The following is a 57,671-nucleotide window of genomic DNA, read 5'->3' on the forward strand; positions in this document are numbered from 1 at the left end:
AACTTGAGTTCTCAAGGGTATAACTTGAGCTACTCGCAGCACTAATGGTGTAACGCAGCTGTTTACTGCCCTCGTGCAAGTTATTGTGTACTAGATTAAGTGGGAGTGAATACGTCGTGACGCCTGCTGGCACTCGAACTGTTTGAGCGGCGATCGGATCGTAGTTTTTAAATTGTCCTTCGCTGCGAGTTGTCACATCACTTGTCACCACAGAGAGAACTAGATCTTGGCTCAGTGCCGCTGATAAGGTAACTGTAATGGACTCGGTGTTCGAGCCAGAGCTAGGTTCGGTCAAGGTTACGGCTGCGGGAAGATTCACCGTGATGGCACTGCCGCTAGAGCCAGAACTGGTATCGGTTGTCGAGGTCGATTCGTCATCGCTGCTTTCATGTCCACTCTGACATCCAAATAACGCGACAGCCACTGCGAGCGCGAGCGCATTTTTGGCTCGACCATATTTGTTCGGATGATACATTCAACCCCTAACTTATTTAACGCTATGAATAAGTGAATGTTATCAAAAACTTGTTCACATAAATATGCTCAAAACCGCCTTTGGTGCATCGCATACAATAAGTTTCAGTTAAATAAATGTTTAAAATATAAATAACCCCTAGCTTCATCGCAAACTAGGGGTTAGATAAAAAGCGGCAATCTGAGGTTGCTATTTTTTGGGCATTTCCAGTTGCATCTCCGGCACGGCTTTCTTTTTGGCTCTAAGCTTGCCAATCACAAACCAAGCAACCAAGGCCAGAAGAATCACCACGATATTACCAATCGCAATCATAATCATGCCTTGTGTTTTCTTCTCTTCGCGAAGTTCAATCTGACGCATCTCTTCCATCAGTTTTTGCTGTTTCAGGCGCTCCTCTTCTTGCAAACGACGGGTTTCTGCAATGTCGAGCTCTTCGACCAAACTATAGGTGTATTCGCTCAGCGGGAAGACTAAAGGTCTGCCGGAGCCCATTTCCGTCGCATACGCCTGACCAGTCCAAGAGTAGTTGCCTAAAGTGTCACTGTAGGGAATGCTGAGTTCGAGTTTATTGCTCTCTTTCACAGCAGCGCCTTGCACATCAATTTGACGCTCTTCTGGGTCAATATGTTCAACAAAAGCGGCGAGAGAGCCTGGCTCGACCATACCTTGCTCACCTGACAAGACCACTTTGTGCATCTCTTGCTCACTGCGAGATTGAATGAAGGTCACTTGCACAGGAGAAGGGTAAACCAGCACTTCCTGCTCTTGCGCTCGAAGGAAGATCCCATTCCCCGACGTGATGCGTACTCGGTATTTACCCGGCGCGCTCGAAATGGGCAATGACACCGTAAACACACCATCCCCAGCGACTTCATCAAGCTCAGTACCGTCATCGGCAAACTCGCCAATCACTTCAGGGATAGGACGCGCTTCTTTGATCAAAGTATCTTCATTTTCAACAAACTTGGTGAAAGTAACCTTAAGCTTTACGCGATCCAGAAAGTCACGCAGAACCAAAGGCTGCTTATCCGACGTTAAACGCGCGGTGAACTTAATCGACTCGCCTTGGTACAGGCGGCTTGGAAGCCGATCCGTTGACAGTTCTAAGTGTGAAATCAGCGTGATCTTGTTCTTGGGAGTAACTTTACCAACCGCTTGCCAAGGACCTGGCATTGGGTTATCGATGGAAATAATGTCCATTGATGACTCTTGGTACCAACGGACGTTGTCAGGGCTGCGCCAAGCGTAATATTTTTTACCATCAGGACGAACCAACACCACAGGTTGTGAGTTTTCAGCTCGATAAATCACAAAGGTAATTTGCTGGATAGAAGGATCAACTCGAAAGCGGTTATCGAGCAAGGTCATTGATGACTCATTTGCCGCGACATTTGCAGCGCTCAGCAGTACGCTGAGTACAACCAACCAAATCCTTAACATCCTTTCTCCTACTGACGCCAGAGACAGCTTCCGCTTTTCTCGACGATATCTAATCTATTTTGATGCGCTTCTAATTCATCGGCACTTGCACGGATAACCTTTAGTGCTTTTCGACCACTTGCCACCCGTTTTATTGACTCACCTCCCACATCGCTGCCATCAGAGTTCCCTGCATTAAATTGCAGCGACGTCTGACCACCGGTCATCAACAGATATACATCTGCCAAAATCTCGGCATCGAGCAATGCCCCGTGGAGAGTACGATGGGAGTTATCAATGCCGTATCGGTCACAGAGAATATCGAGGTTGTTTCGCTTACCTGGGAAGATCTTCTTCGCCATAGCCAGCGTATCGGTCACCTTACAATAATCGTCGGTTTTACCAATGCTTGGGTCGAGCATCTCAAACTCGTAGTCCATAAAGCCGGTATCGAAGGGCGCGTTGTGCGCCACCAGCTCGGCACCTTTGATGAACTCTAAGAACTCAGCGTGGACGTCTTGATACTCTGGCTTGTCCACCAAAAATTCATCCGTGATACCGTGAACCTGAACCGCTTCAGCTTGAATGTCGCGATCGGGCTTAATGTAAACATGGAAGTGACGTCCCGTCAGTTTACGGTTGATGATTTCTACGGCACCAATCTCAATGATTCGATGACCTAGATAATGAGGACCGCCCTCTTGGTTCATACCCGTGGTTTCGGTATCGAGTACGACAATGCGGTGCTGATTAGAATTGTTGCTGGTATTCATAACAAAATGTGTGTCAGACTATGCCAATAATGAGCTTAACCCAATAGTATCAAATCATGACGAAACAGGTGGAAATTTTCACGGACGGTTCTTGTTTAGGCAATCCTGGTCCTGGCGGCTACGGTATCGTATTACGTTATAAACAAACCGAGAAAACGCTCGCCAAAGGCTACACGCTAACCACCAATAACCGAATGGAAATGTTAGCGACGATCGTTGCCCTACAAGCCCTCAAAGAACCGTGTGACGTCATTCTCACTACCGATAGCCAGTACGTGCGTCAAGGCATTACCCAGTGGATTCACAACTGGAAAAAACGTGGCTGGAAAACCGCAGATAAAAAACCGGTAAAGAATGCAGACCTATGGAAAGCCTTAGACGCCGAAAGTGAGCGCCACAACATCGATTGGCGCTGGGTTAAAGGCCATGCTGGGCATCGAGAAAACGAAATGTGTGATGAGTTGGCACGTACCGCAGCCGAAAACCCGACCGAAGAAGATACGGGCTATATCCCCAACTAGTGGGACTGCTTATTCGACACTTTGTAATTGACGCTCACCGGCGTCAATTTTCGTTTTAGCTTCCAGTGAGGCCTAATTGGCTTAAGCGGATAGGTTCGCTTGCGCGCGACGATGAAGTACAAACTGCCCATCGGCGCCGCCCAGTCCCCTAAGCTATTCTCTAACCAAGTCCACATTGTTCGGTACTTCTGCATCGGGAAGAGTGCATAGCTATCGCACTCGATCACTTGATAGTTCAAAACGCTCAGCCAATCTTTGATCCGGTTTGGGGTGAACATCCGTCCACTCCACGGCAGATTGTTTCTACGCCAAGGCATCAGACTCGCCAGCCCGGTAAAACTGATTGGGTTAAAACCTGTGATAATCAAATAGCCGTCATCGATCATTACACGGTCTACTTCACGCAGCATTCGATGGGGATCATTGCAGTAGTCGAGCTGGTGTGCCATCACAACAGCATCAAAGCTTTTTTCAAAAAAGGGTAAGTCGTAGCCGTCAGCGATGACGTTATGCAATGGATTTTTTATATCGAGGTTGACTTGATGTTGAATATTGCAGGCAAAACTGGTTAACTCGCAGCTGAGACCACCGAGCTTAAGCATATGGTAACCAAATAGTTTTGGGCACCACTCATCCATCCGAGTCTGAATCGACTCACTCACCCATTGGCCGTTTTTAAGTTGCGACCATGAATGAGGCTTTTCTAACTTCTTATTGCTACGTGCTGGTTTCATACCTAACCTGCTTCACTCGGGAGACACAACCATGTTAGAGATCAAAAGCATACCTGCATTTAATGATAATTACATCTGGCTAATTCAAAATAGCGATCAGCGTTGTGCCGTTGTCGACCCTGGTGATGCGACGCCTGTTCTGGCTTACCTCAAACAGCACCAGCTAAGCTTAGATGCAATCTTGATCACGCACCACCATAACGACCATATTGGTGGTGTGGCCGAATTAGTTCGACAATACCCTGGCATTGATGTCGTCGGCCCCGCCAATGAACCCGTGCCGACCTTAACTCATCCTGTCGAGGGCGGTGACCAAATAGAGCTGTTTGGTGAAGTCTTCTTTGTGCTAGATCTCGCTGGTCATACTCTTGGTCATATTGGCTATGTTGGAGATGGCAAGCTCTTCTGTGGTGATGTCCTGTTTTCAGCCGGCTGTGGCCGTGTCTTTGAGGGGACCATGGAACAAATGTACTCCTCACTCACCAAGATTGCGGCACTACCAGAAGAAACTGAGGTCTATTGCGCACACGAGTACACCGCGAGTAATCTTGCCTTTGCCTTGGCTGTAGAACCCGACAATGAGCAGCTCCAACAATATCGAGATGACGTCAATCGTCTGCGGGCTCAGAATCGCCCCACCTTGCCCACCACACTACGCCGTGAAAAATGGATCAATCCTTTCCTTCGCACCGACCAACAAACGGTTATTCGCTCAGTTGCAAACCGAACCGACCAAACCGACGCACTCGCCATTTTTAGTGCATTACGTGAGTGGAAGAACGAATTTTAACGATTTGCTGCTTGTCACTTTCTGTGCGTGGCAAGTATTATCAGCAGCCAAGTAACAAAAGGGCTGTGCAATGCGATTAACACATAGCTGGGTTTTGGCGCTCTTACTTACAGGATGTCAACTAACCCAGCCTACCGATTCTAGTGAGACCTCATCACCGGAAACCAATAACCCACCCGCGGTAAAAAAGGCTGAACCTACCGCTCAGCCAGCCAAACCAGTATCAAAGCCAAAACCTGTGGTCACGCCTCAGTCGCAAGAAGATGTCTGGCAACGAATCGCGATGCAGTTGGATATGCCAATTCCGGATCACAAGACGGTCGATTACTACCGAACTTGGTATTTGAAGCACCCAAGCCATCTTAGAACCGTTTCAAAACGCGCCGAGCCATTCCTCTACCTGATCACAGAAAAGATCGAAGAGCGAAACTTACCTCTTGAGCTTGCGCTGCTCCCCATTGTAGAAAGCTCATTTGATGCCTTTGCCTACTCTCACGGCAGTGCGGCAGGCTTATGGCAGTTTGTCCCTGCAACCGGCAAGATGTACGGTTTAGAACAGAACTTCTGGTACGATGGGCGTCGAGATGTGCCTGCGGCAACCGATGCAGCACTCGACTACCTTACTTACCTAAATAAACGTTTTGACGGTGAATGGACCCACGCTATCGCAGCATACAACAGTGGCGGCGGACGCGTTTCCAGTGCAATTCGTAAAAACACTAAACTAGGCAAACCCACCGACTTTTTCTCGCTCGATTTACCGAAAGAGACCAGTGGTTACGTTCCTAAACTCCTAGCACTCGCAGATATCATTGCCAACCAAGAAAAGTACGGGATCGATATTCCACCCATAGCGAACAAACCCGTCGTTACCCTCATCGATCCAAAAGAACAATTGGACTTGGCGATTGCAGCAAAATACGCGGGCATCTCGGTCAAAGAACTGCAAGGCTTAAACCCTGCTTATAATCAGTGGTCGACTGCACCCGATGGCCCTCATCAACTGCTTATTCCAGCCCAAGCAGAAGACAGTTTCCGCTACCAAGTTGAAAAAAATCGCGGTAAAGGAATGAAGTTGGTTCGCTACAAAGTGAAATCTGGTGACTCCATCAGCGTTCTTGCTAACCGATACAACACCACGACAAAAGTAATCCAGCGTGCAAATGGCATGACCAACAGCAATATTCGCGCTGGTCAGTACTTGATGATTCCAGCGTCGGCAAAAGATGAGAATGTCTACGCTTTAACCGCATCCAACCGCCTTGAAAAGACGCAAGCGAAAAACCGTGGTCAATACAAGCTCACCCACACAGTTCGCTCAGGCGACAGCTTATGGAGCATTGCCAAAGCCAACAAGGTCTCTCATAAATCGCTTGCCAAGTGGAATGGAATGGGACCAAAAGATACGTTACGTGTCGGACAAAAACTGGTGATTTGGAAGAACAGCTCAGATGGCGCCATCATCCGCACCGTTTTCTATAACGTTCGCTCAGGCGATACCATCAGTGGTATTGCCAGCAAATTTAAAGTGAAATCACGTGACATCGTGAAATGGAATGACCTAAGCAAACAAAAATATCTTAAGCCGGGTCAAAAACTGAAACTCTACGTCGATGTAACTAAGGTAAGTGTATGACGCCCTCCAGTAATCCTTTAATCATGCTAGTTGATATTTTTCGTTCACCTAGCGCTTGTTTCCTTGCCCTGTATCAACGTGGCGCATGGGGCTGGCAGCCATACATTTTTCTGATTTTATCGCCATTTTTGTTTTGGGGTGCATATTTTGATTTGGTCAATTTTGAGTGGCTAAAAGAAGTCCTAACCGCTCAACTGGCGCAAACGAACCCGCAACAACTTGAGTTACTTGATGCCAACACCTTAATGGCCAGTGAAATCATCAGCGATGTATTTGGTCGAACGCTGACCATACTCATGCTGGCGTTTTGGTTCAATCTGGCCACTAAGCCAAGTCAGCACCAACATGGTTTCTGGAAATGGTTTGCCGCGGCCGCGGTGATCACTTTCCCTGCAATCATCGGCGATCTTGCAAGCTACGTGAGTGTTCTACTGAAACATGGTCAAGTGCTTGTTTACGCCGCGGATCTCAATAGCCTTAACGGACTACTCAAACTTCCACTGACCAATGAGTGGTCTCAGTTTGCCAGCTCGTTCCCTCTGCTTCTGCCTTGGTATATCGCTTTGGGCTACGCGGCAGTCGGTACGTGGACGGAGTTCGAGCGCGGCCAAGCCTTGGTCATTTCAGCACTACCTTGGCTCGCTTACTACCTAATTTGGGCGCTCTACATCGTTATTTTTTAAACGGAAGCTCACCTCTATAGGGTTGTGATCAGAGGCGTCGGTTATCGGCGCCTCTGCTTTTTGAAGGACCAAATCTCGATAAAACACATGATCTAAAGGTAGCCCAGTCACAAACTGAGTCCGATTATCCACTTGGTAGATAACCTCTGTAACGCCTATTTTGTCGAGCGCTTGTTTCATCACACTCAATCGCGCGTCACTCCAGCTGTTAAAATCGCCAGCAACAATAATCGGCCCCTGATGATTCAAAAGCTCTGTCACTAACGTATCAAGCTGCCTTTGATACTCCACGGTGCCATAAGTGAAATTTACCGCATGGATATTAACCACCGCTAATGACTGGCCATTCGTCAGCGGGTAAGTCGCATATAAAGCAGATTTGGGTAACCCTAACCAAGGCTCAAGCTCGGTGTACGCACAGGCGAGATCAGGCGTATCATAGCTTAAGTTCAGAACGCCCGCGGTGGTATCAAAGGCTTTAAACGCATCGACTTGGCTACCAAACCACTGATTGTCCTCAATCCAATGGAGTAACTCAGGGGTCATACTGGCTTCTTGTAACAGAACCAATTGCTTTCCCTCCACCAAGGTTTGCAAACTAGCATGCCAGTTTGGTCGGTTCTGTTTGTAGATGTTCCACACCAGAACATTCAGCTCGCCATTGAGATCCACAGGCTTTGCTGAGTCACTGCGGTAACACTGCAACGAAGGCGCAATATTGCCTTGCGAAATCGAAGATATTTGGCCTTGTTCAGGCAAGGTGAACACCACTCGATAGCCAATCATTCCCGTGAGTACGAGCCCAATAGGCAATGCTAGTAACCATTTTTTGTTCATCATTGAGCCCTAAAATGTAAAAAAGAGCCTTACGGCTCTTCCTTGATTATTGAATTCAGTTCACGCACTCTGACAATAACACTAGATAGCGTCTTCGTCTTCTTCACCGGTACGAATACGCACGATGCGTTCAACGTCAGTAATGAAGATCTTACCATCACCAATTTTGCCTGTTTGTGCAGTCTCAACAATCGTATCAACACACTGGTCAGCAACGTCATCGGTAACAACAATTTCAAGCTTCACTTTAGGCAAGAAATCCACCATGTATTCTGCACCACGGTATAGCTCAGTATGACCCTTTTGACGTCCAAAGCCTTTTACTTCAGAAACCGTCATACCGGTAATGCCGACTTCTGCTAACGCTTCGCGAACATCATCTAACTTAAACGGCTTGATGATGGCTTCAATTTTTTTCATGTTCATCCCTTAAACTTCAGCAATTTGCCTTATTATCCCACGATCATCGGGCAATAAAAAGCCCGAGCGATAAGCGCTCAGGCTAATATACAACTTAACCGAAGGTTATTTCAAACTTGCGTAGTATGCCGCTAGGTTAGCGATGTCGGCATCACTGAGCATCGATGCTTGCGCTTGCATGACCGCCGCTAGACCACCATTACGCTCTTTGTTCTTGTACGCATTAATCGAGCTGACAAGGTATTGTTCGTTTTGACCTTTCAAGTTTGGATAACCTGGGATGACAGCGATACCATCCGCACCATGACAAGCCGCACATACCGCCGCTTTCGCTTGCCCAGCAGCTACATCACCTGCCGCCATAGCTTGACCAGCCATAAGGCCCATTCCGATGACCATTCCAATAGCGATTTTCTTCATTGCTCTTCCTTATAAGTCCACTTCTTATGTGTGTTTTATCTATACGATTCTGACACAAAGATAGTTTACTTGCTCCAGATAAGCTCACAGTCTTGACCGATAAAGTGATGATCAATAAACAAATCCGCTATGGCCGCTACTTTATCGCCACACATAAGTATCGGTCTTCTTCGCCTTTCCCAACTCGGCACTTGATACTCTTGAAACAGCTTTTTCAGTTTTCTGCTATGCCCTCGCTCTGCTGGATGAGCGCTGAGCCCTTCGGGATTAAAGATGATACGTAATGGCGCTTGCTGCAGTGCAGACAAGGACAATGACCCTGTCGATGTCGCTTGAAGCGTCAAATGACCAAGCCTATCAGGAAGCTCAAGCTCCTCACCTAGCCCCAAGCGTTGAGACCAATCGCTAATATCCTCATGAACGGAAACTAAGTAGAGACGTCGGTTAAAACGGCGTACTTGCGTAGAAGTTAGATTCAGAACAGGATTCGCGTCTGCCTTAGCAAGTGCTACCTGATGCCAAATTTTGTCCAGATGATCTCGACTTGGCATGCGCTGACCCGAATTTGCCAGCCACATACGAATCAAACGTGCCCGCATCAATGCACTCAAATCAGCCACCCCTTGAATGGCTAAGCTACCATCCGAGTTAACCAGGAGCCTGAGCTTATCTTGGAGTAGCTCGTCTAACAGTAACTCTTGCTCTGCACACAATTGAGCGCTTCGCTGGACTGATTGAGTAAAATGCGGCCAACGCGCATCAATAACCGGTGAAATATGGTGACGAATGTAATTGCGATCGAAGCGGGTATCCTGATTACTTTCATCTTCCACCCAGTTTAAGCCGTGGTGCCGCGCGTATTGTTCGATCTCTTCGCGTCTGACCTTAAGTAGCGGTCGAACCAATCGGCCATTAGAAAACGGCTTGCTCGCAGCCATCGCTGACAAACCTTTTGGCCCACTGCCTCGCTTTAAGGCAAGAAGAAACGTTTCTAGCTGATCATCTCCATGTTGACCCGTCAGTAAAATATCTTTTTCATTTACATGCCGAGCCAGCACCTTATAACGCTCATCTCGGGCACACTCCTCGATGCTCTTACCGCTGGCATCGAGTTGCACCTTTTCCAAAATAAAGGGGACATCACTCTGAGCAGCCCACTCTTGGCACTGGTTAGCCCACTCATCAGCATTAACACTCAAACCGTGATGAACATGGACCGCCAGCGTCGGACGATGGGTTTCCTGCTGATAGCGCGCAAGTAATGAAAGCAATACACGTGAGTCAATGCCGCCACTAAAGGCCAAAACAATACGACTGCGCGGTGCAAGATACTCTTCGATGACAGATGAAAATGATTGATACAGATCCATAACGGAATAACTCGATAATTGATAAGCGATAGTTTATCACCCACCAATAAAAAAGGCCGAACTAAGTTCGACCTTTAGGATTTAACAAGATGCTGATTAGCAGTAACCGTAGCTCATTAAGCGTTGGTAACGGCGCTCAAGAAGTGTATCGTTGTCAAATTGAGCCAGCTCGTCTAACTGCTTAAGTAGGTTCGCTTTCATGTTTGCTGCCATTTGAACATGGTCGCGGTGCGCACCACCTAATGGCTCTTCAATAATTTCATCGATCAACTCAAGCTCTTTAAGACGAGGCGCCGTTAGGCCCATCGCGTCTGCCGCTTGAGGCGCTTTATCTGAATCACGCCATAGAATCGATGCACAGCCCTCTGGTGAGATGACTGAGTACGTCGAGTATTGAAGCATGTTCACGTAATCGCCAACACCGATGGCCAATGCACCGCCTGAACCACCTTCACCAACAACGTTACAAATCACTGGCACTTTTAAACCCGCCATCACTTTTAGGTTTTTCGCAATTGCTTCTGATTGGCCGCGCTCTTCTGCACCAACACCTGGGTAAGCACCAGCTGTATCAATGAAGGTGATGATTGGCATGTTAAAACGCTCCGCCATTTCCATAAGGCGTAGGGCTTTACGGTAACCTTCAGGCTTAGGCATACCGAAGTTACGTTTTACTTTTTCTTTGGTCTCACGACCTTTTTGGTGACCGATGATCATAACCGGACGACCATCAAGGCGAGCCATACCACCAACGATCGCTTTATCATCAGCAAACGCTCGGTCACCCGCTAGCTCTTCAAATTCTGTAAATACATGTTGGATGTAGTCCAGCGTGTAAGGACGTTGTGGATGACGCGCCAATTGAGCAGTTTCCCACGCCCCTAGATCGCTAAAGGTCTTTTTCTTAAGCTCTAAGCTTTTCTTTTCTAGCTGTTCGATCTCTTTTTCTAGATCCACACCAGACTCACCGCCGTGGCGAGATACATCACGTAGTGCTTCAATCTTTGCTTCAAGTTCTGCGATCGGCTTTTCAAATTCTAAAAAGTTTAGGCTCATCTATCGATCCTTTCTGATTCGGCTTTGTGCCGAATTTAGTTAAATTCGAGTTCTACTTGGCCATTACCAAGCAGTTGTTTTAAATCATCTAATAATGCATCGCTTGGCGTAACTCGCCATTCGGTACCTAACGTTAGACGCGCGCGCGCATCGCTCCGTTGGTAATATACATGAACAGGAACCGTTCCTGCCCGATGAGGCTCTAGTATTTTACTAAAGCGCTCAAAAAACTGGCCATCGATTTGAGATTCTTCAATCGATACAGATAATCCGCGCGCGTACTTTTCGCGAGCAGTGCCGAGATCCATGACCTCGCGCGCGGACATTTTAAGACCACCATTGAAATCATCAAAGCTGACCTGTCCAGAAACCACCAAAATTTTATCTTGTTCTAACAATTCAGCGTATTTATCCAACGCATCTGAGAACAACATCACTTCCATACGTCCACTGCGATCGTCGAGTGTCATCAAGCCGATGCGTGTACCGCGTTTTGTGGTCATGACGCGAGCTGCAATCACTAGCCCTGAGACAGTCACACTTTGGTCACGACGAGTTGGGGTCGCGTCTTTTAGTCGACAACTGGTGTACTTACCAAGTTCCTTCAAATAGGCATTTATTGGGTGCCCGGTCAAATAAAGGCCGAGTGTTGTCCGCTCTCCCTCTAACCATACCTTCTCAGGCCACGGCGCAACTTTGGTGTATTTGTTTTCTACCTCTTCTGGCGCTTCCGTCAATACGCCAAACAAATCGCTCTGACCAAATGCTTCCGCTTGGTGGTGTTGGCTTGCCGCTTTGACCGCGTCATCAAGTGAAGCCATCATGGCTGCGCGATGAGGGCCCAGTCGATCTAAAGCTCCGGCATAGATAAGCTTCTCTATGACGCGTTTATTGACCTTTTTCAAATCGATGCGAGCACAGAAGTCAAACAAGTCTTTGAAGTGACCATCTCGGTTGCGCGATTCTAAAATCGCCTCGATAGGACCTTCACCGACACCTTTAATCGCACCGATGCCATAAACAATCGCGCCATCTTCATCTACGTTGAAGCGATACAAGCCAGAGTTTATATCCGGCGGCAACACTTTCAGCTTCATGCGTAGACATTCGTCTACAAGACCAACCACTTTTTCGGTGTTATCCATATCCGCGGTCATTACCGCAGCCATAAACTCCGCAGGATAGTGTGTTTTGAGCCACAAGGTTTGATATGAAACCAGGGCGTATGCCGCTGAGTGAGATTTGTTAAAGCCGTAGCCCGCAAATTTCTCTACCAAGTCGAAGATCTTCATCGCGAGTTCGCCATCGACACCATTGGCAATCGCGCCCTCTTCGAACGTGGCACGCTGTTTAGCCATCTCTTCCGGCTTTTTCTTACCCATAGCACGACGAAGCATATCCGCGCCACCAAGGGTATAACCAGAAAGCACCTGCGCTATCTGCATGACCTGTTCTTGATACAAGATAATGCCGTAAGTCGGATCGAGGATCTCTTTGAGCGACTCGTGCTGCCACTTTTCATCAGGATAGGAAATTGCTTCTCGGCCATGTTTACGGTCGATAAAGTTGTCTACCATGCCTGATTGCAGCGGCCCCGGACGGAACAAAGCTACCAGTGCGATGATATCTTCGAAACAGTCTGGTTGAAGGCGTTTGATTAGCTCTTTCATACCACGGGATTCAAGCTGGAACACCGCGGTAGTTTCAGAGTTTTGCAATAAGTTAAACGACGCTGGGTCATCAAGCGGTATCGACTCAATCGCGACGGGGGCTTTACCCTCTTTGGCTAAGCGAGGGTTAATCAACCCTAGTGCCCAGTCAATGATGGTTAGGGTACGCAGCCCCAAGAAGTCAAACTTAACCAGACCCGCGGTTTCCACGTCATTTTTATCGAACTGAGTGACGGGGAAATGGCCTTCTGCATCCGCGTAAATCGGCGCAAAGTCGGTGATCGTGGTTGGTGAAATTACAACACCACCCGCGTGTTTACCCGCGTTACGTGTACAGCCTTCTAGGATGCGACACATATCGATGAGCTCTTTGACCTCTTCATCCGCATCATAAAGCTCTGGCAGTGCAGGCTCAGCTTTAAAGGCTTTCTCTAGCGTCATGCCAGGATCTGGCGGGACGAGTTTCGATATGCGATCAACGAAACCAAACGGATGGCCAAGCACACGACCCACATCGCGTATTACCGCTTTCGCCGCCATGGTACCAAAGGTGATGATCTGCGATACTGCATCGCGACCATACATTTCTGCTACGTGGTCAATCACTTGGTCACGCTTGTCCATACAGAAGTCGACGTCAAAATCGGGCATCGAAACACGTTCTGGGTTCAAGAAACGTTCGAAGAGTAAGTCGTACTCGAGCGGGTCCAAGTCTGTGATTTTCAGTGCATACGCCACCAATGAACCGGCACCCGAACCACGCCCCGGACCAACTGGAATGTCATTGTCTTTCGACCACTGGATGAACTCCATTACGATCAAGAAGTAACCGGGGAAACCCATGTTGTTGATAACTTCGAGCTCGATCTTCAATCGCTCATCATATTCAGGGCGACGCTCAGCACGCACTTTCGGATCGGGGAATAAGAACTCAAGACGTTCTTCGAGCCCCTCTTCCGATTTCATGACCAAAAATTCCGTTTCTTCCATGCCTTCTGTTGGGAACGCGGGTAGGAAGTATTCTCCAAGACGCACGGTGACGTTACAGCGCTTAGCAATTTCGACGCTGTTTTCTAGCGCTTCGGGAATGTCAGCAAACAACTCACACATTTCTTCTTCAGTGCGTAAATATTGCTGAGGGCTGTAGTTCTTCGGTCGACGTGGATCTTCTAAGGTATAGCCGTCATGAATCGCCACTCGAATCTCGTGGGCATCAAACAGGGTTTCGTCAAGAAAGACGACATCGTTTGTCGCAACCACTGGCAATTCAAACTGCTCAGCGAATTCGAGTGCAAAATGGAGGTAGCTCTCTTCGTCGGCGCGTCCGGTTCTAGTCAGCTCAAGATAAAAACGGTCGGCAAAGTGAGTCTGGTAAAACTCTGCGCACTCTTGAGCCGTTTTTTGGTTGCCCTTGAGAAGCGCTTTACCAATTTCACCACTTTTACCACCAGAGAGCAAAATCAAGCCCTCGGACAGCTCCACCAGCCACTCTTTGTCAATGACTGGCTGATGCTGAACATGACCACGAAGGTACGCTTTTGAGATCAGTAACGTTAGGTTTTTATAGCCAGTATTGTCTGCGGCCAACACCGTTAATTTGGTGAGTTCATCACCAAACGCCGCCGATTGCATAGCAAAATCGGCACCAATGATCGGCTTGATACCACAACCATGAGCGGTCCCATAAAACTTCACCAAACCACATAAGTTAGTGAAATCGGTAAGTGCCATTGCAGGCATTCCCAACTCTGCCACTTTCTTAACCAGAGGTGGCACTTTGGAAAGGCCATCGACCATGGAGAAGTCACTGTGAACTCGAAGGTGGACAAACTTAGGATCTGACATGAATAGTTCCGCAAATAGTACTTAATCGGAAAGGAATGGGGGTATTTTACGTGATAGTAATACGTGAATACACCCCATAATAGGTGGGTTTCTACTCTAACCCGAGCGCTTTCTTCACAGGTTTGAAGCTTTTACGATGTTGGTCAATCACACCATGCGCTTCAATCGCTTCAAAATGCGCCTTAGTTGGATAGCCTTTGTGCTTAGCAAAGCCAAACTCTGGGTGTAGCTTATCGAGCTCTTCCATCTCTTGGTCTCGGACAACTTTCGCAATGATGGATGCGGCGCTGATCTCAGCAACGCGCAAGTCACCCTTAACCACCGCTTGAGCATCCATTGGCAACGCGGGACAGCGGTTACCATCGATCAGTGCTAAATCTGGTTGTACTTTTAACCCCGCGATCGCTCGCTGCATCGCTACCATCGTCGCTTGCAAGATATTCAGTTCGTCAACCTCCACAGGACTACAACGTCCAACGGACCAAGCGAGCGCTTTCTCTTGGATTTCAGGCAGCAGCGCTAAACGCTTTTTCTCTGAGAGCTTTTTGGAGTCGTTTAAACCTTCAATCGGATTGTTGGGGTCTAAGATCACAGCGGCCGTAACAACATCGCCCACCAACGGCCCTCGACCGACTTCATCCACCCCAGCCACATATTGATAACCTTGCGGGTACTCAAACGGCGGAAGTTCTTGTTTTTCTTTTGCCATAATGTCTATTTCTTACCAATTAATGCCAGAACTGCATTCGCAGCTTGGGTATCAGCGTCTTTGCGAATCCAATGATGCATCTCTGTAAACTTGTCGATCATCTGCGGACCATCACTGCCTAGCAAACGCTCCACTTCGGGTGCCAAATTGTCAGGAGTACACTCTTCCAATAAATACTCTTTAACGATCTCTTGCTCAGCCAGAATGTTTGGCAGTGATACATAATCGGTTTTCACAAGGCGACGAGCGATAAACGCAGTGATGGCATTAACCTTGTATCCAACCACCATAGGGCGCTTAATCAGCATGCATTCTAGAGCAACAGTCCCCGAAGCAAGCAATACCGCATCAGCCGCTGTAATAACATTGCGCGCAGTATCATCGACCAAGGTAAAATCAAGCTCAGGAGCAAACTCTTGCCAAGCTTGTTCAAATTGCTCTCGACGCTTCTGGTTTACCAGCGCCACCACAAATCCTAAGTCAGGATGCGTTTTATGTAGCCTTTTACAGGTTTCAATAAATGGCTGGGAGAGCATTTTTAGCTCACTGCCGCGGCTTCCGGGTAGAACCGCAAGCCACTTCTTATCTTGCTCAAGACCCAATAGTTCTCGAGCAGGTGCTTTCTCTGAAACCAACGGAATGGCGTCAGCCAGTGTATGGCCAATAAACTCGCAAGGCACATTGAACTTGTCGTAAAACGCTTTCTCAAAGGGCAAGAATGCTAACACTAAGTTAGTTGCGGCTTCGATTTTGAAGATGCGCTTTTGACGCCAAGCCCATACGGATGGACTAACATAATGGACTGTCTTGATGCCGGCTTGTTTCAGGTCTAACTCTAGACGTAAGTTGAAATCAGGCGCATCGATACCAACAAAAACATCAGGTGGATTGTCTGTAAAATACTTCACCAGTTGCGCCTTTACTTTGAGTAAACGCGGTAATCGGCCAAGTACCTCAACTAATCCCATGACAGCGAGTTCTTCCATGTCAAACAGAGATTCACAGCCTAGTGCTTTCATCTTGGGTCCGCCAATACCGACAAACTCGGCGTCAGGGTATTGCGCTTTGACCGCTTTGATAAAACCTTCCCCGAGCGTGTCACCTGACAACTCCCCCACAACAATGCCAATTCTGAGTGTTTTTTCCATTTTACTCACTTTATAAACGCAAAAAGACCGCAACCGATGGCTGCGATCTTTTTAATTAATCATGGGATGGCTTAGCGAATAACGCCACGCTCAGAGGTTTCCACAAACTCAATAAAATGCTTAATTGATGGCCAATCTTTCGCCATTTCTTCGAGCACTTCTTTCGCTTCTGCTTGGGTTTTACCGGAGCGATAGAACTCTTTGTACGCATTACGCAGCGCTCTTAGCTCTGCTTTTTCAAAGCCATTACGCTGCAAGCCAACAAGGTTTAAGCCAAACGGTGTCGCGTGGTTGCCTTGAGCAAGAACGTACGGTGGAACATCTTTAACCACAGCAGAACAACCACCAATGTAGCTGTACGCACCGACTTTACAGAACGGGTGAATCGCAGACAAAGCCATGACCCCTGCGTAATCTTCCACTGTAACGTGTCCACCAAGAATAGCGTTATTACCCACGTGCGTATGGTTTCCTACGATCACATCATGCGCGATGTGTGCGTTGACGCAAAGAAGGTTGTCATCACCGATAACGGTTGTTGCCTTGTCTTGCGCTGTGCCTCGGTGGATTTGTACCGCTTCACGTATGACGTTGCGGTCACCAATTACAACTGTCGTGGCTTCACCACCGTATTTCTTGTCTTGATTCTCTTCGCCAATGACCGCATGCGGGAAAATACGGTTATCTTTGCCAATGGTTGTATGGCCTTTGATCACAACGTGAGACATCACTTCAGTTCCTTCACCAATCTCAATATTGCCTGAGATATAAGTAAACGGACCGACGGTCACGTTGGCTGCAATTTTTACCTCACCCTCAATAACAACCGAAGGGTGGATTTGAGCAGTTTCGTGAATCATATTAAAACTCTCGACGGGCGCACTTCAGCTCTGCTGAACATACGACTTCGCCGTCGACTTTTGCAACACCGTTAAACGCTGCAATACCGCGACGCTCTTTAACAAACTCAACTTCTATAACCAATTGGTCACCTGGTACAACTGGTTTGCGGAACTTTGCTTTGTCGACGCTAGCAAAGTAGTACAGTTCATTTTCAGATGGCGCGCCAAATGATTTAAATGCCAACAGGCCCGTCGCCTGAGCCATTGCTTCAAGGATCAACACACCAGGGAATACAGGTAGTTGTGGGAAATGACCTGTAAACTGAGGTTCATTCACTGAAACGTTTTTAATCGCCGTTAAGTACTTCTCTTCTTGATAGTCAGTCACGCGATCAATCAGCAAGAATGGGTAGCGATGAGGGAGTAATTCCTGAATTTCAGTGATGTTCATCGTTTTCTTTTCAGTAGTCAAAGTCATATTCCTATATCGAATGCTAAATATGTTTTCGGCTGGCATTATAGACGAAAAAGACTCGCAATTCGCGAGCCTTTTTGATCAAGACTGGAATCAAGATTCCGAGTCTTGCTCTAACTGCTTTTCAACCGCTTTAAGACGCTTGTTCATTTCATCAATACGATGAACGCGAGTCGCAGTTTTGCGCCACTCTTTATTTGGCTGTAATGGGATCCCAGATGAGTACATACCTTTTTCTGAGATGCCACGCATGACCATGCCCATACCAGTAATAGTCACGCCATCAACGATCTCAATGTGACCGTTGATAACCGTACCACCGCCAATGATACAGTATTTGCCGATCTTAGTACTGCCAGCAACAATCGTACCACCAGCCATAGCTGTACCATATCCGATCTGTACGTTGTGAGCGATTTGCATCTGATTATCTAAGATAACGTTATCTTCAATAATGGTATCTTCGAGCGCGCCACGGTCAATCGTCGTGCAAGAGCCAATTTCTACACGATTGCCAATAATGACCGAGCCAAGTTGTGGAATTTTAATCCATTCACCTTTCTCGTTGGCATAACCAAAGCCATCAGAGCCAATCACTGTATTCGCTTGAACTAAACAATCATCCCCTAATACCACGTCATGATAAATGCTGACATTCGACCATAACTTGGTATTAGCACCAATTTTCGCATTTTTGCCAATAAAGCAGCCCGCACCGATCACCGCGTTGTCTCCGAGCTCTACCCCAGATTCAATCACGGCATTTGCGCCAACGGAAACATTATCACCCAACTTAACATCATCAGCGATCACCGCTGAAGGCGCAATTGAGGTTGCCGGTGAAGGTGTAGTGTCGAGAGCTTGTGCCACTTTAGCAAAAGCGACGTAAGGGTCATCGACCACAAGTACATTACCACTACACGCTTCGCGTTGAGCTTCTTTTACCATCACTACCGTCGCTTGACAGTCAGCAAGGTGCTTAGCGTATTTAGGATTAGACAGGAAAGTAACGTCACCTTCCTGTGCTTTGTCCATTGGTGCAACCATGGTGACCATTGCACTTGCATCACCATGGAGCTCTCCCCCAGTAATAGTTGCCAAATCGGCTAAAGAGATTGCTGTCATAAACGATTATTTTAGTTGTTTGATTACTTTTTCTGAAATGTTGTACTCAGGCTTGCCATACTGCATGGTCTGGATATCAACAATAATGTCATAACCTTCTTTCTCAGCGACTTTCTTCACTGCATCCTGAATAACTTTAAATAGCTTTTGCTTCTCTTGCGCTTCACGACGCGCTGACGCTTGCTCTAGAGCCTGAGCTTTGATTTTGTATTTGCTGTCTAGCTGACCGATTTCAATACGTAGTTTCTCAACTTCATCTTGACCTAATAACTCGCCATCACGCTTTAGCTTTTCGATCTTCGTTTTTGCTTCTGCTTGAATAGACTTTAGCTCATCAGCCTTGTCTTTAAACTCTTCCTGCATTTTTTGCAGGACAACTTCACGTTGTGGTAGTGCTTGGAACACTTGAGCGGTATTTACATAGCCTACTTTTTGCGCAGCTTCTGCCGCGTGAGCAAATAGAGAAGACGTCATTACTAATAGGCCAATACCAGCCGCTTTAATTGTTTTGTTCACTTTATAATTTCCTTTCAAATTAGAAGGTTCTGCCGATGGTGAAAGTGAAGAATTCTTCATCATCACCTTCGTAAATTGTAATCGGTTTCGCCACTGAGAAGACCAGAGGTCCCATTGGTGACATCCATTGCAACGCCACACCGTATGATGCGCGGTAGTTGGTTGGATCCGAGTAGTCCATGTAGTAACGATCTGTGATCGTCTCATCATAGACGAATTCTGTGTCCCAAACGCTTGCCGCATCAAGGAACATGCTGGTGCGGATTTGGTTACGCACTTCATCAGATGCAAAAGGCGTCGGCACAATCAGCTCAAGACTCGCCAGAGCAACCGCATTGCCACCTACTGAGTCATCGGTCGAGTTGACACACGATGAGCTACTACAGAACGATGGATTGCTGTTTATTGTGTACACCGCTTTTGGTCCCGCGGTATTCGATCTAAAGCCACGAAGAGAGGTGAAACCACCCGCGTAGTAGTTTTCGTAGAATGGGAACAAGTTGTCGTTACCATCCGTTTGGCCGTAACCATTACCGTAACCTAAACGACCACGCATAAGTAACGTGAATTCGTGTTTTTTGGTCAACGGAATGTACTGTCTAACGTCATACTGTAGCTTGAAGTACTGAGCGTCTGAGCTTGGTACTGTTGCCTTAGCAAATGCACGTTGGTAGTTACCCGCCGTTGGGAAATAGCCTCGGTTAAGGTTGTTTCGTGTCCAAGACGCATTCAAGTCAAAGTCATTGGTGATGATGTCGCCATCTGGCTGATTAATACTTTGAGCAAACAGCTGCGCTTGGTCATAAGTCGGCACGTTACCAATCTTGTTATGGGTATAACCCACACCAAACTCAAAGCGATTCAATTCATCGAATGGGAAGCCCCATGTTAAACTCGCACCGTAACTTTCGTTGGTGTAGTCAACGATACCCGCTTCTTTCGCTTCAAACTGGTTGTAGAAGATCTTACCGCCAAGACTGACACCATCAAGGTTCCAGTAAGGGTCACGATAGTCCAAACTCACGTTCTTTTGGTAGTCGTTCATCATCGCGTTAATACCAACACGATTACCAGTACCAATAAAGTTGTCCTGCTGTAATCCAACCTGGAAACTCACGCCAGATTCTGTACCGTAGCCGATACCGAAGTTAACGCTGCCTGAGTTCGCCTCTTTTACGCTATATACCAAATCCACTTGGTCTTCGCTGCCCGGAACACGCACAGTTTGTACATCGACCGTTTCAAAGAAACCGAGACGATTTAGTCGACTCTTACCAGTATCAATCGCCTTAGAGTTCAGCCAGCTGCCTTCCATCTGACGCATTTCTCGGCGCAGTACTTCATCTTTGGTCGAGTTGTTACCCACAAAACGGATATCTCGCACGTAAATACGTTTACCCGCTTCAATATTGACCACCAAAGAAACTTCTTGAGTCTCATCATCAAACTCAGAAATGGTGCGCACTTGAGGGTAAGCATAACCAGCTTCACCCAATAAACGTTTGACGTTCTCTTCTAAGCTCGTCACCGCTGAGCCGTTGTAGAGTTCACCCATCTCAAATGAAATGAGATCGTTAAGCTCGTCTTCACCAACAACACGATCACCACGGAACTTCACGTCTTTGACCGAGTATGGCTGGCCTTCGTCCAAGCCTAAGGTAATGTAGACCCCTTTTTTGTCAGGGGAAATTGAGACTTGTGTAGAATCAACTTTAAATTTCAGGTAGCCACGGTCTAAGTAGTACGACTTAAGTGCTTCAATATCGCCAGCTAAAACTTGCTTTTGGTATTTGTCATCGGATAGGAAGTTCCACCAGGCGACATCCACATTGAGCTCAAATCGGCCAAGTAGCTCATCGTCAGAAAAGACGTCATTACCAATGAAGTTAATTTGCTTAATTTTGGCTGAAACACCCTCAGAGAAAACAAACTTTAAATCTGCACGATTACGTGGGAGTGGTGTGACCACCGCTTTTACGTTCGCGTTGTACTTACCAACACTGTAATAGAAATCTTCTAGCCCCTTCTCGATATTGGCCAAAGTCGTGCGGTCAAGCGCTTCACCGACTCGGACACCAGAAGCATCTAGATTCTGTTGCAGCTGCTCTTCTTTGATCGCCTTGTTACCAGAGAAAGAGATACTGGATACGGTAGGACGCTCTTTTACTTGAACAACGAGCACGTTGTCTTGGCGTAAAACCTTAATGTCTTCGAAGTTGCCAGATGCGTAGAGAGCTCGAATGATTTGCGAGATATCTTCATTGTCGACGGCATCGCCAATACGGACTGGCATTTTCAACAACGCAGCACCAAGTGTCACACGTTGCAAGCCTTCAACTTGAATATCTTGGACAACAAAGCTTTCGGCACCATTTGCACTCATACTTGTTGCGAGTGCTGTGGCAAGTAGAATCTTTTTCATCGCCATATTTGTTTTAGTTATTCCTTACTACAACCTTTGCCCAGTTAGAGACGAGCAAAATCATTGAAAATTGCCACTGCCATAAGAGAGAAGATAATTGCTCCGCCTACACGGTACCCCATTTCCTGAATTTTCTCAGGGACTGGGCGTCTTATTACAGCCTCAATAGCAAAAAACAATAGATGTCCGCCATCTAACATAGGTAACGGCACAAGGTTAATTATCCCTAAGTTGACACTAATAAGAGCAAGGAAACCAAGGAAGTAAACCAAGCCATAATCGGCGGTCGTCCCTGCCCCTTTCGCTATTGAAATGGGTCCACTTAAGTTGTTAAGTCCTACATCGCCAACAATCAGCTTTTTCAACATGCTGATGGTCAGATCAATCACTTGTCCGGTTTTTTCAACCGCTTTCCCGACTGATTCAATTACACCAAATTGTAAGTCGAAGCGATAACTTTCCGGCCATTCTGCGACCTCTGGGGCGATTCCAGCAAAACCGACTTCGCCTTTACCTTTCATCTCACGACTGTCTGGAATGATAGTCAGGGAGACACGCTCACCATCGCGTTCAACTTGAAGCGGCAGTGAGGCATTCGGATGCTGCTGAATCGCATCAACGACTTGCTGCCAATCTGTGATGGCGACACCGTCAATCGCGAGCAGAGTATCTCCGACTTTTAATCCAGCACGCTCACCAGCGCTGCCTTGCGTCACATTGATAAGCTTGGTTGAAATTTCTGGCGTAAAAGGAACAAAGCCAAGCGCTGACATAGCAGACTGTTTTTCAGGGTCAAAGTTCCACTCGGTAAGGTCAAAAGAGAGGGTTTGCTCAACGCCGACGCCATCGGAAGGAGCAACCGTCATCGTCAGACGTTCATCACCAATATGAGCAATCAACCCCATGTTGACCGATTCCCAATCTGCGGTTTTGACGCCAGAAACGGATTTAAGTTCCATTCCCTGTTCCAACCCTGCTTGAGCAGCAATAGAATAAGGGGTAACCTGGCCGACAACGGGCTTGACCGCCGGAACGCCGATCATAAACACAAGCCAGTAGGCGATAATGGCAAATAAGAAGTTGAACACTGGGCCTGCAGCGACAATCGCACTGCGCTTCCAAAGTGGCTTTTTATCAAAAGCAAAGCGTTGGTCGGCGTCAGAGACTTCATCGACACGCCCGTCGAGCATCTTGACGTAGCCACCCAGTGGAATCATCGACACGCTGTATTCTGTGCCATCTTTTCCTACTTTGCTCCAAATGGCCTTACCAAAGCCAATGGAGAATTTTTCGACCCTTACACCACAGCGGCGAGCAACCCAGAAATGGCCGAACTCATGGACAGCGACTAATATTCCCAGCGCAACGATAAAGGATAAGAAGTTCCACAAAATACCTGTCATAGCTTACGCTCACTAACCCAGTTGGTTGCTAAATCTCTCGCCATTCTATCGACCTCAAGTATGCTTTCCAAGTCACTACAGTGCGACTGATGGGTATCAGCACAGACTTTTGACAAAACCTTCTGGTTAATGACCGATATGTCTGTAAATGACAACTGTCTATCGAGGAACGCAGCCACCGCGATTTCATTTGCCGCATTCAGTGCTGTTGTTGCGTGCTGACCTTCGTAGCAGGCGTCGATAGCGAGTTTTAAACATGGGTAGCGGTTGTAATCAGGTTCTAAGAAAGTGAGCTCGCCAACTTTAGTAAAGTCTAGCGGAGCCACACCCGCCGCAACACGTTCAGGGTAAGACAGGGTCAGCGCAATCGGCGTCGCCATATCTGGTTCTCCCATCTGCGCCAATACTGAGCCATCTTTGTACTGCACCATCGAGTGGATAACAGATTGAGGATGAATCAATACCTTTAATTGTTCTCGAGAGGTGTTAAACAGCCACTTCGCTTCAATGTACTCAAGACCTTTGTTCATCATGGTCGCCGAGTCGACTGAAATTTTTGGCCCCATCGACCAGTTAGGGTGAGCTATGGCTTGTTCAGGAGTGACTGAGTTCAGTGATTCGATATCACTGTAACGGAAAGGTCCACCAGAACCGGTTAACAGAATGTTTGAGATGCCATGCTGTGCTAAATCGCAGCGACCAAGATTGGTTTGGATATCACTTGGTAAGCATTGGAAGATTGCGTTGTGCTCGCTATCAACAGGCATAAGCTCAGCGCCAGACTGCTTAACCGCATCGATAAACAACTGTCCAGACATCACCAAGGCTTCTTTGTTTGCAAGCAGCACACGCTTACCTGCTTTGACTGCCGCCATCGTCGGTAACAGACCCGCAGCACCAACAATTGCAGCCATTACAGTATCAACGTCATCCATCGAGGATACGTCGCACATGGCCTCAATACCCGACAACACTTCAGTACCAAGTTTAAGTGCCGCTAACTGCTGTTTGAGCTGCAAAGCCGCCGAGTCCGATGCCATCACCGCATACTTAGGTTGCCATTTCAGGCACAACTCACGCATTTTCTCAACATTTCCTCCTGCCGCAAGAGCGACAATAGAAAACTGTTCGGGGTTTTGTTCGATGACTTTAAACGTGCTCGCGCCGATCGAACCAGTTGCACCTAATATTGTTAGCTTACGCATAGCAAGAAACCGATTTGTGACTTAGGCAAGCCGAAGCTTGCCTAAAAAATGAAGTAAAGAAATGCAAAAACAGGAAATGCCGCTGTGAGGCTGTCAATGCGATCGAGCACACCACCGTGGCCGGGAATAATATTGCTGCTGTCTTTTATCCCTGAGACGCGCTTGAACATACTTTCAACCAGATCACCCAGAACGGAAATCACCACGGTAATCAGCGTAATCACGATCATGATAAACGGGCTAGTAAATTCAATATCAAACCAGCTTGCCGCTCCCCATCCAACGATAATTGCGGTAACAATCCCGCCAATCAAGCCCTCAATGGTTTTGTTGGGACTGACATTTGGCGCCATTTTGCGCTTACCCATGCTCTTACCAGCAAAGTAAGCACCGCTGTCAGCAGCCCAGACAATCAAACAAACGTAAAGCACTAACTTAGCACCGTGATAAGCGTCGGTTTCAATCCCTTCAGCACGAAGGAGCAGTACACTCCAAAAGAAAGGTAAAAGCGTTAATATACCGAAGAGATGACGCAGCACAGGAGAGTGTTGCCATAATGAAGCCGATTTCGGGTATGTGATCGCGAGAGTACTAGACACTAGCCACCACACGCACCCAACAGCAAGGATGGCATAGTGTGGCTCTACGATTTGGTTCAGACTAAAAGCATCGAAAGGGACAAGCGCTAGGCTCAGCCCGCTGACCAATACTGCTGGGATCAGCGCCAAAGCTCGAGATTTTGCTTCAACAAATTGTGTCCACTCCCAGTAACCGATCATCATTACCGCAGCAATCGCAATTGTAAACAAGGGAAGCGACAACTCAAAAATTCCTAGAATCACCAATGGAGCAAGGATGAGCGCTGTTATTATTCTTTGTTTCAAACTTGGATCCTTTATTCGCTTTCCATCAATGCCTTGATTTGTTCACCGGTACAACCGAATCTTCTTTCTCGATTAACAAACCAAGTCACTGCTTCAACTAAGCTATTTTCATCGAATTCTGGCCAATAGATAGGCGTAAAATACATTTCTGCGTAGGCCATCTGCCAGAGCATGAAGTTACTGATTCGGCACTCACCACTGGTACGAATCATGAGATCAACTTCAGGCAAATCGGACATGGTTAAATGCTGAGTCATCATTTCCTCAGTAATCTCGTCCGCTTGTAATTCACCGTTTGCGACTTTATTAGCCAGAGCCTTCGTCGCTTGCATGATGTCCCACTTACCACCGTAGTTCGCGGCGATGTTCACCACCATGCCAGTATTATTCGCTGTCAACTCTTCTGCCTGAGCAATCTTTTTCCGTAACCTATCATTGAAACGCGCCGTATCGCCGATAACTCGGAGCCGAAGGTTATTTTTGTGCAACTTCTTAATCTCGGTTGAAAGAACCGTGATAAACAGCTCCATCAATACTCCCACTTCTTCTTCAGGGCGACGCCAGTTTTCACTGCTGAAAGCAAATAAAGTGATCGCTTTAATGCCGAGTTTGGCGGAAGTAGAAATCGCTTTTCTAACAGCAGCAACACCATTTTTATGACCAAACACGCGGGGTTTACCTTGCGCTTTAGCCCAACGGCCATTGCCGTCCATGATAATTGCAATATGTTGAGGAAGAACGTCTGGAGAGAGATGTGAGTTTTGCATATAAGAAATTGATAGGTAATCAGCAAAGGACAGAGAGTAGCATAAAAAAACGCTATGCTGCGAGCACAGCGCTCTTTAGAAGGAGAGTTTGTAGAGGAATTAGACTTCCATCAACTCTTTTTCTTTTGCTGCTAGCACTTCGTCGACTTGCTTAACAGCAGCATCCGTTAGCTTTTGGATCTCTTCTTGACCTTTACGATCTTCATCTTCAGAGATTTCTTTGTCTTTTAGCAGTGCTTTTAGCTCGCCATTTGCGTCACGACGGATGTTACGAATAGCAACACGACCACCTTCTGCTTCACCACGAACAATCTTAACAAGGTCTTTACGACGCTCTTCTGTTAGCGGTGGAAGTGGAACGCGAATAATAGTACCCGCAGACATAGGGTTTAGACCTAGGTCAGACATCATGATCGCTTTCTCAACTTTCTGAGTCAGCTCTTTATCGAATACTGTGATTGCTAGTGTACGTGCGTCTTCTGCTACTACGTTAGCAACTTGATTTAGAGGAGTTGGTGCACCGTAGTACTCAACTGAAATACCAGCTAATAGACTTGGGTGTGCACGACCTGTACGAACTTTAGACAGGTTGTTCTTTAGCGCTTCTACGCTTTTTTCCATGCGCTCTTGAGCGTCTTGTTTGATTTCGTTAATCACAATATCACCTTAATGTGTAAATCTTTCTCGAAGAAAGCCTAAGCGGGAGTCTTCAAAAGGCAATACCGTAGCACAAATCGTGCTACGGTGATTGGAATTACTCTGCGTCGCTGATTAGCGTGCCTTCTGCTTCACCCATAACCACGCGACGTAGTGCGCCTGGTTTATTCATATTGAATACGCGAATTGGCATTTTGTGGTCACGAGCCAATGTGAATGCTGCCAAATCCATTACTTTCAATTCTTTTTCAAGAACTGCGTTAAATGAAAGCTTATCATACAGCTCTGCGTCTGGGTTTGCTACTGGGTCAGCAGTAAATACACCATCTACTTTTGTTGCTTTTAGAACTACGTCAGCTTCGATTTCGATACCGCGTAAACATGCCGCAGAATCGGTTGTAAAGAATGGGTTACCTGTACCAGCAGAGAAGATAACAACACGGCCTTGGCGCAGTTCGCGAATCGCATCTGCCCAGTTGTAATCGTCACATACACCTTTTAGAGGAATAGCAGACATCACACGAGCATTCACGTAAGCACGGTGCAGAGCATCACGCATCGCTAGGCCGTTCATTACTGTTGCTAGCATACCCATATGGTCGCCGACTACGCGGTTCATGCCCGCTTCCGCAAGACCTGCACCACGGAAAAGGTTACCACCACCGATAACCACACCAACTTGAACACCAAGCTCAACCAGCTCTTTTACTTCTTGTGCCATACGGTCAAGTACCGCTGGATCGATGCCAAAGCCGTCTTCACCTTGAAGAGCTTCACCACTCAGTTTTAACAGAATACGTTGATACGCTGGTTTAGGGTTAGTTGTCATGGAGTTTACCTTCCAAAAAGAGAGTTATTGATTAACAGTCATGAATACAGACTGAGCAGTCTGTATTCATCACGGCTAATCGTTTACATCCCTAGTCATAAAAAGACCGCAGCCTTGGCTACGGTCTAAATTTTGTGCGCTTCTCTAAGGATTAACCTTTTTGAGCTGCAGCTACTTCTTCAGCAAAGCTCATTTCTTCAGCTTTCTCGATACCTTCACCAACTTCTAGGCGAACGAATGTAGAAACTGAAGCGCCTTTTTCTTTCAGCATTTCGCCAACAGATTTCTTAGGCTCCATGATGAACGCTTGACCAGTTAGAGAGATTTCGCCTGTGAATTTCTTCATGCGGCCAACAACCATCTTCTCTGCGATCTCAGCAGGCTTGCCTTCGTTCATAGCGATTTCAACTTGAACTTCTTTCTCTTTAGCAACTACGTCAGCTGGTACGTCTTCTGGGTTAACGTACTCTGGCTTAGAAGCAGCAACGTGCATTGCAACGTGCTTAAGAGTTTCTGCATCGCCTTCACCAGCAACAACTACACCGATTTTCTCGCCGTGACGGTAAGAAGAGATTGCAGTACCTTCAACGTAAGCAACGCGACGGATGTTGATGTTTTCGCCGATTTTCGCAACAAGAGCAACACGCTCTTCTTCGAACTGAGCAACTAGCTCTTCAACAGTAGCTTTAGAAGCTAGAGCAGCTTCTGCAACTTTCTCTGCGAATGCAGTGAAGTTACCATCTTTAGCAACGAAGTCAGTTTGGCAGTTAACTTCAAGAAGAACAGCAACACCGTTGTCTTCTTTGATGATGATTGCACCTTCAGCCGCTACGTTACCTGCTTTCTTAGCAGCTTTAGCAGCACCTGATTTACGCATGTTTTCGATTGCTAGTTCGATGTCAGCGTTTGCTTCAACAAGCGCTTTCTTACATTCCATCATACCTGCGCCAGTACGTTCGCGCAGTTCTTTAACTAGAGCAGCAGTAACAGCCATTCTCTATTCCTCAGTTGATTCTGGATTTGGTAAAAAACAGGGGCCTACATTTTCGGCCCCTGTTGATAACTATAACTCAGTATATGCTACAACAAGGTTGCACATAGTCTAAGTGTGACTAGGAGCCGCTATTATTCAGCTTCTACGAAACCGTCTTTTTCAGCAACAACAGCTACGTCTTTGTTACGGCCTTCAGTTACTGAAGCTGCCGCAGCGTTTAGGTATAGTTGTACTGCGCGGATTGCGTCGTCGTTACCTGGGATGATGTAGTCAACGCCGTCTGGGTTAGAGTTAGTATCTACTACAGCGTAAACTGGAATACCTAGGTTGTTTGCTTCTTTAATCGCAATGTGCTCGTGGTCAGCGTCGATTACGAATAGAGCGTCTGGTAGGCCGCCCATGTCTTTGATACCACCAAGAGATTTCTCTAGCTTCTCCATTTCACGAGTACGCATTAGAGCTTCTTTCTTAGTTAGTTTGTCAAAAGTACCGTCTTGAGACTGAGCTTCAAGATCTTTTAGACGCTTGATTGACTGACGAACAGTTTTGTAGTTTGTAAGCATACCGCCTAACCAGCGGTTGTTTACGTAGTACTGGTTGCTTGCGATAGCAGCTTCTTTAACAGCTTCAGATGCAGCGCGCTTAGTACCTACGAATAGAACTTTACCTTTCTTCTCGCCAACTTTAGCTAGTTCAGCTAGAGCTTCGTTGAACATTGGTACAGTTTTTTCTAGGTTGATGATGTGAACGCGGTTACGAGCACCAAAGATGAATGGCTTCATTTTTGGGTTCCAGTAACGAGTTTGGTGACCGAAGTGAACACCAGCTTTCAGCATATCGCGCATTGATACAGTTGCCATTTTAAAATCCTCTATGGGGTTAGGCCTCCACATCCCCCATAACTCCGACTAGGCTTCTGCCCAGCACCCCGGAATATGTGTCGGAATGTGTGTGATTTAAAGATAAAAGTATATATGGAACTGACCAGCATCGCCGCTTCATCGATGAGAAGTGAAGAGAACTGACCACATTTCCGGCGCGCTTTATACCATATTTTTGCTCTATCTGGCTAGTAAAAAAACCAACACCTAGTGTGCAAAAGTCATCCAATCTTTGAGAAACAGCGTACAACCACTCGAATAGTAAGGAATTGCCAGTAATACACATTCTCAACTGTTCCTGATAGAATGCGCCCATTCGCACCATCTGGTGCTAGCGAAGTAAATAGAGAAAGCCGATGTCAATCAAGATTAAAACAGCTGAAGAAATCGAACGTATGCGACTAGCGGGCGCGTTGGCCGCTGAGATCCTAGAGATGATTGAACCTCATATTAAAGAAGGGGTTACGACAGACGAGTTAAACCAAATCTGTCACGATTATGGGATTGAAAAAGGCGCGTACTCTGCACCTCTTGATTACCACGGGTTTCCTAAGTCTATTTGTACATCCATCAACCACATTGTGTGTCATGGTATTCCGGCATCTCAAGATGAAGTGGGCAGTAACGGTCAATTGAAGCCAGCGGTACTTAAAAACGGTGACATTATCAACGTCGATATCACAGTGATTATCCCAAATGAAGAAGGCGCAGATCTTAGCGTTCGTCCAGATGGTTATCACGGCGACACATCTAAAATGTTCTTCGTTGGTGAGGTATCTCCTGCTGACAAACGTCTTTGCATGGTGACTCAAGAAGCACTCTACGTCGGTATGCGTAAAGTGAAGCCGGGCGCAACAGTGGGCGATATTGGTACCGCTATCGAGAAATACATCAAAGAGAACAACAAGAAGAACCCACGTAATAAGTTCTCTATCGTGAAAGATTTCTGTGGCCACGGTATTGGTAACGAGTTCCACGAGGAACCGCAAATTGTCCACTACAAAAACAATGATCGTCGCGTGCTGAAAGAAGGCATGTGCTTCACGATCGAGCCAATGATTAACGCTGGCAAATTTGGTGTGACGGTTGATGCGGAAGATGACTGGACGGTGTACACCGGTGACGGTAAGAAGTCTGCTCAGTACGAACACACCATTTTGGTGACCAGTACTGGCTGCGAGGTGCTTACACTGCGTAGCGACGACACCATCCCGCGTATGATGAACAACGCTTAATTGTAACCAATACACTTAATATCCCCGCTTAGTCGGGGATATTTTTTTATCTACCCTTCTGTTAAATTGGTCGATAGGACTATTTTGCACGGACTTGCTGTATGCCTTTTCAATCCCCGCTGACGTTCGATGATCAGCAAATCACCATCAGTGAACTCAAAGCCCAATTAGAAGAATTTGCCAACTACCAAAAAGTGGAGTTTTTAACTCATCATCCGGTCACCGATCTAGTGCTAGGGCGAGCTGAGTACATTGATCTGCTACTCAACCGCTTATGGCAACATTTTGGTTTTTCCGAGCTGCCTAACATCAGCTTGGTCGCTGTCGGGGGGTATGGCCGAGGAGAGCTTCATCCTCTTTCCGATATTGATATTTTGGTTGTGTCACGCAAAACATTGCCAGAATCTCTTGCGGCCAAAGTCAGTGAGTTTATTACGTTACTTTGGGATCTTAGATTGGAAGTGGGTCATGCAGTTCGCAGTGTAGAAGAGTGTGCGACTATCGGCCGGGAAGATTTAACCGTTGCCACGAACTTACAAGAGTCTCGTTTACTTTGTGGCTGCGAAGATACCTTTCACCAGCTAAAAATGGTGATTCACTCAGAATCGTTTTGGCCAAGTGAAGTCTTCTACAAAGCGAAGATTAAAGAGCAGAAAGATCGTCATGCTCGCTATCACGACACCACCTACAACCTAGAGCCGGATATCAAATCCACACCAGGAGGACTTCGCGATATCCACACCCTAAGTTGGATTGCCCGTCGACATTTCGGCGCAACCTCACTGCTTGAGATGAGTCGTTACGGCTTTTTAACCGATGCTGAATACCGAGAGTTGGTTGAATGCCAAGATTTCTTGTGGCGCGTGCGTTTTGCTCTGCATATCGAACTCAAACGTTACGACAACCGCCTAACCTTCGCTCATCAGGCGCAGGTGGCTGAAAGCTTAGGCTTTAGCGGCGAAGGCAATCGTGGCGTCGAGATGATGATGAAAGAGTTCTACCGAACGCTACGCCGTGTCGCAGAGTTAAACAAAATGCTTCTCAAGCTGTTCGATCAAGCCATCTTGGAGAATGGCGTCGAAGCCGAGCCAGAAGTGCTAAGTGACGATTTTCAACGCCGAGGTCACTTGATTGAAGCGCGTAAGCCTGCCCTATTCCAAGCTCGCCCTGAAACGATTCTCGACATGTTCTTACATATCGCCAACGATTCAACCATTGAAGGGGTTGCGCCTCCAACCATGCGCCAACTTCGAACCGCAAGGCGTCGTTTGAACAAGTTCCTACATACGATTCCCGAAGCTCGCGAAAAGTTTTTAGAGCTGTGCCGCCACCCAAATGCTTTGCACAAAGCTTTCAGTTTGATGCATAAGTTGGGGGTTCTTGCCGCTTACTTGCCACAGTGGAGCCAAATTGTCGGCCAGATGCAGTTTGACCTCTTTCATGTGTACACGGTTGATGAACACAGTATTCGCCTACTAAAACATATAAACACCTTTAGCTACGCGAAAAATCACGATAAGCATCCGATCTGCTGTGAAGTCTACCCGAGAATTCAAAAGAAAGAATTGCTGATCATTGCCGCTATTTTCCATGATATCGGTAAAGGGCGTGGGGGTGATCACTCAGTGATTGGTGAAGGAGAAGCTTATGACTTCTGCATTGAGCACGGGCTTTCTAAACCTGAAGCTAAGCTTGTGGCTTGGCTAGTACGTCATCACTTATTAATGTCCGTCACAGCGCAAAGACGCGACATCTACGACCCAGAGGTGATCACAGAGTTTGCCAAACAGGTTCGCGATGAAGAGTATCTAGAGTACCTCGTCTGCCTTACTGTCGCCGATATATGTGCCACCAACCCAGAGTTATGGAACAGTTGGAAACGCACCTTATTGGCAGAACTTTTCTACTCAACCCAACGAGCGCTGCGCCGCGGACTAGAGAACCCAGTGGATGTGCGCGAGCGTATTCGTCACAACCAACAATTGGCTTCCGCTCTACTGCGCAAAGAGGGGTTCAACGCGCGTGAAATCGAAGTGCTATGGCAACGTTTCAAAGCGGACTACTTCCTACGACACACACACAAACAGATCGCATGGCACTGTATGCATCTTCTTCGCCACGAAGATCACTCTCAGCCTCTCATCCTGATTTCTAAGAAAGCGACCCGTGGGGGCACCGAAGTGTTCGTCTACAGTAAAGACCAACATGCGCTGTTTGCTACTGTGGTCGCTGAGTTGGATAGACGTAACTTTAACGTTCACGACGCGCAAGTTATGACCAGCAAAGACGGTTATGTTCTCGATACTTTCATGGTGTTGGATCAACATGGTGAAGTCGTCGACGAGAGTCGCCATAAAGCGGTCATTAAACACCTCACTCACGTTTTGCAAGATGGACGCCCGACCAAAATCAAAACTCGCCGCGTCCCTCGTAATTTGCAGCACTTTACCGTCAAAACTCAGGTCGATTTTCTGCCAACGAAAAGTAAAAAGCGTACCTTAATGGAGTTTGTTGCACTGGATACTCCAGGCTTATTAGCGACTGTCGGTGCAACCTTCGCGGACCTTCATGTTCACTTACACGCTGCCAAGATCACGACCATAGGTGAACGCGCAGAAGATTTATTCATCATAACGAGTGAAAATGGTGGAAAATTAACCGAGCAAGAAGAAAACCAATTAAGGGAGCTATTAGTGAGCAATGTGGCAGAATTAGCACCTTAAGCGATCTTGACCACAAGTTGTTACACTGTTCGAAAAATCAACTATCTACAACGTGAATAGGCTGCTACATTATTTAGTGTTCAGTAAGTAATCCAAGCCCGACCAAACGCTTTATTGCGTATTGTCTTGATTGGTATAACACACAAATAAAGAGGTAGCCTATGTTTCCACACCTCACTGGTTTAGGTATTCACGAACCTAAACAGATTGAGCGCTATTCACTCCGTCAAGAAGCGCATAAGGATGTGTTGAAAATCTATTTTCGTAAGCAAAAAGGAGAACTGTTTGCGAAAAGCGTTAAGTTTAAATACCCGAGACAGGTAAAAAATGTCTTGGTTGACAGCGGCAGTCACAAATACAAAGAAGTGACAGAAATCAACCGCAACTTAACCTTGGTTATTGATGAACTGAATAAAATCACTAAACCAGAAACGTCTGCAGAGTTGGATGTAAAAGAGAAAATCTTGTCTGACCTGCGTCATCTAGAGAAGGTGGTTTCAAGTAAGATCGCTGAGATCGAGGCGGATCTGGATAAACTGAAGTAGATAGTTGATTGAAAGGGTTGGTTATGATGCCAACCCTTTTTCGTTAGAGTAGATAATCTCTTGCTTACCCTAACCAACCTGCGTACTTGCCTACAGCGTAAAGGGCAAAGCCTGCCATCACCCCAGCAACGATATCATCGAGCATAATCCCTAGCCCGCCGTGGACTCGTTTATCGAGCCAACCAATTGGCCAAGGCTTCACCATATCGAAGAAACGGAACAACACAAATCCGGTTAATAACCATTTCCAGTCTGTCGCCGAGAGGTTAAACAGTGGCACAACCAGCATCGTAATCCAAAAGCCAGCAAACTCATCCCAAACAATCGAGCCATGATCATGAACCCCCATATCATCGGAGGTGACCTGACAAATTTTAACGCCAACCACACAAGCGGCCGCAACAACGACAAGGTAAAGGGGTAAAGGCAGTTGCACTAACAGTAAATAAAAGGGGATCGCAGCTAACGTTCCCATAGTGCCAGGTATAATTGGGGATAAGCCACTGCCAAACCCTGTCGCCAATAAATGCCATGGATTTTTCAGAGAAATAAGAGATAAAGGGTTTGCCATAATACTGCTTAACTAGTTGAAATGATCGTAACCTGAAAGCGTCCAATCGAGCGCTTTACCTTGAGAGTGAATCTCAAACATACCTTCTGGGCGAATTTGGCCAATACAGGTAATCTGAGTACCGCAATGCGCGAGTGCACTCTCAATAGCACCTAGGTTTTGCTCAGGGACGGTAAAACACAGTTCGTATTCTTCGCCACTCGACAACGCATACTGCTGCGCCTGTTCAGCACTTCCCAAAAACTGAACCAGCTCATTAGAAACAGGAAGCGTTGATACGTCAATACTCGCGCCGACATTAGAACGTTTTAAAATGTGTTTTAAATCGGATATTAAGCCATCCGAAATATCGATGGCTGAGCTTGCTAGCCCTAATAGAGATTGACCAACTAGCACCCTTGGAGACGATAGGTAATGTCGCTGCTCTAACTCAGATTCATAAGGTTTATCTTCCTGCTGAGCAGACAAGATCACATCCAGTCCGGCTTTGCTGTCGCCAAGATTCCCCGTGACATAGATACGGTCGCCAACCCTAGCACCGTTGCGACGCAGCGCTTTTTCAGGATTCACTAGCCCTTGAACAGTTAAGGTCAAGCTAAGTGGGCCTTTCGTTGTGTCGCCGCCAATCAACTGGATACCAAAGTAGTCAGCGAGTGAAAAAAACGACTCACAAAATGGGGCAAGCCATACCTCATCGGGCTCAGGCATGGTTAGTGCGAACGAAACCCAGGCAGGGGTCGCCCCCATCGCAGCCAAATCGCTAATATTAGAAGCCAACGCTTTGTGCGCTACCAAAGCGGGATCGGCGTCAGCCAAGAAATGCGTTCCCGCGACTAAGGTATCTGTGCTGATGGCCACTGACAAACCTTGAGGCACTTGAACTAAGGCGCAATCATCACCAGCGGCGAGCAAAACATCGTTACGCTGCTTTTGACGGCCGACGAAGTATTTTTCAATGAGATTAAATTCACCTGACATAGCGTTCTTGTTTTCGTTTTGGGTGTCTTTATACCTATAAAAAAGGTCAGCATCTGCTGACCTTTTTATATTCTGTATTCGATTACTTCTTACGGACGTGTGGTGCCGCTTTATCAAGTACACCATTCACGAACTTGTGGCTCTCTTCTGCAGCGAACACTTTTGCAAGTTCAATCGCTTCGTTGATCACCACTTTGTAAGGCACATCTTCACGACGTGTCATTTCGTACATCGCTAGACGAAGCAATGCTAACTCCATCATGTCCAAATCTTGCATTGGACGCGCTGTATACGGACGAATCTTGCTATCAAGCTCTGTGTGACTTAGCACAACACCTGTTAGTAGGTCACGGAAGTATGCAACGTCTGTGTCTGGAGTAGAAAGTGCAGGTTCTGAGGCATGATGTTCTTCTTCATCATACTTGCCACCTGACAAAAACTGCTCCTCAATCGTAGCAACATTTTCTTTAGTAATTTGCCAAGAGTAGATTGCTTGTAGAGCAAATCGACGTGCATTACGACGTGCGGCTGGTTTCACACTGGCCCCCATTAGGAATCAATTTCAGAAAGAACGTTAATCATCTCAAGTGCGCTTAGTGCAGCCTCTGCACCTTTATTACCAGCCTTGGTTCCTGCGCGCTCGATTGCTTGGTCAATTGTATCAACCGTCAGTACGCCGAATGCAACTGGAAGGCTGTATTCCAGAGAAACTTGCGCAAGACCTTTGTTACATTCACTACAAACATAGTCGAAATGTGGAGTGCCGCCACGAATAACAGTACCTAAAGATACGATCGCATCGTACTTGCCTGTTTTTGCTACGCGTTGAGCAACAAGAGGAAGCTCTACAGCGCCAGGACAACGAACAACAGTAATGTTGTCTTCGCTAACTTGGCCATGACGTTTTAAAGTATCGATTGCACCAGACAATAGACTTTCGTTAATAAAACTGTTGAAACGAGAAATAACGATAGCAATTTTTGCGTTTGGCGCTGGGAAGCCACCCTCGATCACTTTCATAAGCCTTCCTTTAACTATGTTCATCAAGTGAGAATCGCCGGATTCTAGCACAAATCTGTGAGCAATATCTAATGGAAATTTAGCATTACCCGCCTTGTTCACAACAGATTGAAAACAAAGAGGGCAAATGCTGAAACATTTGCCCTCTTCATCAAAGTGCGTGTTAGCGATTACTCACAAACGTACTCAACCACATTGAGACCGAAGCCGCCTAGGGCGTGATACTTCTTGCTTGCCGACGACAACAAGCGCATATCATGGACGCCAAGGTCTGCAAGGATCTGAGAGCCCACCCCAACACGGCGTGATGTACCTTGCTTCTTAGCCAACGTTGGAGCTTCGCCCTTGTCTTGCGCTTCGAACATTTTCACACGGTGGATCAGCAAGTCCGTCGATTCTTCGTTGCCTAAGATGACCAATACCCCGCCATCTTTCCCAATACGCTTCATTGCAGCATCGAGAGTCCAACTACGCTCAGCATTGCGATCACTATGAAGTAAGTCTGTGAAGGTATCTTGTAAGTGAACACGTACTAACGGAGCTACATCGGTCAAGTCACCTTTGCACAGTGCGTAGTGAATTTGGTTGTCAATCGTGTCACGGAATGTCACTAAATTAAAATCGCCAAATTCGGTTGGAAGCTTGCACTCCGCGACGCGTTCAATGGTCGTTTCGGTGTTATTGCGATACTCGATAAGGTCTGCGATGGTGCCTAACTTGATGCCGTGCTTCTCGGCGAAGATTTCCAAATCTGGGCGGCGCGCCATGGTGCCATCGTCATTAAGGATTTCGACGATCACACCAGCAGGCTCTAGACCGGCAAGACGAGCGAGATCACAGCCAGCTTCAGTATGCCCTGCTCGGGTCAGCACGCCTCCTTCTTGAGCCGCTAGTGGGAAAATATGACCAGGTTGAACCAAGTCGGCAGCTTTGGCGTCTTTCGCAACCGCCGCTTGTACCGTGCGCGCACGGTCTGCCGCAGAAATACCAGTTGTTACTCCCTCTGCGGCTTCAATAGACACGGTAAAGTTGGTTGTATATTGGGCGTTATTGTCTTGCACCATCGGAGGTAAGCCAAGACGCTCACAACGCTCTTTCGTCATCGTCAAACAAATCAAACCGCGGCCGTGAGTTGCCATAAAGTTGATCGCTTCTGGCGTCACGTGCTCTGCCGCCATGATCAAATCACCTTCGTTTTCGCGATCTTCGTCATCCATTAGGATAACCATTTTACCTAGGCGAATATCTTCAATAATCTCTTGCGGGGTACTAATTGGCATTTTGCATTCCTATCTTGGCTTCTAGCGGCTAATTGAGTGAGTTAACAACGCAAGGTTAACTTAAGCAAATCCGTTCTGTTGTAAAAATTCCATGGTGATTTTTGATTCTGGTTGTTGCTCTTGCTGGCTGGTTAGAAGGCGCTCCATGTAGCGTGCTAATACATCCACTTCTAGGTTCACTTTGCGGCCCACATTGAAATCAGCAATGGTTGTTTCTTCACCTGTGTGCGGCACTATCGTGAGCTTAAAGGCATTCTTACGTAATGCATTCACCGTCAGACTGATGCCATCGACCGTAATTGAGCCTTTTTCTGCGACGTATTTGGCGATTTCTTGCGGCATCGCCACCCAAAACTCAATCGCGCGACCAACCATGTTACGTTCAACGATTTCTCCTACGCCATCCACGTGCCCAGATACAATGTGGCCGCCAAAGCGCGTTGTGGGCAACATGGCTTTTTCTAAGTTGACCTTGTCACCCGCTTGGTAATCTGCAAAACCAGTTTTCTGCAGCGTTTCAAGGGATAAGTCAGCGGTATAGCTATTTTCGCCAAATGCCACAACCGTTAGGCAAACACCATTGGTCGCAATGCTATCGCCTAATTTGACATCCGCCATGTCTAGCTTACCGGCATTGACCGTAACGCTAATATCTTCGCCTTTAGGCGTAATTGCAGTGAGAGTGCCGACTGCTTCAACAATACCTGTAAACATGCTTAATTATCTTTCATTAATATGGTGGCAACAATGCGGATATCTTTACCCACCTGTCTTATATCTTTTATATCAAGATCAATGACGTCGCTCATTGACTCTAATCCTAGCGCCCCTAACAAACCACGACCATCGCTACCCATGATTTTAGGCGCTAAGTAAATGACGAGTTCATCGACTAAATTTTGCTGGATCAAACTGCTTGCTAAGGTTGCACCAGCCTCGACCCAAACATGATTAATATTGTGCGTGCTTGCTAATGTAGCAAACGTATCTTGAAGTGAGATTTGCTGATCCGCATTGAGGGTCATTTCAACGTCGCCTTCAGGCCCAACAATTAACGTCTCTCCCCCAGCTTGAAACAACTTAAGTTCGGAGGTGAGTTGGTTCTGGCGATCAAGAATGACACGGACTGGCTGACGCAGTTGAGATTCAGAGTATTGAGCTTTTACTGACTCGGGTAAGTCGCTCCAGCGGACATTAAGAGAAGCATTGTCCTCAATGACGGTTTTGCTGGTTGAGAGGATCGCACCACTTTGAGCTCGATATCTTTGTACATCTCGACGCGCGGCTTCTGACGTAATCCACTGACTCTTACCGTTGGCTAATGCCGTTTGTCCATCCAAACTCGCCGCCATTTTTAGCTGTACAAAAGGTAAGCCCGTTTGCATTCGTTTGATGAAGGACGGATTGAGAGCGATAGCGTCTTGCTCTAACAAGCCCACTTCCACCTCTATCCCAGCGTCACGTAGCATTTGAATACCGCGACCAGCGACTTGAGGGTTCGGGTCTTGCATTGCGCATATCACCTTGGCAACTTTCGCTTTGATCAGCCCTTCAGCACATGGCGGCGTTCGCCCGTAATGAGAACAAGGTTCTAGAGTCACGTACGCAGTGGCTCCTACCGACTTGTCCCCTGCCATTCGCAAGGCATGAACTTCGGCATGAGGCTCACCCGCTCGGTAGTGAAAGCCCTCTCCGACAATGTCACCATTTTGCGTGATCACGCAGCCAACGTTTGGATTGGGCGCAGTGGTATAGATGCCGCCTTTTGCTAACCCTATAGCCCGCGACATCATGTTGAAATCGGTTTCAGTGAATTGAGGCATTCCTTTACACCTGCAGTTAGTCTTCCAGTCTGGCAATTTCTTCGCCAAATTCACGAATATCTTCAAAACTACGGTAAACCGAAGCAAAACGGATGTATGCGACTTTGTCCAACTCTTTAAGCTGGTCCATCACTAAGTTACCAATCATTTCGCTCGGCACTTCTCGTTCACCCGTCGCTCGAAGCTGTGACTTAATCAAACTGATTGATACATCGACCGCATCCGCACTGACTGGCCTTTTCTCTAGCGCTCGTTGAAGTCCGCCCACCATTTTGTCTTCGTTGAATGGTTCACGGTTGCCATTCGACTTAATAACTCGGGGCATGACCAACTCTGCGGTTTCAAATGTCGTAAATCGCTCACTACACGCGAGGCACTGCCTGCGACGACGAACTTGATGACCGTCAGCCACCAATCGGGAATCGATTACCTTAGTATCGTTTTCAGAACAAAAAGGACAATGCATATCACCTCCATATAAGTGTTCGACAGTGTAGCGGATTTGCGGATCACAAGAAAAGCAAAAGGGGCTAGATAGCCCCTTTTTCAATCAATCTTTAGGTTGTTTTGTTAACTACGCGGCAAGTAGTTCGCTTTACCGACCCACTTGTAGCTTGTCAGCTCTTCCAAGCCCATAGGACCGCGAGCGTGCAATTTCTGCGTAGAGACCGCCACTTCTGCACCTAAACCAAACTGTGCACCGTCCGTAAAGCGTGTTGATGCGTTAACATAAACCGCCGCAGACCCCACTGAATTGATGAACAATTCCGAGTTCTCTAGACTATTTGTCATGATCGCATCCGAGTGGCTCGCGTTGTGAACACGCATGTGATCGATGGCTTCTTTGACATCGGCAACCACTTTAACGCCTAACGTGTAGCTCAACCATTCGGTGTCAAAATCACCCTCACCCGCGTCACGCAAGTCTCGCGCACTTGATAGCAAGGCTTTCGCTTTTGGCTCGGCAACTAGAGCAACTTTGTCCGCCAAACGCTCTGCAAGCATTGGTAAGAATTCCGCCGCAACCTTTTCATGCACAAGTAGCGTATCTAGTGAGTTACAAGCCGATGGGCGTTGCACTTTCGAGTTTTCAACCACATTCAGCGATTTTTCAAGATCGGCACTTTCGTCAACAAAAATGTGGCTGATACCAAAACCGCCAATGATGACTGGAATCGTGCTGTTCTCTTTACACATTTTGTGCAAGCCAGCTCCGCCGCGTGGAATAATCATATCCACGTATTCATCGAGCTTTAGAAGCTGCGAAACCAGTTCACGATCAGGCTTTTCAATGTACTGAACCGACGCAGCAGGTAGACCCGCTTTTGCCAACGCAGATTGAATGACTTTAACTAACTCCATGTTAGAAAAGAATGTCTCTTTACCACCGCGTAGAATACTCGCGTTACCCGTTTTTAAGCACAAGGCTGCAATATCGATGGTGACATTTGGACGCGCTTCGTAAATAACCCCGACGACGCCAAGTGGTACACGGCGACGAGAAAGGGACATACCGTTTTCGAGTACTTTGCTGTCTAACTCGCTACCAACCGGATCATTAAGACTGATGACATTGCGCACATCATTCGCAATGCCAGATAAGCGCTCTTCGTTAAGCAGAAGGCGATCCAATAGTGCCTCTGTCAGCCCTGCTTCACGCCCTTTTTCAATGTCTTTCGCATTCGCGGCAAGAATAACCTTTGCATTGGCTTCTAGCTCATCGGCGATAATAGCGAGTGCTTTGTTTTTTTGTGCCGTTGATGCTGTCGCCAGTTGAAACGCTGCTTCTTTTGCAGCTTGGCCCATAGAAATCAGTTCCACAATTCTTTCCTTATTCTTGGATTACGACCATGTCGTCACGATGAAGCACTTCACTGCCATAGTCGTAACCTAAAATACCGATAATATCTTTGCTGTGTTTGCCGACGATTTTAGCCATATCTTGGCTTGAGTAGCTGGCAATACCACGTGCAACCAGCTTACCTTGAGCGTCAGTGACACGGACAACATCACCTCGCGCGAACTCACCGCTCACGCCCGTCAAGCCTTTGGCAAGCAAGCTGCTTCCTTTCTCTACCACCGCATTAACCGCGCCATCATCAATAACGATGTCGCCTGATGCTGCAGGACCTGCCAAGATCCAACGCTTGCGGTTTTCGAGCGCTTCTTCACACGGCAGGAAACGGGTACCTTGTGGCTCATCACTCAATGAGTCAAAAACAACATTCGGAGCGCTACCTGCGGCGATAATAACTTCAATACCTGCTCGTCGTGCGATATCAGCGGCTTGTAACTTAGTCGCCATACCGCCAGTGCCTAGCGTTGTGCCACTACCACCAGCAATTTTACGCAGTGTATCATCAATGGTTTTCACTTCTTTGATTAACTCAGCGTTAGGATCTTTACGAGGGTCTGCTGTAAATAATCCTTTTTGATCGGTCAGCAGCAATAGCTTGTCGGCACCACACAAAATACCAACCAATGCCGATAAGTTATCATTGTCACCAACTTTGATTTCGCTGGTCGCAACGGCATCGTTTTCGTTAACAACGGGAATAATATCGTTTTCAACCAGTGCGTTGATGGTGTCACGAGCATTTAAGAAGCGCTCGCGATCTTCTAAATCTGCCCGCGTCAGCAACATCTGACCAATTTTCAAACCGTAGATAGCAAACAATGATTCCCACGTTTGAATCAACTGACTTTGACCAACGGCCGCTAACAGTTGCTTGCTGGCCATAGAGTTGGGCAATGCGGGGTAACCTAGGTGCTCTCGACCAGCCGCGATGGCGCCAGACGAAACCATCACCACTGAGTGGCCTTGTTTTTTTAGCTCAGCGCATTGACGAACCAACTCAACCATATGAGCTCGGTCTAACGCCAGCGTTCCACCAGTTAATACACTAGTACCTAGTTTCACTACCACAGTCTGTGGCTGTAGTACTTTTCCGCTTTCTTGATTCATTGCCTTTCTACTATGAAATAAATACAAACCGTCACAATCGACGCAGTCACAACAAGACGCTGAAGATTGATTAGACCTGATGTTTTAGCAATCAAATGGTAAATTCACAAGTAGAAAAGGCGCGAAAACGCGCCTTTTTGTTGTTGGTAGAGGGTAAACGATGAAAATCAGACGAATTCGACAGATTCTTCGTGCATTTGAACCTCTAGTGCAAATTGACTTTTCAAGGTTTCGACGAGCTTGTCATGAAACGCCACTTGAGTACGGTTGACGTCCTCGACCACTTTTTTCGGTATGCTCTTTTCTTGCCAATCTCCAGTCACATCGTAAAGCCCAGTGCGATAGCGTGCTTGGAATACACCATCTTGTAGATTGAGCTCTAACCACCACCCCCAAAACTCTCTTTTTTCTGGTGACTTTTTATCGTCTACACAAACAGACAAGCAATCAAACAAATAAGCCCCTTCTTCACACTGTGATTCGCGTAAATAAGGTCCAATCGCCCTCATAACGGAAACCAAACGATAGTGAGTCGGCTTTTTTGTAGTATCAGACATTATGAATCTCCATATTCATCACTGAAATTATTATAAAAGGCTGATTCCAGGACTTGTTAGTCTAGGTACAGCCTAATATCAGTGTCGTCTAAAATACTTGAGATGTCATCTCATTAGCTCATCTTCTAGCCACTTAATCGCTAAATCGAGGGATTGCTCATATCCTTGTGTAATTGTTTTTGCACTGATTTTCTTCGCTTTACCGTAGTCGCTATACAGAGCAACCATCTGATTATCGCTATAAGGGGAAACAGGATCTCCTTCTAAGCTCATCGCCAAAATAGGGACACGAGTTTTACGGCTAGACAATATCCCCTGCACTTTCAACGACCAAGCCATCAGTTGACTCGACAGGCTATGAATATCCACTGCATTTTTGCCTAAACGCGACGCCAGCACATCAAGGTACATCTTCGGCATACTCTTGAGCTTATCGGGTGATGACAAGACATCATGGATCGGTGCTCCCATCGAAACACACGCCTTGATTTTATCTTGCTCCAAAAATGAAAGGCGGACCATCGCATTACCACCAAAGCGAAAACCAATCAGCCCTACTCTGTGATGATCGACCCAAGGAATGGAGTACAGCTCATTGAGCACAGCTTGGTGCAATACTGACGTGTCTTCGGTTAAGTTCCAGTGCGTATTGTGCCCAATCGAAGGCATATCGACGGTTAACATCGCGATATTTTTCTTCGCAAGATGGTCACGGAAAACGGTCCACAAGTCGGTTTGCAAACTGTCCAGCCCAGCACTCACAATCACCACAGGTTGCGGCTTTTCGGTACTGGTAAGGTGAAGGTGAGCAATAATGCTTTTTTTCTGATAAGGGATCTCTAACCGCTTTACGATGTACTTCGTCTTCTTGGTCGCTTCGGTATATGCAGAACTTGCTAAAACTTGCGCCTGAGTCGCCAGATTATCGTTTTTTAGATGCGGATAGCCGGCAATGCTAAAACAGAGTGACGCATTAAAAAGCTCATCAGCCGCTTCTTCGCCCTTCAGTTGCGATGAACGCTTTTGGTGAAGCATGCCGAGCTTCGTCCACTCGTAGGTCCAGTTGCCACTGTGATACCCCATGACGGTGTCTAACCACTCTTCATGAGTTCGGGAATGCTTCGAAGCTGCGATTTTGGCAAGCACTGCTTCAATCTCGATTGGATCTAAGCCTTGCCACGTCCATTGCATTCGACGCAAATTTCGATACCACTTGTATCCGTCACTCTCACGCTTTTCATCCAAGAAGCTCTGGCTACTTGGCATATATCGAGTCAGTTCCGAGGTTTCTTTCGCTTGCTTATGATTCGCAAACAACGTTTCAGAGAGATTCTTGCTGACTTCCTCAGACATGGGCTTAACCTAGTAAATGTGCTTTTCTAAATTGTATAAAAAAAAATGGCCCAATAAAGGGCCATTTATCAAGAATCAGCGGCATTGTGCCATTTTGATTACTTTTGTTTGCGGTTGATTGGCTCAACGTACTGGATAGACATGTCCCATGGCTGCTCAATCCATGTATCTTGAGCAATATCTACCACGTAATCGTCTAGCAGTTCTACTCCAGCAGGTTTTGCACAAACAGCAATCAATTTTGCTTTCGGGTACATTTCACGTAACTTACGTGCGGTATCACCACTGTCCACTAGGTCTTCCACGATCAGGAAGCCTTCGCCGTCACCTTCAGGTGCTTTTACAACAGTCATATCACGTTGGTGGTCGTGGTCATAGCTTGAGATACAAATCGTATCAACGTGACGAATACCGAGCTCACGAGCAAGAATTGCCCCTGGAACTAAACCACCACGGCTTACTGCCCAAATACCTTTCCACTGCTCCGCTGGCATCTGCTTCTCAGCCAACTCACGACAGAATGTGTGCATTTGGTCCCATGTGATAATGAATTTCTTAGCCATTGTAATAACCTAATAATTTGAAAAATCCGCATCCCCACAAAGCGTGACTGTCGGTTTGGAGTGCTTTAGCAAGTTGGGGAAAAGCTACGCAAACGTTTATTTTAACGGATGAGACTGGTAATACCAATGATTAACCTCTCCTCAAAACGAAAAAACATCGCTACAGCAGAGAAACAGCCATAGCGATGCTCAAAAATGTGATAGGTAAGTCTAATTAAGCAAACAAGTACTTAAGAATGAAGACTGCAGAAAGAACCCACACACTGATTGAAACTTCACGACCACGGCCACTCAACAGTTTAATCGCTGCGTAAGAGATAAAGCCAAGCGCGATACCTTCAGCAATTGAGTAAGTTAATGGCATTAGAAGACAAGTCACTACGACTGGAGCCGCTTCTGTTAGATCACGCCAGTCAACACTTACCAATCCAGACATCATTAGGATCGCAACGTAGAATAGCGCACCCGCTGTTGCGTAAGCTGGGATCATGCCCGCCAATGGTGAGAAGAAAAGAGCCAGAAGGAACAATACCCCTACTACGACAGCAGTAAGACCAGTACGACCACCAGCAGCCACACCAGCTGTTGATTCAACGTACGATGTTGTACTTGATGTACCAATCATCGCACCAACTGACGTCGCGGTAGAATCAGCCAGTAACGCTTTGCTTAAACGCGGTAATTTGCCATCTTCTTTAATAAGGTCCGCTTTTTGCGCAACGCCAACCAGAGTACCTGCCGTATCGAATAGGTCAACGAACAGGAATGCGAACACCACAGAAATCATACCCACCTCGAAGACATCAGCGATGTTCATTTGCATGAATGTTGGTGCAACACTTGGTGGCGTAGACATAATACCGCCCCACTGAACATCACCCAACATCAAACCAATCACTGTAATGATCAAAATTGCAATCATTACCGCGCCACGAACGCCTCGGTAGACAAGACCAATGGTCAAAAAGAAGCCAAGAGCAGCAAGAGCAGGCTGGAGACCAGTGATATGACCAAGACCAACCAAGGTTGCTGGATTGTCGACAACAATGCCTGAGTTTTGCAGGCCGATAAATGCCAAGAACAAACCGATACCTGCAGAAATGCCAGTACGAAGAGACATCGGGATCGAGTTGATGATCCACTCACGAACCTTAAAAATACTCAAGGCCATGAAGATGAGACCTGAGACAAATACAGCCCCAAGCGCAACCTGCCATGAATGCCCCATACCTAGAACAACACCGTAGGTAAAGAAGGCATTTAAGCCCATACCTGGAGCAAGCGCGATAGGATAATTCGCAACAAAACCCATAATGAAACAGCCAATTGCCGCAGCAAGACAGGTAGCGACAAACACAGCGCCTTTATCCATACCTGCATCTGCTAACATTGCTGGGTTAACAAAGATAATGTAGGCCATGGTTAAAAAGGTGGTAACACCCGCAATGATCTCAGTTTTAACGTTCGTGCCGTTTTCACTGAGTTTGAACAGTTTTTCGAACATGATCGAATCCTAAAAGGGTAAAAAGTAAACGGTTGCGTAATCGATTGGCCGGAATTATAAAGTTATAAAATTTCAAATTCCAGATAGAATTAACACTCTAATCAACATTTCTACCAACCAGTTTGTCTATTTAAGATCAACCGACCAATCTAGTGTAAAAATACCCGATAAAATTCAATCACTAAGACTGCGAACCATATAAAACACTGTTCGGTGTTTTTTTATACTTATGAGAAAAATTACCAGTTGGATTTGTGTAAGAAGCGCGGAGGGAATATGTGTTTATGCGAATAATATGCAGGGAACTCAAAGCGATAGAAGAAACACTTTATCGGTGTGCACTTTTTAATCGGAAAGCAAAAGGGATAAAAAAACGCCACTCAATTTGAGTGGCGGTTGAATCATGTCAGCTATATAGGAGCTGTAAAAAAATTCCAATATATAGGGGTGAACAAACTTGTTCGAGAGTCACAAACTTGGATTAGTATCCGAAGCTTGTTGGGTAAGTAAAGCTGCCTGTGTAAACTGAGCTGTTTAGCCAGAACGCTGCACTTGGTAAACCTTTCATAACTATCACCTTCTAAATCAATGAAAACTAAATAAACACTATTGATTTCTCGGTTCCTTGGAGGCGACAAATCGGACTCATCCTTTGAGCATTTTCTCTTCGCTTTCGAAGTTGGTGTAAATATACCCCAAAGAAATTTAATTACAAGCACAAAAGTGATAAAAGTCACAAAAAGTTCACCAATTGACTTAGATCAAACAAATATTGTAATTTAATTACAGTTATATCAATTTATTATTTTTGTTTCTTACACCTGATAAGAGTCCGGTAACATAAGCATTGCAGATAAAATCAGTATTCTGTGATAGCAGCGAAACAAATCCTCACTTCTTTCTCTACACCCGCATCTCGGAGAGTGCTATTCTGTGCGTCTACTTAATAGGTCACATCTAGATTAATCATCTGAAATTTGAAATGTTGAAGTCATAAGATCTGGCATTATTCTTTATAAGGAGTCATCCGTGTCTGAATTCCATTCTGAAATCAGCAACTTATCACCTGCTCCACTATGGCAGTTTTTCGATAAGATCTGTTCCATCCCTCACCCTTCTAAACATGAAGAAGCGCTTGCCCAATACATTGTCAATTGGGCGACAGAGCAAGGTCTAGACGTTCGTCGTGATCCAACAGGCAACGTGTTCATTAAAAAACCAGCAACACCGGGCATGGAAAACAAGAAAGGCGTCGTTCTGCAAGCGCACATCGATATGGTGCCGCAGAAGAATGAAGACACCGATCATGACTTCACTAAAGATCCAATCCAACCGTATATCGATGGCGAATGGGTAACAGCGAAAGGGACGACTCTGGGTGCTGACAATGGCATGGGCATGGCATCGTGTCTCGCAGTACTTGCCTCTACAGATATTAAGCACGGTCCAATCGAGGTTCTGCTGACGGTTGATGAAGAAGCAGGCATGACAGGCGCGTTTGGTCTTGAGGCAGGTTGGTTGGAAGGTGAGATCCTTTTGAACACTGACTCAGAGCAAGAAGGCGAAGTCTACATGGGTTGTGCGGGTGGTATCGACGGTGAAATGACTTTCGATATCAAGCGTGAAGCAATCCCAGCAGGTTACGTGACTCGTCAACTAGTGCTAAAAGGCCTAAAAGGTGGTCACTCTGGCTGTGATATTCATACAGGTCGTGGTAACGCAAATAAATTGGTTGCACGTTTCCTTGCAGGTCACGCCCAAGAGCTTGATCTTCGTCTAGTGGAGTTCCGTGGTGGTAGCCTACGTAATGCGATTCCTCGTGAGGCTTTCGTCACTGTCGCGGTTCCTGCTGAAAACGAAGCAAAACTGGCAGAGCTATTTGAGTTCTACACCAACCTATTAAAAACTGAACTCGGTAAAGTCGAAACCGACATTGTTTCTTTTAATGAAGCCATCGACACCGATGCTCAAGTTTTAACCATCGCAGATCAGCAACGCTTCATCGCCGCTCTAAACGCATGCCCAAATGGTGTGATCCGTATGAGCGATGAAATCGAGGGCGTCGTTGAAACTTCTCTGAATGTCGGTGTAATCACCACTGAAGAAGACAAAATTCAAGTTCTCTGCCTTGTGCGTTCTCTTATTGACTCAGGTCGTCAGCAAGTGGAAGGCATGTTGACTTCAGTTGCTGAGTTAGCAGGTGCAAGTATCGAGTTCTCTGGCGCTTACCCTGGCTGGAAACCGGATGCAGATTCTGAAATCATGGCTATCTTCCGTGATATGTACGAAGGCATCTACGGCCACAAGCCAAACATCATGGTAATCCACGCAGGCCTAGAATGTGGTCTATTTAAAGAACCTTACCCGAACATGGATATGGTCTCTTTCGGTCCAACCATCAAGTTCCCTCACTCTCCAGATGAAAAAGTGAAGATTGATACCGTTGCCCTATTCTGGGAGCAAATGGTCGCTCTACTAGAAGCTATTCCAGAAAAAGCGTAAATCATTTCGCATTAGTTAAACTTATCTAAAAAGCCAGCTCAGATTAGCTGGCTTTTTTAATACCTCAGCTTTCCTTTTGATAAATTTTCTTTGTCGTCACGGTGAGTTTTTTTCGTTAGTCACACCGAATCTCGGTTGCTAAATTCCCCCTCCTTGAAGCGCCTATGGGTACATTCTTACTCTCTTCAAGCACAAGACTCGGCACAAATTCGACCGGTCATGTTGGGGATGTTCACTTCACCCGAACATCTTAAATACTCTCTAAAAATATGTTACTGCGATGAAAGAAAAACTATTAGTCGGCTGGCGAGAAACTCTTAGCCTGCCAGGTTTAGGTATTAATGAAATTAACGCAAAAATTGATACCGGAGCCAGGACGTCTTGCTTACACGCGTTCAAAGTAGAGAGCTTTAAAAAGGATGAAGCTCTATGGGTTCGCTTTTGGATCCACCCAAAACAACATGACACGGAATTCGAAACAGTCTGTGAAGCGAAAGTCATTGATGAGCGTATCGTTCGCGATTCAGGTGGCCATGAAGAAGCACGCTACGTGATCGAATCAGAACTGAGTATTGGCGGAAAAAGTTGGCCAATCGAAATTACATTAACTAATCGCGAAAATATGGCTTTTCGCATGTTGTTAGGTCGCACTGCAATGCACGAGCGCATCATTGTCGACCCTGTTGAATCGTTTTTAGTCCCTTTCGAGGAAAGCAAATAATGAAAATTGGTATTCTGTCTCGCAACGCGAACTTATACTCAACAAAGCGTTTAATTGAAGCGGCAGAAAGCCGTGGCCACGAAGTGAAAGTGATTGATGCGCTGCGTTGTTACATGAATATCAACTCAGAGAAGCCAGAAATACACTTCAAAGGTGAAGAGCTATCTGGTTTTGATGCGATTGTTCCTCGAATCGGTGCATCAGTCACCTTCTACGGTACAGCGGTACTTCGCCAATTCGAAATGATGGGCGTATACCCAGTCAATGAGTCGGTCGCCATCACTCGTTCACGTGACAAACTGCGCTCAATGCAACTATTATCACGTAAAGGCATTGGTATGCCGATCACTGGGTTCGCAAGCAAGCCTGATGACGTCAAAGACCTACTTGAAATGGTCGGTGGTGCACCCGTAGTTATTAAGCTACTTGAAGGCACTCAAGGTATCGGTGTGGTTCTCGCTGAAACTCGTAAAGCTGCAGAAAGCGTGGTTGAGGCATTCATGGGGCTAAAAGCGAACATCATGGTGCAAGAGTACATCAAGGAAGCGGGCGGCGCGGATATTCGCTGTTTCGTGATTGGTGACAAGGTGATTGCTGCGATGAAACGCCAAGGTGCAGAGGGTGAATTCCGCTCGAACCTGCACCGTGGTGGCAGTGCATCTTTAATCAAGATCACTCCTGAAGAACGCCGTACCGCCGTCGCAGCAGCGAAAATAATGGGTCTAAATGTGGCTGGGGTAGATCTACTCAGATCAGACCGTGGCCCATTGGTCATGGAAGTAAACTCATCTCCAGGTCTTGAAGGTATTGAGGCCGCAACTGGTAAAGACATTGCTGGAATGATTGTCGAATTTATTGAGAAGAATGCGGCAAGTAAAAGGACAAAAACTCGTGGCAAAGGCTAAAAAGAATAGCGCATTTGAATTTCTCGGCGAGCTTGTCTCGCCGGGTGAACGTAAGGTCATTGAGTTAGAAGCTGCCAAGCTTTATACCCACTCACCTCTATCAATTCCTGTAGAGATCATCAACGGCCGCTTAGCGGGTCCAGTTCTGATGGTGAATGCCGCGATCCATGGTGACGAACTGAACGGTGTCGAAATCGTAAGACAGCTCATCAACACCATCGACGCAAGCAAGCTAAAAGGGACGGTTATCGCCGTTCCTATTGTTAACGTATTTGGCTTTATCCATAAATCGCGTTATCTACCAGATAGACGTGATTTAAACCGCTGCTTCCCTGGCAGTGAGAAAGGATCGCTTGCATCACGCATGGCGCATACTTTCTTCTCTCAAGTAGCGAAGCGCTGTGATTACATTCTGGATTTACATACTGGTGCGATCCATCGTACAAACTTGCCTCAGATCCGTGCTGATCTGAGTAACCCAGAAACCCTAAGAATTGCTCAGGCGTTTGCGACGCCAGTTATCGTCGATGCTCCACTTCGAGACGGTTCTCTGCGCAGCGAAGCTGAACGCCTGGGCATTCCTGTACTGACATACGAAGCGGGCGAAGCACTGCGCTTTGAGCCAATCTGTATCAGTGCAGGTTTCATCGGTGTACAGCGCGTGATGCAAGCCATTGGTATGCTACGCTCAAGCCGTAAAAAGCTGCCACCTCATGTGATTGCAAAATCCACCAGCTGGTTGCGTGCGGAAAGCGATGGTATCTTGCGTACTGTCGTCACACTGGGTGAGAAGGTAGAGAAGGGCCAAGTATTGGCGTACATCAGCGCACCTCTTGGTCACAGTGAAATTGAACTCACGGCTCGCAAAGGCGGCATTGTTATCGGTCAACAGACACTACCTTTGGTAAACGAAGGCGATGCTATCTTCCACTTAGCTTACTTTGAGCAAGATGACGAAGAAGTCGAACAGGTCGTAGAAGAGTTTATTGAAGAAGTGACGGACCTTGATGTTGATCCTTTGACGACGGGTCAAATCAACACTCCAGCTCAGTAGACTGAACCGCTAAAAACAAAGAGCCCGCATAGTGATATGCGGGCTCTTTGTTTTTTGTGTTGATGAGGTTTAGGCAATTAACCAAATGATGCCCAAATAACAGTCGCGACAAGGATCGGGCAGACAAACTTCACGTAAGCTGGCCATAGCTTACCAAACCACCCCTGAGTAAACTCCGGGCACCCTTGCTCTAGCTCTTTAATCTTAGAATGGCGATTCCATACCCAGCCACCAAATAAGCAGAATAGTAAAGCTGCTGCTGGCTGCAGATATTGAGTAGCAACCATCGCCACCAATCCAAATAGCTCCCCAAAGTTGTACACGATGATGACACTCAACAGCGCAATCAAGCCACCAAGTACCCAACTCGTTGACGTACGTTTTGTATTGAAACGCTCGCTGACCAGAGCAACCGGACACTCCAGCATCGAAATAGATGACGTCAAGGCGGCAATGGTTAGTAGCAAGAAGAACACAATGGCAAACAGCTGACCAAGCAAGCCTAAACTGTCAAACATCAGTGGCAGCACTGTGAACACTAAGGTATCAGAACTGAGTAGCGAACCATCTTCAGCATAAATCTGTACGCCCTTTTGCATCGCAACAAACATGGCAGGCATAACCACCAATCCAGCAATAAACGCAACTGCAGTATCCACGAGCGTAACGTTCATCGCCATCTTCGGTAAGTTCTCTTTCTTACTCAGATAAGAGCCATAAATCAGCATCGAGCAGCCGCCAATCGTCAGCGAGAAGAACCCTTGTCCCATCGCCGCTAAGATTAACTTGCGGTCCATTACTTTCTCAAAGTCTGGGATCAAGTAGTGCTTTAACCCTTCCATCGCACCGCTTTGCGTCATGATGTAGATAAAAAGCAGACCAAACAGCACAAACAGCGCAGGCATCAGGCGAGTCGACCATTTCTCTATGCCCTGCTTTACCCCGCCTTGAACAATTAAAATCGTCAGAACGTAAAAAGTGATGGTACCGAAAAGGTTACGTTCAACACTGAAGCCTTTAAACCAAGCCGTCGCCGCTTCCATGCCCAACACATCCGTGATTGCGCCTAACAGGAAGCAAATCAACCAACCACCAACGATACTGTAAAACGCCAGTACCGCACTTGGGACACTTAAACCAATCCAGCCTACCGCTGCCCCAACACGCTTACCAATAGGGTTAGAGGTCAACGAACGCATGCTATCAACAGGGTTAGCTTGCCCGTGGCGACCAATCGCCATCTCGACCACCAACATAGGGAAGGCAACAACAAGAATCATCACCAAATAAACAAGTAAGAACGCACCACCGCCATTACTCGCTGCTTGAGTTGGAAATCCCCAAATGTTACCTAGGCCAACCGCAGCACCTGCCGCAGCCAGAATAAAACCAAGACGCGAACCAAAATGTTCACGAGATTGAGAGGTATCTACTTGTGCCATACAACTTCACTTGCATCATTGAACTAGTTGGCTAGTACAATAAAAGAAAAATCTACAATCAGCAATAATATTGGAACTTAATTAAAGTCGATGGAATAAAAAACAGTCAGTTTTATCTGTAAACAAAATATGACACAGAACTTAACGCTCAGAGGAATGGATCACTACTTGATTACGTCCAGCATCTTTTGCTTCATAGAGCGCGCGATCCGCCACCAGAAACAGATCTTGTAAGTCACCTAAGGGCTGTAAACCGCAGTCGGCCACGCCAATGGAAGCCGTCAGGTGGGCGGCAATCGGCGAATAGTGGTGACGAATCTTCAGTGTTTCTACTGCAGCTCTGAGCCACTCAGCTTCTTGCCGGTTATTGAGCGGAGAGTCATTGCTCAACACCACACAAAACTCTTCGCCACCAAAACGAGCAACAAACTTCGAGCTTTCGGTCGGTGCCTCTTTGAGTGCAGTGGCGACTTGCTGAAGAACATTGTCACCTTCAACGTGTCCATAGTGATCATTGAACGGTTTAAAGTAATCAATATCGATGAGAAGCAAGCTAGTGTGCTTCGGCTGTTTTTCGACTAACGTTTGCCAATGCTGCTGGAGACTGCGCCGATTGCCGACTTTGGTTAACGCGTCATGATGAGCGATCCATTCAAGTTCTTGCTGCTTGCTTTCGAGCTGGCTTATAACTTCATTGACTCGGTAGACAAAATCACGCATTTCATAAGAAATAAACGTATCTTGTTGCGTCAGTTGCGAGGACTCGCCACTCATCAATTGGTCCAACGCGCTACGAGCCCGTTTGATTGGACGAACCATGATGTGCACCACACTCAAGTTAAACGCGAACATAAACACGGAAAAAGCCAACACGGCCGAAAGCTCTCCCCAGGTGATAAAAGGGGGCAATTTTACTGAGTGATGAATTTCAAGAAACACCGTCTCATCATTTCTATAATCATTCTTCTCAATGATGGAGATGTTATCCTGAGCATGATCCAAAATTGTGTCGTCATCTCGCTTAGTTTTAATATGAACTTGAAGCCCTGTGGCTTGTTGCAATGTACGACTGAAAGTCTCTCCCACAGGTTTGAGTATCATCATGTAGCCTTTGTCGCAGTCGATACCATCGCTATTACACACTCGCGAGGTTGCTAACAAATGTGGCTGTTCGTTAAGAACGAGAAATCGAACAAACGGCGTAATTCTATCCGTGCGAGAGCGTAGGCTCTCTGCTAAGAGCGCACCAAATTTATAGCGAATCTCATCATAGGAAAGTTCTTGCTTGTAGATGTAATCGTACATCCTTCCCCACATCAGGCTCACATCGGCATCAAAAATAAAGACGCCGTTTATCTGCAGTGCCGAAAACGAATGTTCGTTGATGCTATCGACCAGCAAATCGTCGTTGTTACCCTCGATAAAATCGACGACTTCATCCCATGCAGCGTAATCTGAAATGCTTTTGGCTAATTCTTTTTTTTGTAGGTGAATGAGGGTCTTAACCCGACGAACTTCCTCATTTTGCCGCTCAATAGCCAGCTCAACAGCTGTATCGTAGGTCCAAAAATATCGGAACGTTAAATAGAAAAGTACAAAGGTTACCGCCATCATGACAGAGGCGATAACCGTAAGTTGTTTGATCGAGAAATTAGATATCTGCACGAGACGCTTGATACACTGCTCCTAAATGAGCGGGGATTAAATACAATCCATACGAGATTGTCTACAAAAAGAGCACCCTATCGGTGCTCTTAAAGTTTAGATGGTAAAGACCTTATAGTCTTTAAGTTGAGGTATTTTTTGATGCAGTTGCTGTTCTTGTTCGGCAATTTCACCAAGCGAATCACAAAAATCCTCGCTTTGCTGTTCAACCTGAGACTGGTGCTCAGCAATTCGATTCGCGATACGCTCTTTCAACTCTGCCATCGAGTTGGCCATTTCTGTCAAGTTGAGACCGCCTTCCGCTTTCATTTTTTCAGACATCGCCCCGAATGCACTCGTAATAAACTCTTGATTAAAAAGGGCCATCGCTTTATCTAAATCATCATTCCAAGTCTTAGCTAGCGAGTCAAAGCTCTCAGCAGGGAGAATCAGATCGCCATTTTGGTAGTAGCGAGCTTCAATGTCAGCGTAGAACTGTTTCATGGATTGTTTAACGTCATCAAACGCTTCTGGCGCATCAAAACTCTCTGCAACATCATCTACTATATCGTTCGCCAACGCTAAGCCATCTTGCGCAATTTGTTTCGCGCGCGGTAAGTACTCATTGAGGCTATCACGATAGTTGCTCACCGCCTGCTTTTGTTCCGGATTCAAGGTGATGGTTTCCCCCTGAATGATCAGGTTGTTCTGCTTATCTAGAACGGCAGCCTCTCCGCTTGCTTGATGAATCTCGAGTTTATCCCCACTCAAGTGAATTTCATTCTTGATATCGACTTGGCATTGAGCCGCATAAACGTGGCTAGATAAAAGCAATGGAAGCGTCAGTAATACCTTTTTCATACTCTTCTCACTATGTTGATTCAGCGTTACCATAGCAAAACTCAATACCTATTGTGTCAGCTTATGGTTTCTATTTCGTAACTAAACGTCGTGGACGACACTTGGTATTCCAACTCATCGCCCACAGACTTCCCCTTCAACGCCAGCCCAAGTGGAGATTGAAAAGTCACCAACAGCACTTCAGTACCATCAAGTTCAACTTTCAAACCACCTGCACAAGGAGCGACAAAAAAATATTGAGTTCGATCGCTCATATCAACGACCGCGACCAAGCTCCCCAGCACAACGTGTTGTGGCGATTCTGGCAATTCGAGTTCTCGGAACATTCGAATTTCCCGTTCGCACTCCTGCACACGAACCGCTTGACCATGGGCTAGGTACGAGGCCTCGAGCGCCAAAGTATCATATTTATGCTCCGGTACGGTCTCTTCATCGGTTGCGGATTCCACAGCCCTTTGCATCGAACTCTGGGCGACTCGCCACTTTTGCTCAAGAGAATCGAGGATAGTCTGCCTTAGATCCAACTTATTCATACTAAAATCATGTTCCATTATCGCGATTCCTCCTAGAATAGTGTGCATTGCAACGGAAAGATACTGGCAAAGGCACTATGGAACCTTCAAACCATCAACCGGATATTCAACACACCCTGAATCGTATTTTCGGCTTCGAGTCACTCAGGTTGGGGCAACAACAAGTGATCGAGCATGTCCTAGAACGTCACTCTTCAGCCGCCATCTTTCCAACAGGGTCTGGAAAATCTCTCTGCTATCAACTGCCCGCGGTGATGTTGCCGCACTTAACCTTGGTTGTGTCTCCACTTCTTGCGTTAATGAAAGACCAACTCGAGTTTCTCAAAAGCAAGCAGATACCCGCCGCGTCCATTGATTCCAGCCAAACAAAAGAGGAATCTCGACAAGTTATGGATGGCGTAAAGCAAGGGCAAATAAAGGTGTTGATGATTTCAGTAGAACGACTTAAAAACGAGCGTTTTCGCCAATTTATCTCACAGGTTCCCATCTCATTATTAGTGGTTGATGAAGCCCACTGTATCTCTGAGTGGGGACATAACTTTCGCCCTGACTACCTTAAGCTGCCGCTATACCAGAAAGAGCTCAACATTGAGCAAGTGCTACTTTTAACCGCCACGGCAACACAGGCTGTTATTCAAGATATGCAGCAAAAGTTCTCCATCGAACCAAACCATATCGTGACCACTGGATTCTACCGCCCCAACCTCGATATTTCGGTCACACCTTGTGATGATGACCAAAAGCCCGAAACACTGGTCAAACTGCTTCAATCCAATTCCAAAGCGCCAACCATCGTTTATGTCACTCTACAAAGTGCCGCTGAACAAGTAGCAACACTACTTCGTGAGAGTGGTATCAATGCGAATGCCTATCACGCGGGTATGAGCAATGACGATCGAGAGCAGATTCAAAGCCACTTTATGAGAGGTGACATAGACTGCATTGTCGCGACGATTGCATTCGGCATGGGCGTAGACAAATCCGACATACGTCGAGTCATCCACTACGACTTACCAAAATCTATTGAAAATTATGCTCAAGAAATCGGTCGAGCAGGTAGAGATGGCAACCTCTCTCATTGCGTTTTACTCGGCAACCAAAATGGCATCAGTACGCTTGAAAACTTTATCTATGGCGATACCCCTGAACCCGATGAAATCCAGAGCGTCATTGAACAAGCGCAACAATCGGTCCCTCAGTGGGAGATCGTGCTGAGCCGTCTATCTTCTGATTGTAATATCCGCCAACTGCCGTTAAAAACCCTTCTGGTCTATTTGGAAATGGAAGGGGTGATACGTTCTAAATACAGTTATTTTGCCGATTATCGATTTAAATTCTTACTCGACAAGCAACGTATTATTGACCACTTTGATCCTGAACGTCGCC

General features: G+C 46.5%; 55 protein-coding genes (2 of these 55 cut by a window edge). 12 read left to right on the forward strand and 43 right to left on the reverse strand.

Going from position 1 to position 57,671, the window contains the following annotated elements; all coding sequences use genetic code 11:
- The 3 genes from ACUALS_RS10685 to dnaQ form a co-directional block, all read right to left on the reverse strand.
- On the reverse strand, positions 1-475 hold the 5' portion of the coding sequence (locus tag ACUALS_RS10685; protein WP_454448341.1) for an Lcl domain-containing protein. 1,196 nt of this gene lie to the left of the window's left edge; only the first 475 of its 1,671 coding nucleotides appear in the window; its start codon is at positions 473-475; its stop codon lies off the left edge, out of view.
- Between the two features lie 189 nt (positions 476-664).
- A complete protein-coding gene (locus tag ACUALS_RS10690) occupies positions 665-1,915 on the reverse strand; it encodes a TIGR03503 family protein (protein WP_454448342.1) in 1,251 nt (416 codons plus the stop codon).
- A gap of 8 nt (positions 1,916-1,923) precedes the next feature.
- A complete protein-coding gene (gene dnaQ / locus ACUALS_RS10695; RefSeq protein ID WP_005475282.1) occupies positions 1,924-2,667 on the reverse strand; it encodes a DNA polymerase III subunit epsilon in 744 nt (247 codons plus the stop codon).
- Positions 2,668-2,723: 56 nt separating this feature from the next.
- Here dnaQ and rnhA point away from each other — a divergent pair, with 56 nt between their 5' ends.
- Positions 2,724-3,188, forward strand: coding sequence for a ribonuclease HI (rnhA, locus tag ACUALS_RS10700; RefSeq protein ID WP_005475295.1), 465 nt, complete (start codon positions 2,724-2,726; stop codon positions 3,186-3,188).
- Here rnhA and ACUALS_RS10705 read toward each other — a convergent pair.
- Positions 3,185-3,922 carry a class I SAM-dependent methyltransferase gene (locus ACUALS_RS10705; RefSeq protein ID WP_454448343.1) on the reverse strand — a complete coding sequence of 246 codons (738 nt, stop codon included), beginning with the start codon at positions 3,920-3,922 and terminating at the stop codon, positions 3,185-3,187. The genes rnhA and ACUALS_RS10705 overlap by 4 nt on opposite strands.
- A gap of 31 nt (positions 3,923-3,953) precedes the next feature.
- Between ACUALS_RS10705 and gloB the strand changes: the two genes are divergently transcribed.
- The 3 genes from gloB (at position 3,954) to ACUALS_RS10720 (ending at position 7,031) form a co-directional block, all read left to right on the forward strand.
- Entirely contained in the window at positions 3,954-4,712 is a 759-nt protein-coding gene (gloB, locus tag ACUALS_RS10710) for a hydroxyacylglutathione hydrolase (RefSeq protein ID WP_039476534.1), read from the forward strand.
- Between the two features lie 70 nt (positions 4,713-4,782).
- On the forward strand, positions 4,783-6,348 hold the full coding sequence (locus ACUALS_RS10715) for a LysM peptidoglycan-binding domain-containing protein (protein ID WP_454448344.1): 1,566 nt from the start codon (positions 4,783-4,785) through the stop codon (positions 6,346-6,348).
- Positions 6,345-7,031, forward strand: coding sequence for a YIP1 family protein (locus ACUALS_RS10720; RefSeq protein ID WP_039483413.1), 687 nt, complete (start codon positions 6,345-6,347; stop codon positions 7,029-7,031). The genes ACUALS_RS10715 and ACUALS_RS10720 overlap by 4 nt, the downstream gene beginning before the upstream one ends.
- On the opposite strand, the gene ACUALS_RS10725 is transcribed toward ACUALS_RS10720, so the two are convergent.
- From ACUALS_RS10725 to rpsB, 21 genes are all read right to left on the reverse strand, one after another.
- A complete protein-coding gene (locus tag ACUALS_RS10725; RefSeq protein WP_454449250.1) occupies positions 6,999-7,868 on the reverse strand; it encodes an endonuclease/exonuclease/phosphatase family protein in 870 nt (289 codons plus the stop codon). The genes ACUALS_RS10720 and ACUALS_RS10725 overlap by 33 nt on opposite strands.
- 81 nt (positions 7,869-7,949) lie before the next feature.
- A complete protein-coding gene (glnB, locus tag ACUALS_RS10730; RefSeq protein ID WP_008077534.1) occupies positions 7,950-8,288 on the reverse strand; it encodes a nitrogen regulatory protein P-II in 339 nt (112 codons plus the stop codon).
- 105 nt (positions 8,289-8,393) lie between these two features.
- Positions 8,394-8,708: a c-type cytochrome gene (locus ACUALS_RS10735; RefSeq protein WP_005475301.1), complete on the reverse strand. Its 315-nt coding sequence runs from the start codon at positions 8,706-8,708 to the stop codon at positions 8,394-8,396.
- Between the two features lie 65 nt (positions 8,709-8,773).
- Positions 8,774-10,078, reverse strand: coding sequence for a tRNA lysidine(34) synthetase TilS (tilS, locus tag ACUALS_RS10740; protein WP_454448345.1), 1,305 nt, complete (start codon positions 10,076-10,078; stop codon positions 8,774-8,776).
- Between the two features lie 96 nt (positions 10,079-10,174).
- Positions 10,175-11,134 (reverse strand): acetyl-CoA carboxylase carboxyl transferase subunit alpha, encoded by a 960-nt coding sequence (gene accA, locus ACUALS_RS10745; protein WP_005475319.1) that lies wholly within the window; start codon positions 11,132-11,134, stop codon positions 10,175-10,177.
- A gap of 35 nt (positions 11,135-11,169) precedes the next feature.
- A complete protein-coding gene (gene dnaE / locus ACUALS_RS10750) occupies positions 11,170-14,649 on the reverse strand; it encodes a DNA polymerase III subunit alpha (RefSeq protein ID WP_334475031.1) in 3,480 nt (1,159 codons plus the stop codon).
- Between the two features lie 91 nt (positions 14,650-14,740).
- On the reverse strand, positions 14,741-15,361 hold the full coding sequence (gene rnhB, locus ACUALS_RS10755; RefSeq protein ID WP_454449251.1) for a ribonuclease HII: 621 nt from the start codon (positions 15,359-15,361) through the stop codon (positions 14,741-14,743).
- 2 nt (positions 15,362-15,363) lie between these two features.
- Positions 15,364-16,506: a lipid-A-disaccharide synthase gene (gene lpxB / locus ACUALS_RS10760; RefSeq protein ID WP_454448346.1), complete on the reverse strand. Its 1,143-nt coding sequence runs from the start codon at positions 16,504-16,506 to the stop codon at positions 15,364-15,366.
- A gap of 71 nt (positions 16,507-16,577) precedes the next feature.
- Positions 16,578-17,366, reverse strand: coding sequence for an acyl-ACP--UDP-N-acetylglucosamine O-acyltransferase (lpxA, locus tag ACUALS_RS10765; RefSeq protein WP_005475344.1), 789 nt, complete (start codon positions 17,364-17,366; stop codon positions 16,578-16,580).
- Between the two features lies 1 nt (position 17,367).
- Positions 17,368-17,820: a 3-hydroxyacyl-ACP dehydratase FabZ gene (fabZ, locus tag ACUALS_RS10770; protein ID WP_038139751.1), complete on the reverse strand. Its 453-nt coding sequence runs from the start codon at positions 17,818-17,820 to the stop codon at positions 17,368-17,370.
- 96 nt (positions 17,821-17,916) lie between these two features.
- Positions 17,917-18,948 (reverse strand): UDP-3-O-(3-hydroxymyristoyl)glucosamine N-acyltransferase, encoded by a 1,032-nt coding sequence (lpxD, locus tag ACUALS_RS10775; protein WP_005475323.1) that lies wholly within the window; start codon positions 18,946-18,948, stop codon positions 17,917-17,919.
- A 6-nt stretch (positions 18,949-18,954) separates the two neighbouring features.
- Complete coding sequence (locus ACUALS_RS10780; protein ID WP_005475287.1) at positions 18,955-19,464, reverse strand: OmpH family outer membrane protein; 510 nt, start codon at positions 19,462-19,464, stop codon at positions 18,955-18,957.
- Between the two features lie 19 nt (positions 19,465-19,483).
- Positions 19,484-21,892, reverse strand: coding sequence for an outer membrane protein assembly factor BamA (gene bamA / locus ACUALS_RS10785; protein ID WP_039483426.1), 2,409 nt, complete (start codon positions 21,890-21,892; stop codon positions 19,484-19,486).
- 38 nt (positions 21,893-21,930) lie between these two features.
- Positions 21,931-23,289, reverse strand: coding sequence for a sigma E protease regulator RseP (gene rseP / locus ACUALS_RS10790; protein WP_454448347.1), 1,359 nt, complete (start codon positions 23,287-23,289; stop codon positions 21,931-21,933).
- The gene (ispC, locus tag ACUALS_RS10795; RefSeq protein WP_038139533.1) at positions 23,286-24,494 is read right to left on the reverse strand and encodes a 1-deoxy-D-xylulose-5-phosphate reductoisomerase; all 1,209 of its coding nucleotides are present in this window, start codon (positions 24,492-24,494) and stop codon (positions 23,286-23,288) included. The genes rseP and ispC overlap by 4 nt, the downstream gene beginning before the upstream one ends.
- Before the next feature lie 41 nt (positions 24,495-24,535).
- Positions 24,536-25,378, reverse strand: a complete 843-nt coding sequence (locus ACUALS_RS10800; protein ID WP_039626030.1) for a phosphatidate cytidylyltransferase — start codon at positions 25,376-25,378, stop codon at positions 24,536-24,538.
- An 11-nt stretch (positions 25,379-25,389) separates the two neighbouring features.
- Positions 25,390-26,145, reverse strand: a complete 756-nt coding sequence (locus ACUALS_RS10805; protein WP_005475343.1) for a polyprenyl diphosphate synthase — start codon at positions 26,143-26,145, stop codon at positions 25,390-25,392.
- Between the two features lie 99 nt (positions 26,146-26,244).
- Positions 26,245-26,802 carry a ribosome recycling factor gene (gene frr / locus ACUALS_RS10810; RefSeq protein WP_038139537.1) on the reverse strand — a complete coding sequence of 186 codons (558 nt, stop codon included), beginning with the start codon at positions 26,800-26,802 and terminating at the stop codon, positions 26,245-26,247.
- 97 nt (positions 26,803-26,899) lie between these two features.
- Positions 26,900-27,631, reverse strand: a complete 732-nt coding sequence (pyrH, locus tag ACUALS_RS10815) for a UMP kinase (RefSeq protein ID WP_038139540.1) — start codon at positions 27,629-27,631, stop codon at positions 26,900-26,902.
- 151 nt (positions 27,632-27,782) lie between these two features.
- Positions 27,783-28,625, reverse strand: coding sequence for a translation elongation factor Ts (gene tsf, locus ACUALS_RS10820; RefSeq protein WP_005473579.1), 843 nt, complete (start codon positions 28,623-28,625; stop codon positions 27,783-27,785).
- A 131-nt stretch (positions 28,626-28,756) separates the two neighbouring features.
- The gene (rpsB, locus tag ACUALS_RS10825) at positions 28,757-29,485 is read right to left on the reverse strand and encodes a 30S ribosomal protein S2 (protein WP_038139543.1); all 729 of its coding nucleotides are present in this window, start codon (positions 29,483-29,485) and stop codon (positions 28,757-28,759) included.
- A 377-nt stretch (positions 29,486-29,862) separates the two neighbouring features.
- Here rpsB and map point away from each other — a divergent pair, with 377 nt between their 5' ends.
- From map to ACUALS_RS10840, 3 genes are all read left to right on the forward strand, one after another.
- A complete protein-coding gene (map, locus tag ACUALS_RS10830; RefSeq protein WP_038215581.1) occupies positions 29,863-30,741 on the forward strand; it encodes a type I methionyl aminopeptidase in 879 nt (292 codons plus the stop codon).
- A 101-nt stretch (positions 30,742-30,842) separates the two neighbouring features.
- On the forward strand, positions 30,843-33,464 hold the full coding sequence (gene glnD / locus ACUALS_RS10835; RefSeq protein WP_454448348.1) for a bifunctional uridylyltransferase/uridylyl-removing protein GlnD: 2,622 nt from the start codon (positions 30,843-30,845) through the stop codon (positions 33,462-33,464).
- A 161-nt stretch (positions 33,465-33,625) separates the two neighbouring features.
- Positions 33,626-34,009, forward strand: a complete 384-nt coding sequence (locus ACUALS_RS10840) for a DUF3461 family protein (protein WP_005473565.1) — start codon at positions 33,626-33,628, stop codon at positions 34,007-34,009.
- Positions 34,010-34,073: 64 nt separating this feature from the next.
- Here the strand turns inward: ACUALS_RS10840 and pgpA are convergent, their stop codons facing one another.
- From pgpA to ACUALS_RS10910, 14 genes are all read right to left on the reverse strand, one after another.
- Complete coding sequence (pgpA, locus tag ACUALS_RS10845) at positions 34,074-34,580, reverse strand: phosphatidylglycerophosphatase A (RefSeq protein WP_454448349.1); 507 nt, start codon at positions 34,578-34,580, stop codon at positions 34,074-34,076.
- A 12-nt stretch (positions 34,581-34,592) separates the two neighbouring features.
- The gene (gene thiL / locus ACUALS_RS10850) at positions 34,593-35,558 is read right to left on the reverse strand and encodes a thiamine-phosphate kinase (protein WP_454448350.1); all 966 of its coding nucleotides are present in this window, start codon (positions 35,556-35,558) and stop codon (positions 34,593-34,595) included.
- 82 nt (positions 35,559-35,640) lie between these two features.
- Positions 35,641-36,108, reverse strand: coding sequence for a transcription antitermination factor NusB (gene nusB, locus ACUALS_RS10855; protein WP_005473507.1), 468 nt, complete (start codon positions 36,106-36,108; stop codon positions 35,641-35,643).
- Complete coding sequence (gene ribH / locus ACUALS_RS10860) at positions 36,108-36,578, reverse strand: 6,7-dimethyl-8-ribityllumazine synthase (protein WP_005440184.1); 471 nt, start codon at positions 36,576-36,578, stop codon at positions 36,108-36,110. The genes nusB and ribH overlap by 1 nt, the downstream gene beginning before the upstream one ends.
- Positions 36,579-36,748: 170 nt before the next feature.
- On the reverse strand, positions 36,749-37,858 hold the full coding sequence (gene ribBA, locus ACUALS_RS10865; RefSeq protein ID WP_454448351.1) for a bifunctional 3,4-dihydroxy-2-butanone-4-phosphate synthase/GTP cyclohydrolase II: 1,110 nt from the start codon (positions 37,856-37,858) through the stop codon (positions 36,749-36,751).
- Between the two features lie 60 nt (positions 37,859-37,918).
- Entirely contained in the window at positions 37,919-38,572 is a 654-nt protein-coding gene (locus tag ACUALS_RS10870; RefSeq protein WP_454448352.1) for a riboflavin synthase, read from the reverse strand.
- A 2-nt stretch (positions 38,573-38,574) separates the two neighbouring features.
- On the reverse strand, positions 38,575-39,681 hold the full coding sequence (ribD, locus tag ACUALS_RS10875; RefSeq protein ID WP_454448353.1) for a bifunctional diaminohydroxyphosphoribosylaminopyrimidine deaminase/5-amino-6-(5-phosphoribosylamino)uracil reductase RibD: 1,107 nt from the start codon (positions 39,679-39,681) through the stop codon (positions 38,575-38,577).
- Positions 39,682-39,697: 16 nt separating this feature from the next.
- A complete protein-coding gene (nrdR, locus tag ACUALS_RS10880) occupies positions 39,698-40,147 on the reverse strand; it encodes a transcriptional regulator NrdR (protein ID WP_038139576.1) in 450 nt (149 codons plus the stop codon).
- A 104-nt stretch (positions 40,148-40,251) separates the two neighbouring features.
- Entirely contained in the window at positions 40,252-41,502 is a 1,251-nt protein-coding gene (locus ACUALS_RS10885; protein WP_454448354.1) for a glutamate-5-semialdehyde dehydrogenase, read from the reverse strand.
- A gap of 10 nt (positions 41,503-41,512) precedes the next feature.
- Positions 41,513-42,646, reverse strand: a complete 1,134-nt coding sequence (gene proB, locus ACUALS_RS10890; protein ID WP_038139580.1) for a glutamate 5-kinase — start codon at positions 42,644-42,646, stop codon at positions 41,513-41,515.
- A 167-nt stretch (positions 42,647-42,813) separates the two neighbouring features.
- A complete protein-coding gene (crl, locus tag ACUALS_RS10895; RefSeq protein WP_454448355.1) occupies positions 42,814-43,203 on the reverse strand; it encodes a sigma factor-binding protein Crl in 390 nt (129 codons plus the stop codon).
- A 105-nt stretch (positions 43,204-43,308) separates the two neighbouring features.
- Positions 43,309-44,556, reverse strand: coding sequence for an esterase FrsA (gene frsA, locus ACUALS_RS10900; RefSeq protein WP_005473473.1), 1,248 nt, complete (start codon positions 44,554-44,556; stop codon positions 43,309-43,311).
- Between the two features lie 98 nt (positions 44,557-44,654).
- Positions 44,655-45,119 carry a xanthine phosphoribosyltransferase gene (locus tag ACUALS_RS10905; RefSeq protein ID WP_005473584.1) on the reverse strand — a complete coding sequence of 155 codons (465 nt, stop codon included), beginning with the start codon at positions 45,117-45,119 and terminating at the stop codon, positions 44,655-44,657.
- A gap of 214 nt (positions 45,120-45,333) precedes the next feature.
- A complete protein-coding gene (locus ACUALS_RS10910; RefSeq protein WP_005473593.1) occupies positions 45,334-46,623 on the reverse strand; it encodes an NCS2 family permease in 1,290 nt (429 codons plus the stop codon).
- A 1,029-nt stretch (positions 46,624-47,652) separates the two neighbouring features.
- On the opposite strand from ACUALS_RS10910, the gene ACUALS_RS10915 reads away from it, so the two are divergent.
- The 4 genes from ACUALS_RS10915 to ACUALS_RS10930 all read left to right on the forward strand — a co-directional run bounded on the left by ACUALS_RS10915 (position 47,653) and on the right by ACUALS_RS10930 (position 51,805).
- On the forward strand, positions 47,653-49,125 hold the full coding sequence (locus tag ACUALS_RS10915; RefSeq protein ID WP_039483454.1) for an aminoacyl-histidine dipeptidase: 1,473 nt from the start codon (positions 47,653-47,655) through the stop codon (positions 49,123-49,125).
- A gap of 280 nt (positions 49,126-49,405) precedes the next feature.
- Entirely contained in the window at positions 49,406-49,846 is a 441-nt protein-coding gene (locus ACUALS_RS10920; protein WP_005473502.1) for an ATP-dependent zinc protease family protein, read from the forward strand.
- On the forward strand, positions 49,846-50,751 hold the full coding sequence (gene rimK / locus ACUALS_RS10925; protein WP_005473485.1) for a 30S ribosomal protein S6--L-glutamate ligase: 906 nt from the start codon (positions 49,846-49,848) through the stop codon (positions 50,749-50,751). Before ACUALS_RS10920 ends, rimK begins: the two co-directional genes overlap by 1 nt.
- Positions 50,711-51,805, forward strand: a complete 1,095-nt coding sequence (locus tag ACUALS_RS10930) for a succinylglutamate desuccinylase/aspartoacylase family protein (protein ID WP_038190743.1) — start codon at positions 50,711-50,713, stop codon at positions 51,803-51,805. The genes rimK and ACUALS_RS10930 overlap by 41 nt, the downstream gene beginning before the upstream one ends.
- A 77-nt stretch (positions 51,806-51,882) precedes the next feature.
- On the opposite strand, the gene ACUALS_RS10935 is transcribed toward ACUALS_RS10930, so the two are convergent.
- From ACUALS_RS10935 to ACUALS_RS10950, 4 genes are all read right to left on the reverse strand, one after another.
- Positions 51,883-53,247, reverse strand: a complete 1,365-nt coding sequence (locus ACUALS_RS10935) for a sodium-dependent transporter (RefSeq protein WP_005473500.1) — start codon at positions 53,245-53,247, stop codon at positions 51,883-51,885.
- Between the two features lie 141 nt (positions 53,248-53,388).
- Positions 53,389-54,912, reverse strand: coding sequence for a sensor domain-containing diguanylate cyclase (locus tag ACUALS_RS10940; protein WP_454448356.1), 1,524 nt, complete (start codon positions 54,910-54,912; stop codon positions 53,389-53,391).
- A gap of 96 nt (positions 54,913-55,008) precedes the next feature.
- Complete coding sequence (locus ACUALS_RS10945) at positions 55,009-55,752, reverse strand: YggN family protein (RefSeq protein WP_454448357.1); 744 nt, start codon at positions 55,750-55,752, stop codon at positions 55,009-55,011.
- A gap of 56 nt (positions 55,753-55,808) precedes the next feature.
- Positions 55,809-56,303 (reverse strand): GreA/GreB family elongation factor, encoded by a 495-nt coding sequence (locus ACUALS_RS10950; RefSeq protein WP_231565945.1) that lies wholly within the window; start codon positions 56,301-56,303, stop codon positions 55,809-55,811.
- Positions 56,304-56,362: 59 nt separating this feature from the next.
- Here ACUALS_RS10950 and ACUALS_RS10955 point away from each other — a divergent pair, with 59 nt between their 5' ends.
- Positions 56,363-57,671, forward strand: partial view of a RecQ family ATP-dependent DNA helicase gene (locus tag ACUALS_RS10955; protein WP_454448358.1) — the 5' portion only. Its footprint extends 623 nt past the window's final position; 1,309 of the gene's 1,932 nt are visible here — the first part of the coding sequence; its start codon is at positions 56,363-56,365; the stop codon falls past the right edge of the window.

Source organism: Vibrio sp. NH-7, from assembly GCF_053643215.1.

Bases quoted from the DNA above. Each gene is read 5' to 3' on its own strand.
- ACUALS_RS10690 (WP_454448342.1), bottom strand. From the start codon at position 1,915: ATGTTAAGGATTTGGTTGGTTGTACTCAGCGTACTGCTGAGCGCTGCA.
- dnaQ (WP_005475282.1), bottom strand. From the start codon at position 2,667: ATGAATACCAGCAACAATTCTAATCAGCACCGCATTGTCGTACTCGAT.
- rnhA (WP_005475295.1), top strand. From the start codon at position 2,724: ATGACGAAACAGGTGGAAATTTTCACGGACGGTTCTTGTTTAGGCAAT.
- ACUALS_RS10705 (WP_454448343.1), bottom strand. From the start codon at position 3,922: ATGAAACCAGCACGTAGCAATAAGAAGTTAGAAAAGCCTCATTCATGG.
- gloB (WP_039476534.1), top strand. From the start codon at position 3,954: ATGTTAGAGATCAAAAGCATACCTGCATTTAATGATAATTACATCTGG.
- ACUALS_RS10715 (WP_454448344.1), top strand. From the start codon at position 4,783: ATGCGATTAACACATAGCTGGGTTTTGGCGCTCTTACTTACAGGATGT.
- ACUALS_RS10720 (WP_039483413.1), top strand. From the start codon at position 6,345: ATGACGCCCTCCAGTAATCCTTTAATCATGCTAGTTGATATTTTTCGT.
- ACUALS_RS10725 (WP_454449250.1), bottom strand. From the start codon at position 7,868: ATGAACAAAAAATGGTTACTAGCATTGCCTATTGGGCTCGTACTCACG.
- glnB (WP_008077534.1), bottom strand. From the start codon at position 8,288: ATGAAAAAAATTGAAGCCATCATCAAGCCGTTTAAGTTAGATGATGTT.
- ACUALS_RS10735 (WP_005475301.1), bottom strand. From the start codon at position 8,708: ATGAAGAAAATCGCTATTGGAATGGTCATCGGAATGGGCCTTATGGCT.
- tilS (WP_454448345.1), bottom strand. From the start codon at position 10,078: ATGGATCTGTATCAATCATTTTCATCTGTCATCGAAGAGTATCTTGCA.
- accA (WP_005475319.1), bottom strand. From the start codon at position 11,134: ATGAGCCTAAACTTTTTAGAATTTGAAAAGCCGATCGCAGAACTTGAA.
- dnaE (WP_334475031.1), bottom strand. From the start codon at position 14,649: ATGTCAGATCCTAAGTTTGTCCACCTTCGAGTTCACAGTGACTTCTCC.
- lpxB (WP_454448346.1), bottom strand. From the start codon at position 16,506: ATGGAAAAAACACTCAGAATTGGCATTGTTGTGGGGGAGTTGTCAGGT.
- lpxA (WP_005475344.1), bottom strand. From the start codon at position 17,366: ATGATTCACGAAACTGCTCAAATCCACCCTTCGGTTGTTATTGAGGGT.
- lpxD (WP_005475323.1), bottom strand. From the start codon at position 18,948: ATGACAGCAATCTCTTTAGCCGATTTGGCAACTATTACTGGGGGAGAG.
- bamA (WP_039483426.1), bottom strand. From the start codon at position 21,892: ATGGCGATGAAAAAGATTCTACTTGCCACAGCACTCGCAACAAGTATG.
- rseP (WP_454448347.1), bottom strand. From the start codon at position 23,289: ATGACAGGTATTTTGTGGAACTTCTTATCCTTTATCGTTGCGCTGGGA.
- ispC (WP_038139533.1), bottom strand. From the start codon at position 24,494: ATGCGTAAGCTAACAATATTAGGTGCAACTGGTTCGATCGGCGCGAGC.
- ACUALS_RS10805 (WP_005475343.1), bottom strand. From the start codon at position 26,145: ATGCAAAACTCACATCTCTCTCCAGACGTTCTTCCTCAACATATTGCA.
- pyrH (WP_038139540.1), bottom strand. From the start codon at position 27,631: ATGACAACTAACCCTAAACCAGCGTATCAACGTATTCTGTTAAAACTG.
- tsf (WP_005473579.1), bottom strand. From the start codon at position 28,625: ATGGCTGTTACTGCTGCTCTAGTTAAAGAACTGCGCGAACGTACTGGC.
- rpsB (WP_038139543.1), bottom strand. From the start codon at position 29,485: ATGGCAACTGTATCAATGCGCGATATGCTGAAAGCTGGTGTTCACTTC.
- map (WP_038215581.1), top strand. From the start codon at position 29,863: ATGTCAATCAAGATTAAAACAGCTGAAGAAATCGAACGTATGCGACTA.
- glnD (WP_454448348.1), top strand. From the start codon at position 30,843: ATGCCTTTTCAATCCCCGCTGACGTTCGATGATCAGCAAATCACCATC.
- ACUALS_RS10840 (WP_005473565.1), top strand. From the start codon at position 33,626: ATGTTTCCACACCTCACTGGTTTAGGTATTCACGAACCTAAACAGATT.
- pgpA (WP_454448349.1), bottom strand. From the start codon at position 34,580: ATGGCAAACCCTTTATCTCTTATTTCTCTGAAAAATCCATGGCATTTA.
- thiL (WP_454448350.1), bottom strand. From the start codon at position 35,558: ATGTCAGGTGAATTTAATCTCATTGAAAAATACTTCGTCGGCCGTCAA.
- nusB (WP_005473507.1), bottom strand. From the start codon at position 36,108: ATGGGGGCCAGTGTGAAACCAGCCGCACGTCGTAATGCACGTCGATTT.
- ribH (WP_005440184.1), bottom strand. From the start codon at position 36,578: ATGAAAGTGATCGAGGGTGGCTTCCCAGCGCCAAACGCAAAAATTGCT.
- ribBA (WP_454448351.1), bottom strand. From the start codon at position 37,858: ATGCCAATTAGTACCCCGCAAGAGATTATTGAAGATATTCGCCTAGGT.
- ACUALS_RS10870 (WP_454448352.1), bottom strand. From the start codon at position 38,572: ATGTTTACAGGTATTGTTGAAGCAGTCGGCACTCTCACTGCAATTACG.
- ribD (WP_454448353.1), bottom strand. From the start codon at position 39,681: ATGCCTCAATTCACTGAAACCGATTTCAACATGATGTCGCGGGCTATA.
- nrdR (WP_038139576.1), bottom strand. From the start codon at position 40,147: ATGCATTGTCCTTTTTGTTCTGAAAACGATACTAAGGTAATCGATTCC.
- proB (WP_038139580.1), bottom strand. From the start codon at position 42,646: ATGAATCAAGAAAGCGGAAAAGTACTACAGCCACAGACTGTGGTAGTG.
- crl (WP_454448355.1), bottom strand. From the start codon at position 43,203: ATGTCTGATACTACAAAAAAGCCGACTCACTATCGTTTGGTTTCCGTT.
- frsA (WP_005473473.1), bottom strand. From the start codon at position 44,556: ATGTCTGAGGAAGTCAGCAAGAATCTCTCTGAAACGTTGTTTGCGAAT.
- ACUALS_RS10905 (WP_005473584.1), bottom strand. From the start codon at position 45,119: ATGGCTAAGAAATTCATTATCACATGGGACCAAATGCACACATTCTGT.
- ACUALS_RS10910 (WP_005473593.1), bottom strand. From the start codon at position 46,623: ATGTTCGAAAAACTGTTCAAACTCAGTGAAAACGGCACGAACGTTAAA.
- ACUALS_RS10920 (WP_005473502.1), top strand. From the start codon at position 49,406: ATGAAAGAAAAACTATTAGTCGGCTGGCGAGAAACTCTTAGCCTGCCA.
- rimK (WP_005473485.1), top strand. From the start codon at position 49,846: ATGAAAATTGGTATTCTGTCTCGCAACGCGAACTTATACTCAACAAAG.
- ACUALS_RS10930 (WP_038190743.1), top strand. From the start codon at position 50,711: ATGCGGCAAGTAAAAGGACAAAAACTCGTGGCAAAGGCTAAAAAGAAT.
- ACUALS_RS10935 (WP_005473500.1), bottom strand. From the start codon at position 53,247: ATGGCACAAGTAGATACCTCTCAATCTCGTGAACATTTTGGTTCGCGT.
- ACUALS_RS10945 (WP_454448357.1), bottom strand. From the start codon at position 55,752: ATGAAAAAGGTATTACTGACGCTTCCATTGCTTTTATCTAGCCACGTT.
- ACUALS_RS10950 (WP_231565945.1), bottom strand. From the start codon at position 56,303: ATGGAACATGATTTTAGTATGAATAAGTTGGATCTAAGGCAGACTATC.